50 protein-coding genes and 1 pseudogene (2 of these 51 running past the window's edge) are annotated in these 57,671 nt (G+C 55.5%); 36 read left to right on the forward strand and 15 right to left on the reverse strand.

The window, feature by feature from the left end:
- Positions 1 to 239, reverse strand: the start of a protein-coding gene (locus OGX80_RS17525) for a LacI family DNA-binding transcriptional regulator (RefSeq protein WP_012131471.1). 781 nt of this gene lie to the left of the window's left edge; only the first 239 of its 1,020 coding nucleotides appear in the window; the start codon lies at positions 237 to 239; the stop codon falls past the left edge of the window.
- Positions 240 to 489: 250 nt separating this feature from the next.
- Between OGX80_RS17525 and OGX80_RS17530 the strand changes: the two genes are divergently transcribed.
- From OGX80_RS17530 to OGX80_RS22450, 6 genes and pseudogenes are all read left to right on the forward strand, one after another.
- Complete coding sequence (locus OGX80_RS17530; protein ID WP_024130154.1) at positions 490 to 933, forward strand: PTS sugar transporter subunit IIA; 444 nt, start codon at positions 490 to 492, stop codon at positions 931 to 933.
- Between the two features lie 82 nt (positions 934 to 1,015).
- Positions 1,016 to 1,288, forward strand: a complete 273-nt coding sequence (locus tag OGX80_RS17535) for a PTS sugar transporter subunit IIB (RefSeq protein ID WP_024130155.1) — start codon at positions 1,016 to 1,018, stop codon at positions 1,286 to 1,288.
- Between the two features lie 22 nt (positions 1,289 to 1,310).
- Complete coding sequence (locus OGX80_RS17540) at positions 1,311 to 2,702, forward strand: PTS ascorbate transporter subunit IIC (RefSeq protein WP_012131474.1); 1,392 nt, start codon at positions 1,311 to 1,313, stop codon at positions 2,700 to 2,702.
- The gene (locus OGX80_RS17545) at positions 2,699 to 3,529 is read left to right on the forward strand and encodes a transketolase (protein ID WP_049008599.1); all 831 of its coding nucleotides are present in this window, start codon (positions 2,699 to 2,701) and stop codon (positions 3,527 to 3,529) included. The genes OGX80_RS17540 and OGX80_RS17545 overlap by 4 nt, the downstream gene beginning before the upstream one ends.
- On the forward strand, positions 3,522 to 4,475 hold the full coding sequence (locus OGX80_RS17550; RefSeq protein ID WP_047462336.1) for a transketolase family protein: 954 nt from the start codon (positions 3,522 to 3,524) through the stop codon (positions 4,473 to 4,475). The genes OGX80_RS17545 and OGX80_RS17550 overlap by 8 nt, the downstream gene beginning before the upstream one ends.
- Before the next feature lie 86 nt (positions 4,476 to 4,561).
- Positions 4,562 to 4,654, forward strand: a pseudogene (locus OGX80_RS22450) (transketolase); the annotation flags it as partial.
- Positions 4,655 to 4,934: 280 nt separating this feature from the next.
- On the opposite strand, the gene yfcC reads toward OGX80_RS22450, so the two are convergent.
- The 3 genes from yfcC to ackA all read right to left on the reverse strand — a co-directional run bounded on the left by yfcC (position 4,935) and on the right by ackA (position 10,101).
- On the reverse strand, positions 4,935 to 6,461 hold the full coding sequence (yfcC, locus tag OGX80_RS17555) for a putative basic amino acid antiporter YfcC (RefSeq protein WP_115181366.1): 1,527 nt from the start codon (positions 6,459 to 6,461) through the stop codon (positions 4,935 to 4,937).
- A gap of 216 nt (positions 6,462 to 6,677) precedes the next feature.
- Positions 6,678 to 8,822 (reverse strand): phosphate acetyltransferase, encoded by a 2,145-nt coding sequence (pta, locus tag OGX80_RS17560; protein WP_071260224.1) that lies wholly within the window; start codon positions 8,820 to 8,822, stop codon positions 6,678 to 6,680.
- A 76-nt stretch (positions 8,823 to 8,898) separates the two neighbouring features.
- Positions 8,899 to 10,101 (reverse strand): acetate kinase, encoded by a 1,203-nt coding sequence (gene ackA / locus OGX80_RS17565; RefSeq protein ID WP_012131481.1) that lies wholly within the window; start codon positions 10,099 to 10,101, stop codon positions 8,899 to 8,901.
- 338 nt (positions 10,102 to 10,439) lie between these two features.
- Here ackA and yfbV point away from each other — a divergent pair, with 338 nt between their 5' ends.
- The 4 genes from yfbV to OGX80_RS17585 all read left to right on the forward strand — a co-directional run bounded on the left by yfbV (position 10,440) and on the right by OGX80_RS17585 (position 14,053).
- Positions 10,440 to 10,895, forward strand: coding sequence for a terminus macrodomain insulation protein YfbV (gene yfbV / locus OGX80_RS17570; RefSeq protein WP_003028087.1), 456 nt, complete (start codon positions 10,440 to 10,442; stop codon positions 10,893 to 10,895).
- Positions 10,896 to 10,978: 83 nt separating this feature from the next.
- Positions 10,979 to 11,473, forward strand: a complete 495-nt coding sequence (locus OGX80_RS17575) for a YfbU family protein (RefSeq protein ID WP_012131483.1) — start codon at positions 10,979 to 10,981, stop codon at positions 11,471 to 11,473.
- The gene (locus OGX80_RS17580) at positions 11,466 to 12,143 is read left to right on the forward strand and encodes a sugar phosphatase (RefSeq protein WP_012131484.1); all 678 of its coding nucleotides are present in this window, start codon (positions 11,466 to 11,468) and stop codon (positions 12,141 to 12,143) included. The genes OGX80_RS17575 and OGX80_RS17580 overlap by 8 nt, the downstream gene beginning before the upstream one ends.
- A 77-nt stretch (positions 12,144 to 12,220) precedes the next feature.
- Positions 12,221 to 14,053 carry an SLC13 family permease gene (locus OGX80_RS17585; protein WP_012131485.1) on the forward strand — a complete coding sequence of 611 codons (1,833 nt, stop codon included), beginning with the start codon at positions 12,221 to 12,223 and terminating at the stop codon, positions 14,051 to 14,053.
- 91 nt (positions 14,054 to 14,144) lie between these two features.
- Here the strand turns inward: OGX80_RS17585 and yfbR are convergent, their stop codons facing one another.
- Together yfbR and alaA are read right to left on the reverse strand one after the other, a co-directional pair.
- Positions 14,145 to 14,744 carry a 5'-deoxynucleotidase gene (gene yfbR, locus OGX80_RS17590; RefSeq protein WP_012131486.1) on the reverse strand — a complete coding sequence of 200 codons (600 nt, stop codon included), beginning with the start codon at positions 14,742 to 14,744 and terminating at the stop codon, positions 14,145 to 14,147.
- A gap of 104 nt (positions 14,745 to 14,848) precedes the next feature.
- A complete protein-coding gene (alaA, locus tag OGX80_RS17595; protein WP_012131487.1) occupies positions 14,849 to 16,066 on the reverse strand; it encodes an alanine transaminase AlaA in 1,218 nt (405 codons plus the stop codon).
- Between the two features lie 935 nt (positions 16,067 to 17,001).
- Here alaA and lrhA point away from each other — a divergent pair.
- The 14 genes from lrhA (at position 17,002) to nuoN (ending at position 33,647) form a co-directional block, all read left to right on the forward strand.
- The gene (lrhA, locus tag OGX80_RS17600; RefSeq protein ID WP_012131489.1) at positions 17,002 to 17,940 is read left to right on the forward strand and encodes a transcriptional regulator LrhA; all 939 of its coding nucleotides are present in this window, start codon (positions 17,002 to 17,004) and stop codon (positions 17,938 to 17,940) included.
- A 628-nt stretch (positions 17,941 to 18,568) separates the two neighbouring features.
- Entirely contained in the window at positions 18,569 to 19,012 is a 444-nt protein-coding gene (gene nuoA / locus OGX80_RS17605) for an NADH-quinone oxidoreductase subunit NuoA (protein WP_012131490.1), read from the forward strand.
- A 15-nt stretch (positions 19,013 to 19,027) separates the two neighbouring features.
- Positions 19,028 to 19,702: an NADH-quinone oxidoreductase subunit NuoB gene (nuoB, locus tag OGX80_RS17610; protein ID WP_012131491.1), complete on the forward strand. Its 675-nt coding sequence runs from the start codon at positions 19,028 to 19,030 to the stop codon at positions 19,700 to 19,702.
- A gap of 85 nt (positions 19,703 to 19,787) precedes the next feature.
- Positions 19,788 to 21,590, forward strand: coding sequence for an NADH-quinone oxidoreductase subunit C/D (gene nuoC, locus OGX80_RS17615; RefSeq protein ID WP_012131492.1), 1,803 nt, complete (start codon positions 19,788 to 19,790; stop codon positions 21,588 to 21,590).
- 2 nt (positions 21,591 to 21,592) lie between these two features.
- Positions 21,593 to 22,093, forward strand: a complete 501-nt coding sequence (gene nuoE, locus OGX80_RS17620) for an NADH-quinone oxidoreductase subunit NuoE (protein ID WP_012131493.1) — start codon at positions 21,593 to 21,595, stop codon at positions 22,091 to 22,093.
- Entirely contained in the window at positions 22,090 to 23,427 is a 1,338-nt protein-coding gene (nuoF, locus tag OGX80_RS17625) for an NADH-quinone oxidoreductase subunit NuoF (RefSeq protein WP_115181368.1), read from the forward strand. Before nuoE ends, nuoF begins: the two co-directional genes overlap by 4 nt.
- An 81-nt stretch (positions 23,428 to 23,508) precedes the next feature.
- Positions 23,509 to 26,235: an NADH-quinone oxidoreductase subunit NuoG gene (nuoG, locus tag OGX80_RS17630; protein WP_115181369.1), complete on the forward strand. Its 2,727-nt coding sequence runs from the start codon at positions 23,509 to 23,511 to the stop codon at positions 26,233 to 26,235.
- Positions 26,232 to 27,209, forward strand: a complete 978-nt coding sequence (gene nuoH, locus OGX80_RS17635) for an NADH-quinone oxidoreductase subunit NuoH (RefSeq protein WP_012131496.1) — start codon at positions 26,232 to 26,234, stop codon at positions 27,207 to 27,209. The genes nuoG and nuoH overlap by 4 nt, the downstream gene beginning before the upstream one ends.
- Positions 27,210 to 27,223: 14 nt before the next feature.
- Entirely contained in the window at positions 27,224 to 27,766 is a 543-nt protein-coding gene (gene nuoI, locus OGX80_RS17640) for an NADH-quinone oxidoreductase subunit NuoI (RefSeq protein ID WP_115181370.1), read from the forward strand.
- Between the two features lie 11 nt (positions 27,767 to 27,777).
- The gene (gene nuoJ / locus OGX80_RS17645) at positions 27,778 to 28,332 is read left to right on the forward strand and encodes an NADH-quinone oxidoreductase subunit J (RefSeq protein WP_012131498.1); all 555 of its coding nucleotides are present in this window, start codon (positions 27,778 to 27,780) and stop codon (positions 28,330 to 28,332) included.
- On the forward strand, positions 28,329 to 28,631 hold the full coding sequence (gene nuoK, locus OGX80_RS17650) for an NADH-quinone oxidoreductase subunit NuoK (protein ID WP_000612644.1): 303 nt from the start codon (positions 28,329 to 28,331) through the stop codon (positions 28,629 to 28,631). Before nuoJ ends, nuoK begins: the two co-directional genes overlap by 4 nt.
- The gene (gene nuoL, locus OGX80_RS17655; RefSeq protein ID WP_115181371.1) at positions 28,628 to 30,469 is read left to right on the forward strand and encodes an NADH-quinone oxidoreductase subunit L; all 1,842 of its coding nucleotides are present in this window, start codon (positions 28,628 to 28,630) and stop codon (positions 30,467 to 30,469) included. Before nuoK ends, nuoL begins: the two co-directional genes overlap by 4 nt.
- 184 nt (positions 30,470 to 30,653) lie before the next feature.
- Positions 30,654 to 32,183, forward strand: coding sequence for an NADH-quinone oxidoreductase subunit M (gene nuoM / locus OGX80_RS17660; protein WP_012131500.1), 1,530 nt, complete (start codon positions 30,654 to 30,656; stop codon positions 32,181 to 32,183).
- Positions 32,184 to 32,189: 6 nt separating this feature from the next.
- Complete coding sequence (gene nuoN / locus OGX80_RS17665) at positions 32,190 to 33,647, forward strand: NADH-quinone oxidoreductase subunit NuoN (protein WP_012131501.1); 1,458 nt, start codon at positions 32,190 to 32,192, stop codon at positions 33,645 to 33,647.
- Between the two features lie 62 nt (positions 33,648 to 33,709).
- Here nuoN and OGX80_RS17670 read toward each other — a convergent pair whose 3' ends face one another.
- Together OGX80_RS17670 and rbn are read right to left on the reverse strand one after the other, a co-directional pair.
- A complete protein-coding gene (locus OGX80_RS17670) occupies positions 33,710 to 34,714 on the reverse strand; it encodes a chemotaxis protein (protein ID WP_115181372.1) in 1,005 nt (334 codons plus the stop codon).
- 64 nt (positions 34,715 to 34,778) lie between these two features.
- Entirely contained in the window at positions 34,779 to 35,696 is a 918-nt protein-coding gene (gene rbn / locus OGX80_RS17675; RefSeq protein WP_047462347.1) for a ribonuclease BN, read from the reverse strand.
- Between the two features lie 65 nt (positions 35,697 to 35,761).
- Here rbn and OGX80_RS17680 point away from each other — a divergent pair, with 65 nt between their 5' ends.
- The 8 genes from OGX80_RS17680 to menE all read left to right on the forward strand — a co-directional run bounded on the left by OGX80_RS17680 (position 35,762) and on the right by menE (position 43,776).
- A complete protein-coding gene (locus OGX80_RS17680; RefSeq protein WP_047462350.1) occupies positions 35,762 to 36,223 on the forward strand; it encodes a GNAT family N-acetyltransferase in 462 nt (153 codons plus the stop codon).
- Positions 36,224 to 36,276: 53 nt separating this feature from the next.
- Positions 36,277 to 36,582 (forward strand): stress response protein ElaB, encoded by a 306-nt coding sequence (elaB, locus tag OGX80_RS17685; RefSeq protein ID WP_012131505.1) that lies wholly within the window; start codon positions 36,277 to 36,279, stop codon positions 36,580 to 36,582.
- 95 nt (positions 36,583 to 36,677) lie between these two features.
- Entirely contained in the window at positions 36,678 to 37,976 is a 1,299-nt protein-coding gene (gene menF / locus OGX80_RS17690; RefSeq protein WP_047462353.1) for an isochorismate synthase MenF, read from the forward strand.
- A 128-nt stretch (positions 37,977 to 38,104) separates the two neighbouring features.
- Entirely contained in the window at positions 38,105 to 39,775 is a 1,671-nt protein-coding gene (menD, locus tag OGX80_RS17695; protein WP_047462356.1) for a 2-succinyl-5-enolpyruvyl-6-hydroxy-3-cyclohexene-1-carboxylic-acid synthase, read from the forward strand.
- Positions 39,772 to 40,530, forward strand: a complete 759-nt coding sequence (gene menH, locus OGX80_RS17700; protein WP_047462359.1) for a 2-succinyl-6-hydroxy-2,4-cyclohexadiene-1-carboxylate synthase — start codon at positions 39,772 to 39,774, stop codon at positions 40,528 to 40,530. The genes menD and menH overlap by 4 nt, the downstream gene beginning before the upstream one ends.
- A gap of 14 nt (positions 40,531 to 40,544) precedes the next feature.
- The gene (gene menB, locus OGX80_RS17705; RefSeq protein WP_012131509.1) at positions 40,545 to 41,402 is read left to right on the forward strand and encodes a 1,4-dihydroxy-2-naphthoyl-CoA synthase; all 858 of its coding nucleotides are present in this window, start codon (positions 40,545 to 40,547) and stop codon (positions 41,400 to 41,402) included.
- Entirely contained in the window at positions 41,402 to 42,364 is a 963-nt protein-coding gene (gene menC / locus OGX80_RS17710; protein WP_047462362.1) for an o-succinylbenzoate synthase, read from the forward strand. Before menB ends, menC begins: the two co-directional genes overlap by 1 nt.
- A complete protein-coding gene (gene menE, locus OGX80_RS17715) occupies positions 42,361 to 43,776 on the forward strand; it encodes an o-succinylbenzoate--CoA ligase (protein WP_101744040.1) in 1,416 nt (471 codons plus the stop codon). The genes menC and menE overlap by 4 nt, the downstream gene beginning before the upstream one ends.
- 38 nt (positions 43,777 to 43,814) lie before the next feature.
- On the opposite strand, the gene OGX80_RS17720 is transcribed toward menE, so the two are convergent.
- On the reverse strand, positions 43,815 to 45,263 hold the full coding sequence (locus OGX80_RS17720; RefSeq protein ID WP_047462365.1) for a catalase: 1,449 nt from the start codon (positions 45,261 to 45,263) through the stop codon (positions 43,815 to 43,817).
- A 272-nt stretch (positions 45,264 to 45,535) separates the two neighbouring features.
- Between OGX80_RS17720 and OGX80_RS17725 the strand changes: the two genes are divergently transcribed.
- Positions 45,536 to 46,078 (forward strand): YfaZ family protein, encoded by a 543-nt coding sequence (locus tag OGX80_RS17725; protein WP_047462367.1) that lies wholly within the window; start codon positions 45,536 to 45,538, stop codon positions 46,076 to 46,078.
- Positions 46,079 to 46,214: 136 nt separating this feature from the next.
- Positions 46,215 to 47,411, forward strand: coding sequence for a nicotinamide mononucleotide deamidase-related protein YfaY (locus tag OGX80_RS17730; RefSeq protein WP_012131514.1), 1,197 nt, complete (start codon positions 46,215 to 46,217; stop codon positions 47,409 to 47,411).
- A gap of 63 nt (positions 47,412 to 47,474) precedes the next feature.
- On the opposite strand, the gene glpC is transcribed toward OGX80_RS17730, so the two are convergent.
- Genes glpC through glpA form a run of 3 tightly spaced genes read right to left on the reverse strand, consistent with a single transcriptional unit; the run spans position 47,475 to position 51,539 of the window.
- Positions 47,475 to 48,665, reverse strand: a complete 1,191-nt coding sequence (gene glpC / locus OGX80_RS17735; protein ID WP_058667751.1) for an anaerobic glycerol-3-phosphate dehydrogenase subunit GlpC — start codon at positions 48,663 to 48,665, stop codon at positions 47,475 to 47,477.
- Positions 48,662 to 49,921, reverse strand: a complete 1,260-nt coding sequence (gene glpB / locus OGX80_RS17740; protein WP_047462373.1) for a glycerol-3-phosphate dehydrogenase subunit GlpB — start codon at positions 49,919 to 49,921, stop codon at positions 48,662 to 48,664. The genes glpC and glpB overlap by 4 nt, the downstream gene beginning before the upstream one ends.
- Positions 49,911 to 51,539, reverse strand: a complete 1,629-nt coding sequence (gene glpA, locus OGX80_RS17745) for an anaerobic glycerol-3-phosphate dehydrogenase subunit A (RefSeq protein WP_114848246.1) — start codon at positions 51,537 to 51,539, stop codon at positions 49,911 to 49,913. Before glpA ends, glpB begins: the two co-directional genes overlap by 11 nt.
- A 273-nt stretch (positions 51,540 to 51,812) precedes the next feature.
- Here glpA and glpT point away from each other — a divergent pair, with 273 nt between their 5' ends.
- Positions 51,813 to 53,171, forward strand: a complete 1,359-nt coding sequence (glpT, locus tag OGX80_RS17750) for a glycerol-3-phosphate transporter (RefSeq protein WP_047462375.1) — start codon at positions 51,813 to 51,815, stop codon at positions 53,169 to 53,171.
- A 4-nt stretch (positions 53,172 to 53,175) separates the two neighbouring features.
- On the forward strand, positions 53,176 to 54,246 hold the full coding sequence (glpQ, locus tag OGX80_RS17755) for a glycerophosphodiester phosphodiesterase (RefSeq protein ID WP_047462378.1): 1,071 nt from the start codon (positions 53,176 to 53,178) through the stop codon (positions 54,244 to 54,246).
- Positions 54,247 to 54,318: 72 nt separating this feature from the next.
- Here the strand turns inward: glpQ and yfaE are convergent, their stop codons facing one another.
- The 3 genes from yfaE to nrdA all read right to left on the reverse strand — a co-directional run.
- Entirely contained in the window at positions 54,319 to 54,573 is a 255-nt protein-coding gene (gene yfaE, locus OGX80_RS17760) for a class I ribonucleotide reductase maintenance protein YfaE (RefSeq protein WP_012131520.1), read from the reverse strand.
- Positions 54,573 to 55,703 (reverse strand): class Ia ribonucleoside-diphosphate reductase subunit beta, encoded by a 1,131-nt coding sequence (gene nrdB / locus OGX80_RS17765; protein WP_012131521.1) that lies wholly within the window; start codon positions 55,701 to 55,703, stop codon positions 54,573 to 54,575. Before nrdB ends, yfaE begins: the two co-directional genes overlap by 1 nt.
- A gap of 103 nt (positions 55,704 to 55,806) precedes the next feature.
- Positions 55,807 to 57,671: the 3' portion of a class 1a ribonucleoside-diphosphate reductase subunit alpha gene (nrdA, locus tag OGX80_RS17770; RefSeq protein WP_012131522.1), read on the reverse strand. 421 nt of this gene lie beyond the right edge of the window; 1,865 of the gene's 2,286 nt are visible here — the last part of the coding sequence; its start codon lies beyond the right edge, outside the window; its stop codon occupies positions 55,807 to 55,809.

Raw genomic sequence — 57,671 nt, forward strand, 5'->3', positions numbered from 1 at the left:
AGGTTCGGGACGACCATTGCGATGGTTCGTGACGAGGCGGAAGCCAGCGCGCTTGCGGCAAGATTGGGCATGTAACCGAGTTCATTTACTGCGGCTTCGATTTTTTCCCGGAGTTTATCGGAAACTTGCTCAGGCGTGCGTAACGCACGGGACACGGTCATGGTGCCGACACCGGCAAGCTGAGCAACATCGGCGATGGTCACCTTACCAGTACTACGCCGTTTTCGAGTTATAGACATACAGATTCCTGCGCAATTACAACGTATTGAGATGTTTTTTTATTGTCATTCATCGCTTCACGGGAATAGCAGTATACGCCTTAAATCCGGTTTAAGGCTGTGATTTCACGCGTTGATTGTATTTTGATAGCGCTATCACATATCTGACTGATAACTTTTGATAGCGCTATCTTTGTGAATATGATCACAGATAAGGTTTCAGCGCTTGAATAAAGTTTGCTCATATCTGGCAATCACGCGAGGAGGACATGTGCTCAATCACTGGCTAACGGATGCAACCATCATGCGGCAGGCGAGGGTGGAAAACTGGCCGCAGGCGCTGGAAATATGCGCCAGACCGCTGCTGGATGCTGGCGTTATCACACCTGAATATGTGACGGCGATTGTTGAGCAGCATCATAAGCTGGGCGCGTATTACGTTCTGGCGCCGGGTCTGGCGATGCCGCATGCGCGACCGGAAGAGGGAGCAAAGGGATTAGGCTTGTCGTTGTTAAAGCTGGAGCAGGGGGTCTCATTTGGGGCGGGCGAGTTCGATCCGGTGGATATCATCGTGATGCTCGCGGCACCCGACAAACACAGCCATATTGAAATGATTTCGGCGCTGGCAGAGTTATTTTCCAGCGATGACGATATGGATAAATTACATCAGGCGAAGTCGCTGGAGGAAATAAAAACAATAATCGCACGTTTCTAATTTAATTACGCATTCCGAATTACCTGACACATTACGCGCCTGCGTGATGCGGGCGTACTCTACTTAAAAGAAGGTGATGATAATGAAAATTATGGCTATTTGCGGTTCTGGCCTGGGCAGTAGTTTTATGGTCGAAATGAATATTAAAAAAGTGCTCAGGAAGCTTGAAATTGATGCCGATGTTGAGCATTCCGATCTCTCCTCGGCGACGCCTGGCGCTGCGGATCTGTTTGTCATGGCGAAAGATATTGCCGCCAGCGCCAGCGTGCCGGAAAGTCAACTGGTGGTGATTAATAACATTATCGATATTAATGAACTTGAAGCGCAGCTGCGCGCCTGGTTCGCCAAACAATAACCTTATTGCAAGCGAGGCGGATATGTTTATCCTTGAAACGCTGAATTTTGTTGTTGATATCTTAAAAGTGCCCTCGGTGCTGGTGGGGTTAATTGCCTTAATTGGCCTTGTCGCGCAGAAAAAAGCGTTTTCCGATGTGGTGAAAGGCACGATTAAAACTATTTTAGGTTTTATTGTACTGGGCGGCGGCGCAACGGTACTGGTCGGGTCTTTAAATCCACTTGGCGGAATGTTTGAACATGCGTTTAATATCCAGGGGATTATTCCAAATAACGAAGCGATTGTTTCCATCGCGCTGGAAAAATACGGGGCGTCTACGGCGCTGATCATGGCCTTTGGCATGGTGGCGAATATTGTGGTCGCCCGTTTTACCCGTCTGAAATACATCTTTCTGACAGGACACCATACGTTTTATATGGCCTGTATGATCGGCGTAATTCTGACGGTTGCCGGTTTTGACGGCGTTGGTCTCGTCTTTACCGGATCGCTGATTCTGGGGCTGGTGATGGCCTTTTTCCCGGCGCTGGCGCAGCGCTATATGAAGCGTATCACCGGCACTGATGATATCGCGTTTGGTCACTTCGGCACGCTGGGTTATGTGCTGTCCGGCTGGATCGGCAGCCTTTGCGGTAAAGGTTCCCGCTCTACCGAAGAGATGAACCTACCTAAAAACTTAAGCTTCCTGCGCGACAGTTCGATCTCTATCTCTCTGACCATGATGATTATCTATCTGATCATGGCGGTGAGCGCGGGGCGTGAATATGTCGAGAGCACCTTCAGCGGCGGTCAGAACTACCTGGTCTACGCCATCATTATGGCGATCACCTTTGCGGCGGGCGTGTTCATCATCCTACAGGGCGTACGTCTGATTCTGGCGGAAATCGTACCGGCCTTTACCGGATTCTCAGAAAAACTGGTGCCGAACGCCCGCCCGGCGCTGGACTGCCCGGTCGTCTATCCGTATGCGCCTAACGCGGTGCTGATTGGCTTCCTGTTTAGCTTCCTCGGCGGCCTGGTCGGTCTGTTCCTGCTCGGACAGATGAAGCTGGTGCTGATCCTGCCCGGCGTGGTGCCGCACTTCTTTACCGGTGCGACGGCTGGCGTATTTGGTAATGCCACTGGCGGGCGGCGCGGCGCGATGATCGGCGCATTTGCCAACGGTCTGTTGATCACTTTCCTGCCCGTTCTGCTGCTGCCCGTGCTGGGGGCGATCGGCTTTGCGAATACGACCTTCTCAGACGCTGATTTCGGCGCCGTGGGGATTGTGCTGGGCAATCTGGCGCGCTACCTGTCGCCGCTTGCCATCACAGGGCTTGTTGTGGCGTTGTTCGTGCTGCTGGTGGCGTACAACGTGTTTGCGAAAAACAAATCTGCGGGGGGTAACACGCAGGAGAATACCGGAGCCAAATTATGAATGTGAATGAAGTTACTCAACTGGCGCGCGATATTCGCGTTGCCACTCTTAAGTCATTGACGCAGCTTGGCTTTGGCCACTACGGTGGCAGCATGTCGGTAGTGGAGACGCTGGCGGTGCTGTACGGCGCGGTGATGAAGATTGACCCGGCCGACCCTGACTGGCCGGAGCGCGATTACTTTGTGCTGTCTAAAGGTCATGCTGGCCCGGCGCTCTACAGCACGCTGGCGATTAAAGGCTACTTTCCGACAGAAGAACTGAACACGCTTAACCAGAACGGCACCCGTCTGCCGAGCCATCCAGACAGGTTAAAAACGCGCGGCGTGGATGCGACGACCGGTTCACTGGGGCAGGGGATCTCGATTGCCGGGGGGATGGCGCTGTCGCACAAACTTGCCGGGCGCCCGAATCGGGTATTTTGTATCGTCGGCGACGGCGAGCTGAATGAAGGGCAGTGCTGGGAAGCGTTTCAGTTTATCGCCCATCATCGCCTGAACAACCTGACGGTGTTTATCGACTGGAACAAGCAGCAGCTGGACGGCGAACTGGATGAGATTATTTGCCCGTTCGATCTGGAAGGGAAATTCCGCGCTTTCGGTTTTGATGTTGTCACCGTGAAAGGCGATGACATTGCCCGGCTGCTGGAGGTCGTTCAGCCGGTTCCGGCGGCGGATGCCCGTCCGCGCGTGGTGATCCTCGACAGTATTAAAGGACAGGGCGTGCCCTACCTGGAGCAATTAAGCAACTCCCACCACCTGCGTCTGACCGATGAGATGAAAAAGGCGCTTAACGAGACGATTCGCCAACTGGAGGCCGCGCATGATTAAGGTTGCACCCGCGGGACAAAAAGAGAGCATGGAAATGCGTAAAGTGTACGCCGGATTTGTGGCGGAGCAGATAGAGGCCGGAAGCCAGATTATCGCACTTGAAGCGGATCTCATGAGTTCTATGGCGATGGACGGTGTTGCGAGGGATTATCCTCAGCATGTGATCAACTGCGGCATTATGGAAGCCAATGTGATCGGCACTGCGGCAGGGCTATCGCTCACCGGACGCAAACCGTTTGTCCATACCTTCACCGCCTTTGCCAGCCGTCGCTGTTTTGATCAGCTGTTTATGTCGCTTGATTACCAGCGCAACAACGTCAAGGTGATCGCGTCGGATGCCGGCGTGACTGCCTGCCATAACGGCGGCACCCATATGTCTTTTGAAGATATGGGCATTGTGCGCGGGCTGGCGCATTCGGTCGTGCTGGAAGTGACCGATGCCGTCATGTTTAAGGATATTTTGCGCCAGCTTATCGATCTTGAGGGTTTTTACTGGGTTCGAACCATCCGCAAACAGGCCCCGAGCATTTATGCTCCAGGATCGACGTTCACCATCGGTAAAGGGAATGTTCTGCGTGAAGGCAGCGATATCACGCTGATTGCCAACGGCATTATGGTTGCCGAGGCGCTGGAGGCGGCGCGCCAGCTGGAGCAGGATGGCGTGAACGCGGCGGTTATCGATATGTTTACCCTCAAGCCCATCGACCGCATGCTGGTGAAAAATTACGCGGAGAAAACCGGGCGAATCGTCACCTGTGAAAACCACAGCATTCATAATGGACTTGGGTCGGCCGTGGCTGAAGTGTTGGTTGAAACGTGCCCGGTGCCCATGCGCCGCGTCGGCGTTAAAGAGCGTTATGGTCAGGTCGGGACGCAGGATTTCTTGCAGAAGGAGTATGGTTTGACCGCAGAAGCCATTGTGGAAGCGGCGAAAACGCTGCTGTAATAACGATGTGTTGTTGCCGGATGGCGCTGCCGCTTATCCGGCCTACAATAACCTGACTCGTAGGCCGGATAAGACGCACTAGTTAACGTTATGGTCAGGTCGGAACGCAGGATTTCTTGCAGAAGGAGTATGGTTTGACCGCAGAGGCCATTGTGGAAGCGGCGAAAACGCTGTTGTAATAACGATGTATTGTTGCCGGATGGCGCTACCGCTTATCCGGCCTACAATAACCTGACTCGTAGGCCGGATAAGACGCACTAGTTAACGTTATGGTCAGGTCGGGACGCAGGATTTCTTGCAGAAGGAGTATGGTTTGACCGCAGAAGCCATTGTGGAAGCGGCGAAAACGCTGCTGTAATAACGATGTATTGTTGCCGGATGGCGCTACCGCTTATCCGGCCAATAACCTGACTCGTAGGCCGGATAAGACGCGCCAGCGTCGCCATCCGGCATTTTTGATCAATGGTATCCCATCAACTGTGCGCCGATAACCACCACGCTGGACATGATAAACAGCAACCCCAGCAGCGTCGCGCCAACCTTCAGCCAGTTGCGAAAATCGACCCGGCACACGCCTAATGTCGCCATTAACGATGCGGACGTTGGATAGATGATGTGACTGAAGCCATCGCCAAACTGGAAGGCCAGTACCGTAACCTGACGGTTTACGCCTACCAGATCGCCTAACGGAGCCAGAAGCGGCATCGTTAACGCCGCCTGACCGGAACCGGAGGTGACAAAGAAATTGAATACGGCCTGAAACAGCAGCATAAACCATGCGGCGACAGCGTTGTTCAGACCGCTAATACCGTGAGCAATACTGTTCAACAGGGTATTTAACACGCTGGCATCGCCCGCCTCGCCATTGCCCACGAGCAATAAAATACCTTTGGCGAAGCCGACCAGCAGGGCCGGGGCAATCATCATTCTGGCGCCTTCGGTGAACGAGGAGGCCATGATGTTCACCGTCATACCGTTGAGACGGAAAATAACCCCAATGATGCCAATGACCACGCCCATCGTGAAGAACTGGCTGGCAATCTCAGGAATAAACCACGCGTGAACAATCACTCCCCAGATAACCCAAATCATCACTCCGGTCAGCACAATCAGCACCAGCCAGTCGCCTGCGGTGAAAGGACGTTGGGCGATTTCGTCCTGCTTCTCACGGAAATAGCGATCGGATTCATGGACGCGCGACAGATGAGGATTCTTTTTCACCCGCGCGGCATAGGTCAGGGTAAAAAGAAGACCAATCAGCGTGGAAACGAACCACACAACAATGCGCAAGCCAGAGCCGGAAAGGACCGGTACGCCTGCAATCCCCTGCGCGACCACGACGCAAAAGGGGTTCATCCATGAACTGGCAAAACCAATCTGGGTGGCGATATAGGTGACCAGTACGGTGGTAATGCTGTCATAGCCCAGGCGTACCATCAGCGGCGCGATAATAATCGCAAAGGCGACGGCCTCTTCCCCCATACCAAAAACCGCGCCGCCCAGTGAGAAGAGGATGAACAGCACCGGGATAAACAGCACCTCATTGCCGCGCGTATGGCGTATCAGCGCCAGAATACCGTTATCAATGGTGCCTGTGCGCATGACGATGCCGAACGCGCCGCCGATCACCAGCATAAACATGATGATGCCGACAGCCGTGCCGAGTTTAGAACCGGAGGTTAATCCTTCGAACGGGAAATTCATTAAGCCGGGTCTTTCATCGCCGGTTGTAAAGAGCTGAACGCGGTGATACTGCGCTTCACCGGCTTCGTTGGTGAGAATACGAAAAGAGTGGGGATCGACCACTTTGCGGGTTTTCGTCTGCCCGTCAACCTGATACTGCACCTCCTGGCTGTCGAACATTCCGACGGGAACAACCCAGGTGGCAAGACTGGTCAGAATGGCGACGAAAAAAATAATCACCAGCGTATCGGGCATCGCCCATTTTTTGGCAGGCCGCGATTGCGATTCTGTTACTGCGGACATAACACACTATCCCTGTTGCAAGGCAAAGAGATAATTATGCGAACAGAGGAATAGTTATTCATTGATACAGCGCAGCTAAGCGGGAAAATCGGATTTCGTTCATGCCGGTTCGGCGGGCATAAAAAATCTGGAAATAATCGCTATTTCCAGACCTTAGATATGAAGTGCTGGCCGGATAAGGACGCCTTAGCGTCGCTATCCGGCACACAAAGCAGATTATTGCTGTTGCTGTGAAGACTGAATCGCGGTCAGGGCGATGGTGTAGACGATATCATCTACCAGCGCGCCACGGGACAGGTCGTTCACCGGCTTGCGCATACCCTGTAGCATCGGCCCGATGGAGATCAGGTCGGCAGAACGCTGTACCGCTTTGTAGGTGGTGTTACCGGTGTTCAGATCCGGGAAGATGAACACGGTCGCGCGACCTGCAACCGGAGAGTTCGGCGCTTTGGATTTCGCAACATCAGCCATGACTGCGGCGTCGTATTGCAGCGGGCCGTCGATCATCAGGTCAGGACGTTTTTCCTGCGCCAGACGGGTCGCTTCACGCACTTTCTCTACGTCGCTGCCTGCGCCAGAGGTGCCGGTGGAGTAGGAGAGCATCGCAACGCGCGGTTCGATGCCGAAGGCAATTGCGGATTCCGCAGACTGGATGGCGATTTCAGCCAGCTGTTCTGCCGTCGGGTCCGGGTTGATCGCGCAGTCGCCGTAAACATAAACCTGTTCCGGCAGCAGCATGAAGAACACGGAAGAGACCAGAGAGCTGCCTGGCGCTGTTTTGATCAGCTGTAGCGGCGGACGAATGGTGTTTGCCGTGGTGTGAACCGCACCGGAAACCAGACCGTCAACTTCATCCTGTTCCAGCATCAGCGTACCGAGAACCACGTTGTCTTCCAGCTGTTCGCGGGCGACGGTTTCGGTCATGCCTTTGCTCTTACGCAGCTCAACCAGACGAGCGACATAGCTTTCGCGAACCACTTCCGGGTCGACGATTTCAATGCCTGCGCCCAGTTCTACGCCCTGAGAGGCGGCAACGCGGGTGATCTCTTCCGGGTTACCCAGCAGGACGCAAGTCGCGATGCCACGTTCAGCACAGATGGCTGCCGCTTTAACGGTACGCGGTTCGTCGCCTTCCGGCAGCACGACGCGTTTACCGGCTTTACGCGCCAGCTCGGTCAGCTGGTAGCGGAATGCAGGCGGAGACAGACGACGGCTGCGCTCAGAGGTCGCGGTCAGGGATTCAATCCAGTCAGCGTTGATGTAGTTAGCAACGTATTCCTGAACTTTTTCGATACGCTCATGGTCATCAACCGGAACTTCCAGGTTGAAGCTCTGTAGGCTCAGAGAGGTCTGCCAGGTGTTGGTGTTCACCATGAATACCGGCAGACCGGTTGCGAAAGCACGTTCGCACAGTTTAGAGATGCGCGCGTCCATTTCGTAGCCGCCGGTCAGCAGCAGAGCGCCGATTTCCACGCCGTTCATTGCCGCCAGGCAAGCCGCAACCAGTACGTCAGGACGGTCAGCAGAAGTCACCAGCAGAGAACCCGCCCGGAAGTGCTCCAGCATGTGCGGAATGCTGCGCGCGCAGAACGTGACAGACTTCACGCGACGGGTGTTGATATCGCCTTCGTTCACAACGGTAGCGTTCAGGTGACGCGCCATGTCGATTGCACGGGTTGCAATCAGATCGAAGCTCCACGGCACCGCGCCCAGAACCGGCAGCGGGCTGGATTCCTGGAGTTTAGCCGGATCGACTTTCACCACTTTCGCTTTGGAAGAGTCGTCGAAAATCTCAGACAGATCCGGGCGGGTACGGCCCTGCTCATCAACCGGTGCGTTCAGTTTGTTAACAATAACGCCGGTGATGTTGGTGTTTTTCGCGCCGCCGAAGCTGCTGCGAGTCAGTTCGATACGCTCATTCAGCTGTTCCGGGGTGTCGGTGCCCTGAGACATCACGAAGACGATTTCCGCATTCAGCGTTTTCGCGATTTCGTAGTTCAGAGACTGAGCGAACTGGTGTTTACGCGTCGGAACCAGGCCTTCAACCAGCACCACTTCCGCATCTTTGGTGTTCGCGTGATAGTTCGCGATGATCTCTTCCATCAGCACATCTTTCTGATTGCTGGACAGCAGAGATTCAACGTGGCTCATCTTCAGCGGTTCAGCCGCCGGGACAGACGAGTTTGCACGAACGATAGCGGTAGTCTGGTCTGGCGCATTGCCACCCGCGCGCGGTTGAGCGATTGGCTTAAAGACGCTCAGACGAACGCCTTTGCGTTCCATAGCACGGATGACGCCAAGGCTGACGCTGGTCAGGCCGACGCTGGTTCCGGTAGGGATCAGCATAATAATACGGGACACGGTTTATCCTCTTTCGTTACCGCCGGTTTCAGGCGGGTTACAAAACAGCACCGCCAGCTAGGCTGGCGGTGTAAAATCAGGCAGTCAGACGGCTCGCGTCTTGCGCGATAACCAGTTCTTCGTTGGTTGGGATAACCACCGCAGGACGGGTACCTTCTTTGTTGATGAAACCAGATTTGCCGAAACGGGCAGCCAGGTTACGTTCGTGATCGACTTCAAAGCCCAGCACGCCCAGTTTGCCCAGAGACAGCTCACGCACCATCGCCGCGTTTTCACCGATACCGCCAGTGAAGACCACTGCGTCCAGACGACCTTCCATCAGCGCGGTGTAAGAGCCGATGTATTTCGCCAGACGGTGGCAGTATACGTCCATCGCACGTTTCGCATCTTCTTTAGCGGTGTAGTTGTCTTCAACATAACGGCAGTCGCTGGTGACTTCGGTCAGACCCAACAGACCTGATTCTTTGGTCAGCATTTTGTTGATCTGATCGATGTTCATGCCCAGGTTGTCATGCAGGAAGAAGATGATTGCCGGGTCGATGTCACCGGTACGGGTGCCCATCACCAGACCTTCCAGCGGGGTCAGACCCATAGAGGTGTCAACGCACTGGCCGTTGCGGATTGCAGAAACGGAACCACCGTTGCCCAGATGGCAGGTGATGATGTTCAGTTCTTCAACCGGCTTGTTCAGCATTTTTGCGGCTTCCTGAGTCACATAGTAGTGGCTGGTGCCGTGGAAACCGTAACGACGTACGCCGTGTTCTTTGTACAGGCTGTACGGCAGGGCATACAGGTAAGACTCTTCCGGCATGGTCTGATGGAACGCGGTGTCGAACACGGCAACGTTCTTTTCTTTCAGTTCCGGGAAGGATTTCAGCGCTTCAGTAATCCCGATCAGGTGAGCCGGGTTGTGCAGCGGAGCGAACGGCGCAGCGTCTTTGATGCCCTGGATAACGGAGTCATCAATGACCACGGAGCTGGTATACTTCTCGCCGCCGTGTACGATACGGTGACCAATTGCGGTCAACTGCGCAGACAGTTCTGGTTTTTGTGCCAGAATAGTATTAACAATAAAGTTCAGCGCTTCACTGTGAGCGGCGCCTGCACCTAAAGCCGCTTCTTGTTTATTGCCGTCCATTTTCCATTTGATACGTGCTTCAGGAAGATGGAAACATTCGGCTAAACCAGAAAGGTATTCTTCACCGTTCGCTGCATCGATGATTGCAAATTTCAGTGAGGAGCTACCGCAGTTCAGAACCAGTACTAACTTACTCGACATGGAAGTACCTATTTATGATACGTGGCTAAAAAAACGTCAGTGAGCCATAGAGCGTAACGCATGATGACGCTGACGTTTATGATTAACATCATGCGCAATAATCTTTTTCGGCATGATGGAAGAAATACCTTTGAGTCTATGCCATTTTGCGTATTTTTCAGCCAATGGCATACTATATGTAAATTTGACGACTCAATGATTTTGGACTACTGGCCTTAGAGGCCGACACAGGATACCTGATAGTGGGTATCAATGACAAAATGTTTTGAACGATGTCCCTTGCAGTTGTTGTTTTGCACAAATTTTTGAATTTTTATATGTGAAGTTGAGGTAAAGCCATGTCGACACCGGATAATCGCTCCGTGAATTTTTTTAGTTTGTTTCGCCGGGGGCAGCACTACGCAAAGACGTGGCCGATGGAAAAGCGCCTTGCGCCGGTCTTTGTTGAGAACCGCGTGATTCGTATGACGCGTTACGCCATTCGCTTTATGCCGCCGATCGCGGTGTTTACGCTGTGCTGGCAAATCGCGCTGGGCGGTCAGTTAGGCCCGGCGGTTGCCACAGCCCTGTTTGCGCTCAGTTTACCGATGCAGGGCATGTGGTGGCTGGGAAAACGCTCCGTTACGCCACTCCCGCCTTCCATCCTGAACTGGTTCTATGAGGTTCGGGGAAAATTGCAGGAAGCCGGGCAGGCGTTGTCGCCAGTAGAAGGCAAGCCGGATTACCAGGCATTAGCTGACACGCTTAAGCGCGCCTTCAAACAACTGGATAAAACTTTCCTTGATGATTTGTAATTGACCCCTGATTACGCATATAAAAGAAGGCATACCAATGCCTTCTTTTTTTGACCGCAGTAGAGTGATACAGGAGTCCCAAAATGGAAATGACCAACGCTCAACGTCTGATTTTGTCTAACCAGTACAAAATGATGACCATGCTCGACCCGACCAATGCCGAGCGTTATCGCCGTCTGCAAACGATCATTGAACGCGGCTACGGCTTGCAGATGCGTGAGCTGGATCGTGAGTTTGGCGAACTGAAGGAAGAAACCTGCCGCACGATTATCGATATCATGGAGATGTATCACGCCTTACATGTGTCCTGGACTAACCTGAAAGACGCGCAGACCATTGACGAGCGTCGCGTGACGTTCCTCGGGTTTGATGCCGCAACCGAAGCGCGTTATCTGGGCTACGTTCGCTTTATGGTGAACGTGGAAGGGCGCTATACCCACTTTGATGCCGGTACGCATGGCTTTAATGCCCAGACGCCGATGTGGGAAAAATACCAGCGTATGCTGAATGTCTGGCACTCCTGCCCGCGCCAGTATCACCTGAGCTCGAACGAAATTAATCAGATTATCAATGCCTGAGGGGGTGAGCGTGCAGTGCAAAGGCTTTCTGTTTGATCTGGATGGAACGTTGGTTGACTCCTTACCCGTTGTAGAGCGGACATGGTGCAACTGGGCCGATCGTTTTGGCCTCACGCATGATGAAGTGCTGAGCTTTATTCATGGCAAGCAGGCTATCACCTCTCTGCGACACTTCATGGCGGGAAAGCCGGAGGAGGAGATCGCCGCAGAGTTTACCCGTCTGGAACAGATAGAAGCGACGGATACGGCAGGGATTGTGGCGTTGCCGGGCGCGGTCGAATTGCTGAACCATCTCAATAAAGCCGGTATCCCCTGGGCTATCGTTACTTCAGGCTCAATGCCGGTTGCGCGGGCGCGCCATCAGGCGGCCGGCCTTCCTGCGCCAGAGGTGTTTGTTACCGCTGAGCGCGTGAAGCGCGGTAAACCGGAACCGGATGCCTATCTGCTGGGCGCCCAACTGCTTGGCCTCTCGCCGCAGGAATGCGCGGTGGTGGAAGACGCGCCTGCCGGGATTCTCTCCGGGCTGGCCGCCGGGTGTCATGTCATTGCGGTCAATGCGCCTGAGGACACGCCCCGCATTGCGGACGTCGATTTTGCCCTGAGCAGCCTTGAGCACATTTCCGTGACCAAACAGCCCAACGGAAACGTGGTCGTTCTTAGAAATACCTGAACATGATTTAGCCCCGCATTGTTGGGGCTTTTTTATGGCAGAATCAGTCCATCCCTCTCATTTAACAAGGATATGTTGTGAACGGTGAATTGATATGGGTTCTCTCCTTACTGGCGATTGCCGTTATCTTGTTTGCGACGGGCAAAGTGCGCATGGACGCGATTGCTTTGCTGGTCATTGTCGCCTTTGTTCTGAGTGGAACATTGAGCATCTCAGAGGCCTTTTCCGGCTTCAGCGATCCTAACGTTGTTCTAATTGCCGCCTTGTTCATTATCGGCGACGGTCTGGTGCGTACCGGCGTCGCGACGGTCATGGGCGCCTGGCTGGTGAAAATGGCCGGTAGCAGCGAAGTCAAAATGCTGGTGCTGCTGATGATCACCGTTGCCGGGCTTGGCGCGTTTATGAGTTCAACCGGCGTGGTCGCGATTTTCATCCCGGTGGTGTTAAGCGTTTCTATGCGTATGCAGACCTCGCCTTCACGCCTGATGATGCCGCTCAGTTTTGCCGGTCTTATCAGCGGCATGATGACGCTGGTGGCGACGCCGCCCAACCTGGTGGTGAACAGTGAACTGCTGCGTGAAGGGCTGCACGGTTTTAGCTTCTTTAGCGTCACGCCGATTGGGCTGGTGGTGCTGTTCCTCGGTATTATCTACATGCTGGTGATGCGCTTTATGTTGAAAGGGGATGATGCGTCGCAGCAGCGTGATGGCTGGAAGCGTCGCGCCTTTCGCGATTTAATCAAAGAGTACCGTCTGACCGGTCGCGCTCGTCGGCTTGCCATTCGCCCGGGTTCGCCGATGGTCGGCCAGCGTCTGGATGACCTTAAGCTGCGTGAGCGCTATGGCGCGAACGTGATCGGCGTTGAACGCTGGCGGCGCTTTCGGCGCGTTATTGTTAACGTCAATGGGGTGTCGGAATTTCGCGCCCGCGATGTGTTACTGATCGATATGTCTGCCGCCGAGGTGGATCTCCGGGAATTTTGCAGCGAGCAACTGCTGGAGCCGATGGTTTTACGCGGCGAGTATTTTTCCGATCAGGCGCTGGACGTGGGGATGGCGGAAATCTCCCTGATTCCCGAATCGGAACTGATTGGCAAATCGGTGCGCGAGATCGGTTTTCGTACGCGCTATGGCCTGAATGTCGTCGGTCTGAAGCGTGACGGTGTGGCAATCGAAGGGTCGCTTGCTGATGAAGCGCTGTTAATGGGCGACATTATTCTGGTAGTAGGAAACTGGAAGCTGATTGGTCAACTGGCGAAGCAGGGCCGTGACTTCGTGGTGCTGAATATGCCTGTGGAAGTGAGCGACGCCTCCCCGGCGCACAGCCAGGCGCCGCATGCGATCTTCTGTCTGGTGCTGATGGTTGCGCTGATGTTGACCGATGAGATCCCTAACCCGATCGCAGCAATCATTGCTTGCCTGCTGATGGGGAAATTCCGCTGTATTGATGCAGAAAGCTCCTACAAAGCGATTCACTGGCCGAGCATTATCCTGATTGTCGGGATGATGCCTTTTGCGCTGGCGTTGCAAAAGACCGGCGGCGTTGATCTGGTCGTTAAAGGATTGATGGATGTCGGCGGCGGTTATGGCCCCTATATGATGCTGGCATGTCTGTTTGTGCTGTGCGCCACCATCGGGCTGTTTATTTCCAATACCGCGACCGCCGTGCTGATGGCGCCGATAGCCCTTGCGGCAGCGAAGTCGATGGGGGTGTCACCGTATCCTTTCGCAATGGTGGTGGCAATGGCGGCGTCGGCGGCGTTCATGACGCCGGTCTCCTCGCCGGTAAACACGCTGGTTCTGGGGCCGGGGAACTACAGTTTTAGCGACTTTGTTAAGATCGGGGTGCCGTTTACGATAATCGTTATGGCGGTATGCGTGGTGATGATCCCGGTGCTGTTTCCGTTTTGATTTTTTGCCGGATGGCGCTATTCGCTTATCCGGCCTACAAATGTAGCAGTAGGTCGGATAAGACGTTTACGTCGCCATCCGGCAAAACGATTTATAGCGGCGAATCCTGGCTGATTTCATCCAGCGAGAGGTGAAAACTGGGCACAAACACCGCCATAAAATAGTCCATCTCTTCGCTGCGGCGCGACGCCAGGGTTTTTTCCAGTCGCGTTTTTGCCAGCAGGAATTCATTATTGCCCGCCGATAACTCTTCCAGACACTTCAGATAGGCGCAAAGCGCGTCGGCTTGCTTCACAACCGATTTCTCTTCTTCGCTGTAAGCATGTTCGTCGATCAGCGGTGCAAAAATATCGCGCAGTTCGTCAGGAACCATATCCACCAGTTTTTGCTGAGCAATTTTCTCAATCGCTTTGTATTCCTGCGCGATTTGCGAATTGAAGTATTTCACCGGGGTCGGGAGATCGCCGGTCAACACTTCAGAGGCATCGTGGTACATCGCCAGTAGCGCAATACGTTCGGCATTGACCTGGCCGCCGAATTTGCGATTTTTGATAGCGGCAAGCGCGTGGGCGACCATCGCCACCTGCAAACTGTGTTCGGAGACGTTTTCGGTGCGCACGTTGCGCATCAATGGCCAGCGGTTAATCAGTTTCAGGCGGGAGAGGTGGGCAAAAAAATGGCTCTGCTTCATAGTGACCTTTTCATGATGACAACCTGAGGGTCATTGTGCGCAGAGAAGGCCATCGGATGCAAATACTCGTCTTGCTCACGTTGCATCCGACGGCCAGTTTACGGTTACAGCTGATGATACCCTGACAGGAAGCGCCCGAATTTACTCAGCGACATTTCAATGTCGTCAATACGAGGCAGCGTTACAATGCGGAAGTGATCTGGCCAGGGCCAGTTGAACGCGGTTCCCTGCACCAGCAGCACTTTTTCCTGCAACAGGAAGTCGAGCACCATCTTCTGGTCATCGTGGATGTTAAAGCGCTTCGCATCTATTTTCGGGAACATATACAGTGCGCCGCGCGGTTTCACGCAGGAAACGCCCGGAATATCGTTAATCAGCTCCCACGCACGGTTACGTTGTTCATACAAACGCCCGCCCGGCATGATGAATTCGCTAATACTCTGGTAGCCGCCCAGCGCCGTCTGGATCGCGTGCTGCGCCGGAACGTTGGCGCACAGACGCATTGACGCCAGCATCTCCAGCCCTTCAATGTAGCCTTTGGCGTGTTTTTTCGGCCCATTCAGCACCATCCAGCCCTGGCGGAATCCGGCGACGCGATAGGTTTTGGACAGCCCGTTGAACGTAATGGTCAGCAAATCCGGCGCCAGTGCGGCGATAGAATGATGCTCAGCGTCGTCGTAGAGGATCTTGTCGTAAATCTCATCGGCGAAAATGATCAGATTATGTTGACGGGCAATCTCAACGATCTCCATCAGCAGCTCTTTGGAGTAAACCGCACCGGTTGGGTTATTCGGGTTGATTATCACAATGCCACGGGTACGCGGCGTGATTTTGGCGCGGATGTCGTCGAGATCCGGGAACCAGTCAGAAGATTCATCGCAAAGATAGTGTACCGCTTTGCCGCTGGAGAGCGAGACTGCCGCTGTCCACAGCGGGTAATCCGGCGCGGGAACCAGCATTTCGTCCCCGCTGTTCAGCAACGCCTGCATTGCCTGCACGATCAATTCGGATACGCCGTTACCAATATAGATATCTTCTACGGTGACGTCGCGCATGCCGCGCGCCTGGTAATGCTGCATGATCGCTTTGCGTGCGGAATACAGACCCTTTGAATCGCAATACCCCTGCGCCGTTGGTAAATTGCGGATGACATCGACCAGGATCTCATCAGGCGCTTCAAAACCAAAAGGGGCGGGGTTGCCGATGTTCAGTTTCAGAACTTTATTGCCTTCTTCTTCCAGGCGTTTCGCTTCTTTCAGAACAGGGCCGCGGATGTCATAACAGACATTTTCTAGTTTGCTGGATTTTTCAATGGGGGACATGAATCTTGACCTTTTTAGCTGTTATCGCCACTCCCTGCCGTGGAAGTCAGCACGGAACAATGTACTCCCACAGCGGTGAGTTTTGAAGGGTCAGCAGTAGAAGATTTTGCTCAGGCTTAGTGTGGGATTGTGCTGTTAAGTCCTGCTTTAATGCCATTCTTGCAGTTTTTATTACTGCTTTTATTTATTTTATTGGTTTTTTGTTTTTGGTATCAGGCTTTTGTGTGGTTGTATGTTTTGTTAAAAAATAGTCTAAACTCAGGGAGGAAAGTGTTAGCGGCGTCAGCATAACTCAATTATCAGGAAAATACTGAATGCTTTTACGAAACTACTGTTATCGCCATGATCTGTAAACGTTAGGGTGTAAATCTATTGTTAAGTAGAATTAATGAGTAGTGGCGATCTTAATTAATTATTATTTAATATTTAAAAAGCACTTGCTGGTGAGATTAATAATACATAATTTTCTTAGTTAAGATAACATAATCACGCTTCAGATTATTCGTATTAAGGCTTATAAATATAGTGGTTTTGGGTTAAGATAAGCCCCAGGAAATGGTGCGCAGTCTGCGTTGTCTGCTAATTTTTATGACGAGCATCTATAACTAACTTGTTGCTCAGTAGGCTTTTTTTGTGTCGGTAAATGTCCGTTAACTTCTTTTACATTTACAAAATTACACGTTTATCCTTAGCAGAATTCCGTTGTTACCTAAAAAGGTATGCGTCTTCTCCTCGATATATCCCTGGTAATGACCTCTGGGATTATTCGAAAAGAAAGGAGAAGAGGTTGTTAGCAGCACCAAATACATTTTTACTTTCACTTGGTTACGCAAGTGAAACGGCGAGGGAAGCACATTACAAATGGAATTGTTTGTTTATGAACACACAGCATTAACCAGGTCAGCATGGTATGACCCGCCAGTAAGTGAAAAATTATGATAAATGCAAATCGTCCGATAATTAACCTCGACCTCGATCTGCTGAGAACGTTTGTTGCTGTTGCCGATCTGAACACGTTCGCCGCTGCGGCGGCGGCGGTGTGTCGTACTCAGTCTGCGGTGAGTCAGCAAATGCAGCGTCTTGAGCAGCTTGTGGGCAAGGAGTTGTTCGCCCGTCATGGTCGTAACAAGCTGTTGACTGAACACGGTATTCAGCTTCTGGGTTACGCCAGAAAAATCCTGCGCTTTAATGATGAGGCGTGCTCATCATTGATGTTTAGCAATCTTCAGGGCGTATTAACAATTGGCGCTTCTGATGAATCCGCCGATACGATATTGCCTTTCCTGCTCAATCGGATCAGTTCGGTTTACCCGAAGCTTGCTCTGGATGTGAGGGTGAAACGTAACGCCTTTATGGTGGATATGCTGAAATCGCAGGAAGTGGATTTGATTGTCACTACGCACCGTCCGGGATCTTTCGAGTTCCTGAACCTGCGCACATCGCCGACACACTGGTACTGCGCGGCGGAATATGTGCTACAGAAGGGGGAACCGATCCCGCTGGTGTTGTTAGACGATCCCAGCCCGTTCCGCGATATCGTATTAGCGACGTTGAATGCGGCGAATATTCCCTGGCGCCTTGCCTATGTGGCCTCAACGTTAGCGGCGGTACGTGCGGCCGTAAAAGCCGGACTGGGGATCACCGCGCGACCGGTCGAGATGATGAGCCCGGATTTACGCGTGCTCGGCGCTGCGGATGGATTACCGCCGTTGCCAGACACGGAATACTTACTGTGTCGCGATCCATCAGGCCAGAACGAACTGGCGCAGGTTATCTATCAGGCGATGGACAGTTACCAAAACCCCTGGCAATACAGTCAGTTTACTCCCGAAGGAGGAGACGATTCGCTGATGGTTGAAGGTGACTTTGAGTAGTCAGTCACAAAAAAAACGTTATAAAATGTAAGTGTAAAAAAGGGCCGCTGATGCTGAAAAAACATCCAGCGGTTCTTTTTTTATACAATTTACCGGCGTTTCGAACGTAAATGCGGGAAAAAGCCTAAAAAATCAGTAAGTAGTCATTAACCTGTTAATTTGGATGAAAAATAGGCACTGACGGTCTGGTTTTGTTTCCATGTTAAAAAACTAGAGAAATTGTTGCTGTTTTTTATGGCGGATTAACAAAAGCGTGTCACAGATCAAGAAAATACTCCCATTTAGGGGGAGGCATCTGCGTAAAATCCTGTCAAAATAGGAGTGTATTATCTCATTTACTTCACAACGGACACGATTCAACAACATTAAATTCGGGCTGGTGATGCGATCGAAATCAGTCAAAATGGCATTAAATGTTAATGGTGTTGGGTCGATGTAAATTAATGTGAGGGAACTTTTGTTAAAGTTGACAAAAGGTTATAGAAAGGAGTAAAAAACCACATCAATTAGCTGTTTAATCATTTTCTACAGTGATTGTAAGGTTTTTTTTATTCCTCCCCATGAATCGATGTGGCGTTCATCTGCCGAAAAGAGCAGAGAATTTGGCGCTACTTTTGATGAGTAAGCAATGAGTATGTCAACATCCACTGAAATCATCGCTCATCACTGGGCATTCGCTATCTTTCTTATTATTGCCATTGGCCTGTGCTGCCTGATGCTCGTCGGCGGTTGGTTTTTAGGCGGTCGCGCACGCGCGAGGTCGAAAAACACCCCGTTTGAATCAGGTATCGACTCGGTCGGCTCCGCCCGCTTACGCCTGTCTGCCAAGTTTTACCTGGTAGCCATGTTCTTCGTTATCTTCGACGTTGAAGCGCTGTATCTGTTCGCATGGTCGACCTCTATCCGTGAAAGCGGTTGGGTAGGCTTTGTGGAAGCTGCAATTTTTATTTTTGTGTTACTGGCTGGTCTGGTTTATCTGGTGCGTATTGGCGCGCTGGACTGGACGCCCGCGCGTTCACGCCGCGAGCGTATGAACCCGGAAACGAACAGTATCGCTAATCGTCAACGCTAACCGCGAGGCATTAAGATGGATTATACGCTCACCCGCATAGATCCCAACGGTGAGAATGACCGTTACCCCCTGCAAAAACAGGAGATCGTAACCGACCCCCTGGAGCAAGAAATCAACAAAAGCGTGTATATGGGCAAGCTCGAACACGCGCTGCATGACATGGTTAACTGGGGTCGTAAGAATTCAATTTGGCCGTATAACTTCGGCCTTTCCTGCTGCTATGTCGAGATGGTGACCTCTTTTACCGCCGTGCATGACGTGGCGCGCTTCGGCGCGGAAGTACTGCGTGCTTCGCCGCGTCAGGCCGACCTGATGGTGGTAGCGGGAACATGCTTTACCAAGATGGCGCCTGTTATTCAGCGTTTGTATGACCAGATGCTGGAGCCGAAGTGGGTGATTTCCATGGGGGCATGCGCTAACTCTGGCGGTATGTACGATATTTATTCGGTTGTGCAGGGCGTTGATAAATTTATCCCGGTAGATGTGTATATCCCGGGCTGCCCGCCGCGCCCCGAAGCGTACATGCAGGCGCTGATGTTGTTGCAGGAATCAATTGGCAAAGAACGTCGTCCGCTCTCCTGGGTGGTTGGCGATCAGGGCGTTTATCGCGCCAATATGCAGTCAGAGCGCGAACGTAAACGCGGCGAACGCATTGCAGTAACGAATCTACGTACACCAGACGAGATTTAATTTGCGCCTGTCGGCAGCAGACTTCACTTCGCTTATCACTACATAAATAACGCGAAGCACTGCCGACTACCACGGACCATTTGCAATGGTGAACAATATGACCGACTTAACCGCGCAAGACGCTGTATGGCAAACCCGGGATCATCTGGATGACCCGGTCATTGGCGAACTGCGCAACCGTTTTGGGCCGGATGCCTTTACCGTTCAGGCGACCCGCACCGGGGTACCCGTTGTTTGGGTCAAGCGTGAACAATTACTGGAAGTTGGCGATTTCTTAAAGAAACTGCCGAAACCTTACGTCATGCTGTTTGACTTACACGGCATGGACGAGCGTCTGCGCACGCACCGCGACGGGTTACCCGCTGCGGATTTTTCCGTTTTCTACCACCTGATCTCAATAGACCGCAATCGCGACATCATGCTCAAGGTGGCATTGTCTGAAAACGACCTGCATGTGCCGACGTTTACCAAACTCTTCCCGAACGCCAACTGGTACGAGCGTGAAACCTGGGAGATGTTTGGCATCACGTTCGACGGCCACCCGCACCTGACGCGTCTGCTGATGCCGCCGACCTGGGAAGGGCATCCGCTGCGTAAAGACTACCCGGCGCGCGCTACCGAATTCGATCCGTTTGAGCTGACCAAAGCCAAGCAGGATCTGGAGATGGAAGCGCTGACCTTCAAACCGGAAGACTGGGGGATGCAACGCGGCACCGAAAACGAGGACTTTATGTTCCTCAACCTCGGTCCGAACCACCCGTCCTCACACGGCGCATTCCGTATCGTACTTCAGCTTGACGGCGAAGAAATTGTCGACTGCGTGCCTGACATCGGCTACCACCACCGTGGCGCTGAGAAAATGGGCGAACGCCAGTCCTGGCACAGCTACATTCCGTATACCGACCGTATCGAATACCTCGGCGGCTGCGTCAACGAAATGCCGTACGTACTGGCGGTAGAAAAACTGGCGGGTATTACCGTACCGGATCGCGTAAACGTGATTCGCGTTATGCTCTCCGAACTGTTTCGCATTAACAGCCACCTGCTGTACATCTCGACGTTTATTCAGGACGTCGGCGCGATGACCCCGGTCTTCTTCGCCTTTACCGACCGTCAGAAAATTTACGATGTGGTGGAAGCGATCACCGGTTTCCGTATGCACCCGGCCTGGTTCCGTATCGGCGGCGTCGCGCACGACCTGCCGCGCGGCTGGGATCGCCTGCTGCGCGATTTCCTGGACTGGATGCCGAAGCGTCTGGACTCCTACGAGAAAGCGGCGCTGCGCAACACCATCCTGAAAGGGCGTTCCCAGGGCGTTGCCGCTTACGGCAAGAAAGAAGCGCTGGACTGGGGCTGTACAGGCGCCGCGCTGCGTGCGACCGGTATTGATTTCGACGTGCGTAAATCACGTCCGTACTCTGGCTACGAGAACTTTGACTTTGAAATCCCGGTTGGCGGCGGCGTGTCCGACTGCTATACCCGCGTGATGCTGAAAGTCGAAGAGCTGCGTCAGAGTTTGCGCATCCTTGAGCAGTGCCTCAATAACATGCCGGAAGGCCCGTTCAAAGCGGATCACCCGCTGACGACGCCGCCGCCGAAAGAGCGCACGCTGCAACATATCGAAACCCTGATCACCCACTTCCTGCAAGTGTCGTGGGGCCCGGTCATGCCTGCGAATGAATCCTTCCAGATGGTAGAGGCGACCAAGGGTATTAACAGTTACTACCTGACCAGCGATGGCAGCACCATGAGTTACCGTACTCGTATCCGTACCCCGAGCTATGCGCATTTGCAGCAGATTCCGGTGGCGGTGCGCGGCAGCCTGGTGTCTGACCTGATCGTTCATTTAGGTAGTATCGATTTTGTTATGTCAGATGTGGACCGCTAATTATGCACGAGAATCAACAACCACAAACCGAGGCTTTTGAGCTGAGTGCGGCAGAGCGTGAAGCCATTGAGCACGAGAAGCACCACTACGAAGACCCGCGTGCGGCGTCCATTGAAGCGCTGAAAATCGTACAGAAGCAGCGTGGCTGGGTGCCGGATGGCGCGATCTACGCGATCGCCGACGTGCTGGGTATTCCGGCGAGCGATGTCGAAGGCGTCGCTACATTCTACAGCCAGATCTTCCGCCAGCCGGTCGGTCGCCATGTGATCCGCTACTGTGACAGCGTGGTGTGCCATATCACCGGTTATCAGGGGATCCAGGCCGCGCTGGAGAAAAAACTCAATATCAAGCCGGGGCAGACGACCTTTGACGGTCGCTTTACGCTGCTGCCGACCTGTTGCCTGGGGAACTGCGACAAAGGGCCGAACATGATGATTGATGAGGATACTCACAGCCATCTGACCCCGGAAGCCATTCCCGAACTACTGGAGCGGTATAAATGAAAAACGTTATCCGTACTCCCGAAACGCATCCGCTGACCTGGCGTCTGCGCGATGACAAGCAGCCGGTATGGCTGGACGAATACCGTAGTAAAAACGGCTACGAAGGCGCGCGTAAAGCGCTGACCGGGCTGTCTCCTGACGAGATCGTCAATCAGGTGAAAGACGCTGGCCTGAAAGGGCGCGGCGGCGCGGGCTTCTCCACCGGTCTGAAGTGGAGCCTGATGCCGAAAGATGAATCCATGAACATCCGTTACCTGCTGTGTAACGCCGATGAAATGGAGCCGGGCACCTATAAAGACCGTCTGCTGATGGAGCAACTGCCGCACCTGCTGGTGGAAGGTATGTTGATCTCCGCCTTTGCCCTGAAAGCGTACCGTGGCTACATCTTCCTGCGTGGCGAATACATCGAAGCGGCTGTGCATCTGCGCCGCGCAATCGCGGAAGCGACCGAAGCCGGTCTGCTCGGCAAAAACATCATGGGCACCGGTTTCGACTTCGAACTGTTTGTCCACACCGGGGCAGGGCGTTACATCTGCGGTGAAGAAACCGCGCTGATTAACTCCCTCGAAGGTCGTCGCGCCAACCCGCGCTCTAAGCCGCCGTTCCCGGCAAGCTCCGGCGTATGGGGCAAGCCGACCTGCGTCAACAACGTGGAAACGCTGTGTAACGTCCCGGCGATCCTCGCGAACGGCGTGGGGTGGTATCAGAACATTTCGAAGAGCAAAGATGCGGGCACCAAGCTGATGGGCTTCTCCGGTCGCGTGAAAAATCCGGGACTGTGGGAACTGCCGTTCGGCACTACCGCGCGTGAGATCCTCGAAGATTACGCCGGTGGCATGCGCGATGGCCTGAAATTCAAAGCCTGGCAGCCAGGCGGCGCGGGAACTGACTTCCTGACCGAAGCGCACCTCGACCTGCCGATGGAATTTGAAAGCATCGGTAAAGCGGGCAGCCGTCTGGGTACGGCGCTGGCGATGGCCGTTGACCACGAAATTGGCATGGTGTCGCTGGTGCGTAACCTGGAAGAGTTTTTTGCGCGTGAATCGTGCGGCTGGTGTACGCCGTGCCGCGACGGTCTGCCGTGGAGTGTAAAAATTCTGCGTGCGCTGGAACGCGGCGAAGGCCAGCCTGGGGATATCGAGACACTTGAGCAACTGTGTCGTTTCCTCGGGCCGGGTAAAACCTTCTGTGCGCATGCGCCAGGCGCGGTCGAACCGTTGCAGAGCGCCATTAAATATTTCCGCGAAGAATTCGAAGCTGGCATCAAGCAGCCGTTCAGCAATACCCATGTGATTGGTGGTATACAGCCGAACCTGCTGAAAGAGCGCTGGTAATTGCGGGCTTACCCCTGCATCGCGATAAGTCATTCGATTAACGCTTAGTCCCTGACTAAGCCAACTGGAAGCATGCTGACTATGGCTACGATTCATGTAGACGGCAAAGAATATGAGGTCAACGGCGCAGACAACCTGCTACAGGCATGTCTGTCCCTCGGCCTTGATATTCCGTACTTTTGCTGGCACCCGGCGCTGGGTAGCGTCGGTGCTTGCCGCCAGTGTGCGGTGAAGCAATATCAAAACGCGGAAGATACGCGTGGTCGCCTGGTGATGTCTTGTATGACGCCTGCCACCGACGGCACCTTTATTTCTATTGATGACGAAGAAGCGAAACAGTTCCGCGAAAGCGTGGTGGAATGGTTAATGACCAACCACCCACACGATTGTCCGGTCTGTGAAGAGGGCGGTAACTGCCACCTTCAGGATATGACCGTGATGACGGGCCACAACTTCCGTCGTTACCGTTTCACTAAGCGTACTCACCGCAACCAGGATTTGGGGCCGTTCATCTCTCACGAAATGAACCGCTGCATCGCCTGCTACCGCTGCGTGCGTTACTACAAAGACTACGCAGACGGCGCGGATCTGGGCGTATATGGCGCGCATGACAACGTCTACTTCGGTCGTCCTGAAGACGGTACGCTTGAAAGCGAATTCTCCGGCAACCTGGTGGAAATCTGCCCGACCGGCGTATTCACCGACAAAACGCACTCCGAGCGTTATAACCGTAAGTGGGACATGCAGTTTGCGCCAAGCATCTGCCAGCAGTGCTCCATCGGTTGTAACACCAGCCCGGGCGAGCGCTACGGCGAACTGCGTCGTATCGAGAACCGTTACAACGGGACCGTTAACCACTACTTCCTCTGCGACCGTGGTCGTTTCGGTTATGGTTATGTGAACCTGAAAGACAGGCCTCGTCAGCCGATTCAGCGTCGTGGCGATGACCTGATCACCCTCAACGCCGAACAGGCGATGCAGGGCGCGGCGGATATTCTGCGTCAGTCGAAGAAAGTGATCGGCATCGGTTCTCCGCGCGCCAGCGTTGAGAGTAACTTCGCGCTGCGTGAACTGGTGGGCGCGGATAACTTCTATACCGGTATCGCTCAGGGCGAGCAGGAACGTCTGCAACTGGCGCTGAAAGTGCTGCGCGAAGGCGGCATTCATACTCCGGCGCTGCGTGATATCGAATCTTACGATGCGGTACTGGTGCTGGGCGAAGATATTACCCAGACCGGCGCGCGCGTTGCGCTGGCGGTTCGCCAGGCGGTGAAAGGCAAAGCGCGTGAAATGGCGGCGGCCCAGAAAGTGGCCGACTGGCAGATTGCGGCCATCCTCAACATCGGCCAGCGCGCTAAGCATCCGCTGTTTGTGACCAACGTTGACAACACCCGTCTGGACGATATCGCGGCATGGACTTACCGTGCGCCGGTGGAAGATCAGGCGCGTTTAGGCTTTGCCATCGCTCATGCGCTGGACGACAGCGCACCGGCGGTCGACGGCATCAGCAGCGATTTGCAGAACAAAATCGACGTCATCGTTCAGGCGCTGGCAGGTGCGAAGAAACCACTGATTATCTCCGGCACCAACGCCGGTAGCGCGGAAGTGATTCAGGCGGCCGCTAACGTGGCGAAAGCGCTGAAAGGCCGTGGTTCGGATGTCGGCATCACCATGATTGCCCGCTCGGTCAACAGCATGGGGCTGGGCATGATGGGCGGCGGTTCGCTGGATGACGCGTTAACCGAACTGGAAACCGGTCGTGCCGACGCTGTCGTGGTGCTGGAAAACGATCTGCACCGTCATGCAAGCGCCGTTCGCGTAAATGCCGCGCTGGCAAAAGCGCCGCTGGTGATGGTGGTTGACCATCAGCGCACGGCGATTATGGAGAATGCGCATCTGGTGCTCTCCGCCGCAAGTTTTGCGGAAAGCGACGGTACGGTCATCAACAACGAAGGCCGCGCGCAGCGTTTCTTCCAGGTTTATGACCCGGCCTATTACGACAGCAACACCGTGATGCTGGAAAGCTGGCGCTGGCTGCACTCGCTGCACAGCACCGTGCAGAACCGCGAGGTGGACTGGACGCAACTGGACCACGTTATTGACGCCGCGATCGCCGCAATGCCGCAACTGGCGGGCATTAAAGATGCCGCGCCGGACGCGACCTTCCGCATTCGCGGGCAGAAACTGGCGCGTGAGCCGCACCGTTACAGCGGTCGTACCGCGATGCGCGCTAACATCAGCGTTCACGAGCCGCGTCAGCCGCAGGATAAAGACACCATGTTCGCCTTCTCAATGGAAGGGAACAACCAGCCGGGCGCGCCGCGTTCGCAGATTCCGTTTGCCTGGGCGCCAGGCTGGAACTCCCCACAGGCGTGGAACAAGTTCCAGGATGAAGTGGGCGGCAAACTGCGTCATGGCGATCCGGGCGTGCGTTTGATTGAAGCATCTGAAAACGGTCTTGATTACTTCACTACCGTTCCGGCCAGCTTCCAGGCGCAGGATGGTCAGTGGCGTATCGCGCCGTACTATCACCTGTTTGGCAGTGACGAAATGTCGCAGCGCTCTCCGGTCTTCCAGAGCCGTATGCCGCAACCGTACATCAAACTCAACCCGGCTGATGCCGCGAAGTTGGGCGTGAATGCGGGAACGCGCGTTTCCTTCAGCTACGACGGCAATACGGTAACGCTGCCGGTTGAAATTGCTGAAGGCTTAACGGCAGGGCAGGTCGGATTGCCGATGGGTATGCCTGGCATCGCGCCGGTTCTGGCGGGCGGTCGTCTTGAGAATCTGCAGGAGGCGCAACAATGAGTTGGATTACACCGGATCTGATCGAGATCCTGCTGAGCATTCTCAAAGCGGTGGTGATCCTGCTGGTGGTGGTCACCTGTGGGGCATTCATGAGCTTTGGCGAACGTCGTCTGCTGGGTCTGTTCCAGAACCGTTATGGGCCAAACCGCGTTGGCTGGGGCGGTTCGCTCCAGCTGGTCGCGGACATGATCAAAATGTTCTTTAAAGAGGACTGGATCCCGAAATTCTCGGATCGCGTCATCTTTACCCTGGCGCCGATGATCGCTTTTACCTCGCTGCTGCTGGCATTCGCTATCGTTCCGGTTAGCCCGACCTGGGTTGTCGCTGACCTGAACATCGGGATTTTGTTCTTCCTGATGATGGCGGGTCTGGCGGTGTATGCGGTGCTGTTCGCCGGTTGGTCGAGCAACAACAAATACTCGCTGCTGGGGGCGATGCGTGCATCAGCACAAACGCTCAGCTACGAAGTGTTCCTCGGGCTTTCCCTGATGGGCGTGGTGGCGCAGGCCGGTTCATTTAATATGACCGACATCGTCAACAACCAGGCTGATATCTGGAACGTTATTCCGCAGTTCTTTGGTTTTGTCACCTTTGCCATCGCGGGCGTGGCGGTGTGTCACCGTCATCCGTTTGACCAGCCGGAAGCCGAGCAGGAACTGGCCGATGGTTATCACATTGAATATTCCGGTATGAAATTCGGTCTGTTCTTCGTGGGGGAATACATCGGTATCGTTACTATCTCCGCGCTGATGGTGACGCTGTTCTTCGGTGGCTGGCATGGCCCGTTCTTACCGCCATTCATCTGGTTCGCGCTGAAAACCGCGTTCTTTATGATGATGTTCATTTTGATTCGTGCGTCGTTACCGCGTCCTCGTTATGACCAGGTAATGTCCTTCGGCTGGAAAGTCTGCCTGCCGTTGACGCTCATCAACTTGCTGGTAACGGCGGCTGTCATTCTCTGGCAGGCGCAATAAGGGGCACAAAGACCATGACCTTAAAAGAATTGTTCGTAGGCTTCGGCACCCAGGTACGCAGTATCTGGATGATCGGCCTGCATGCGTTCGCGAAACGCGAAACGCAGATGTACCCGGAAGAGCCGGTCTATCTACCGCCTCGTTACCGTGGCCGTATCGTGCTGACGCGCGACCCGGACGGCGAGGAGCGTTGCGTTGCCTGTAACCTGTGTGCGGTAGCCTGCCCGGTAGGCTGTATCTCGCTGCAAAAAGCAGAGATGAAAGATGGTCGCTGGTATCCTGAGTTTTTCCGTATCAACTTCTCACGCTGCATTTTCTGCGGCCTGTGCGAAGAAGCCTGTCCGACGACGGCCATTCAGCTCACCCCCGATTTTGAAATGGGTGAGTACAAGCGCCAGGACCTGGTTTATGAGAAAGAGGATCTGCTGATCTCCGGTCCGGGCAAATACCCGGAATATAACTTCTACCGGATGGCAGGTATGGCAATCGACGGCAAAGATAAGGGCGAAGCAGAGAACGAAGCCAAGCCTATCGACGTCAAGAGCCTGTTACCGTAAGGAGAAGGGCAATGGAGTTCGCTTTTTATATCTGTGGCCTGATCGCCATTCTCGCAACCTTGCGAGTCATCACCCATACCAATCCGGTACACGCGCTGCTGTATCTGATTATTTCGCTGTTGGCGATTTCCGGGGTGTTTTTCTCGCTGGGCGCTTACTTTGCCGGTGCGCTGGAAATTATCGTTTATGCGGGCGCCATCATGGTGCTGTTCGTGTTCGTGGTCATGATGCTCAACCTCGGCGGTTCGGAAATCGAACAGGAACGCCAGTGGCTGAAACCGCAGGTGTGGATTGGCCCGGCGATTTTGTCGGCCATCATGCTGGTGGTGATCGTGTACGCCATTCTGGGCGTCAACGACCAGGGTATCGACGGTACGCCAATTAGCGCCAAAGCGGTCGGTATCTCGCTGTTTGGGCCTTACGTTCTGGCGGTCGAACTGGCCTCTATGCTGCTGCTGGCCGGTCTGGTTGTCGCCTTCCACGTCGGTCGCGAAGAGCGTGTGGGCGAAGTGCTGAGCAACCGTCCTGGTGACAGCGCGAAAAGAAAAACGGAGGAGCACGCATGATCCCCTTACAACATGGACTGATCCTCGCGGCGATTTTATTCGTGCTGGGCTTAACCGGTCTGGTTATCCGCCGCAATCTGCTGTTTATGCTGATTGGGCTGGAAATCATGATTAACGCCTCTGCGCTGGCCTTCGTGGTCGCCGGAAGCTACTGGGGCCAGACGGATGGTCAGGTGATGTACATTCTCGCCATCAGCCTTGCGGCTGCGGAGGCGAGTATTGGCCTGGCGCTGTTACTGCAACTTCATCGCCGTCGCCAGAACCTGAACATCGATTCAGTAAGTGAGATGCGTGGATGAACATGCTTGCCTTAACCATTATTCTGCCATTGATTGGCTTTGTATTACTGGCGTTTTCTCGCGGTCGCTGGTCGGAAAACCTCTCCGCGACCGTGGGCGTCGGCTCCATTGGCCTGGCGGCGCTGGTGACGGCGTTTGTCGGCGTTGACTTCTTCGCTAACGGCAAGCAGGCGTTCAGCCAGCCGCTGTGGACGTGGATGTCGGTGGGTGATTTCAACATCGGTTTCAACCTGGTGCTGGACGGCCTGTCGCTGACTATGCTCTCGGTAGTGACCGGTGTGGGTTTCCTGATCCACATGTTCGCCTCCTGGTATATGCGCGGTGAAGAGGGATACTCCCGCTTCTTCGCCTACACCAACCTGTTTATCGCCAGCATGGTTATTCTGGTGCTGTCCGATAACCTGCTGTTGATGTACCTCGGCTGGGAAGGCGTGGGTCTGTGCTCCTATCTGCTGATCGGTTTCTACTACACCGATCCGAAGAATGGCGCTGCGGCAATGAAAGCGTTTGTTGTGACCCGTGTGGGCGACGTGTTCCTCGCGTTTGCGCTGTTCATTCTGTACAACGAACTGGGCACCCTGAACTTCCGCGAAATGGTGGAACTGGCGCCCGCGCACTTCGCCGACGGCAACAACATGCTGATGTGGGCGACGCTGATGCTGCTGGGCGGTGCGGTAGGTAAATCTGCGCAACTGCCGTTGCAGACCTGGCTTGCAGACGCGATGGCGGGCCCGACGCCTGTCTCCGCGCTGATCCACGCCGCGACGATGGTTACCGCCGGTGTTTACCTGATTGCCCGTACCCACGGCCTGTTCCTGATGACGCCGGAAGTGCTGCATCTGGTGGGGATCGTTGGGGCGATTACGCTGGTGCTGGCCGGTTTCGCCGCGCTGGTGCAGACCGACATCAAACGTGTTCTCGCTTACTCCACCATGAGCCAGATTGGCTACATGTTCCTGGCGCTGGGCGTCCAGGCGTGGGATGCGGCGATTTTCCACCTGATGACGCACGCCTTCTTTAAAGCGCTGCTGTTCCTGGCGTCCGGCTCGGTGATTCTGGCCTGCCACCACGAACAGAACATCTTCAAGATGGGCGGTCTGCGTAAATCCATTCCGCTGGTGTATCTCTGCTTCCTGGTGGGCGGCGCGGCGCTGTCGGCTCTGCCGCTGATTACCGCCGGCTTCTTCAGTAAGGATGAGATTCTGGCTGGCGCGATGGCGAATGGTCATATCAATCTGATGGTTGCAGGTCTGGTCGGTGCGTTCATGACCTCCTTGTACACCTTCCGTATGATTTTCATCGTGTTCCACGGTAAAGAACAAATTCACGCTCATGCAGGGAAGGGGATTACGCATCACCTGCCGCTGATTGTGCTGATGGTACTGTCCACCTTTGTTGGCGCGCTGATTGTGCCGCCGTTGCAGGGTGTGCTGCCGCAGACGACCGAGCTTGAGCATAGCCGCGTGATGACCCTGGAAATTGCCTCCGGCGTGGTTGCGATTGTCGGCATCCTGATGGCCGCATGGCTGTGGCTGGGTAAACGTACTCTGGTGACTTCTGTCGCCAACAGTGCGCCGGGCCGTCTGCTGGGCACCTGGTGGTATAACGCCTGGGGCTTCGACTGGCTGTACGACAAAGTGTTCGTGAAGCCGTTCCTCGGCGTCGCCTGGCTGCTGAAACGCGACCCGCTCAATGCACTGATGAACGTTCCGGCTATCCTTTCCCGCTTTGCAGGTAAAGGCCTGCTGCTCAGCGAGAACGGATATCTGCGCTGGTATGTGGCATCCATGAGCATCGGTGCGGTCGTTGTGCTGGCGCTGTTGATGGTACTGCGTTGAGTTTGAGGATTGTGGGGTTGATGTCGGATGGCGCTGGCGCTTATCCGACCTACGGGAATCTGTAGGCCCGGTAAGCGTTAGCGCCACCGGGCAAAAAAGGCCGCAATCCGAAGTGAATTTTCTGTTGTGAGAATTCGTTGAAAATCAGGTCCTGATGGGACTTTAACAAGGAATAAAGATCGCCATGTTACTACCCTGGCTAATATTAATTCCCTTTATCGGTGGCTTTCTGTGCTGGCAGACCGAACGCTTCGGCGTGAAGGTGCCGCGCTGGATTGCGCTGATCACCATGGGACTGACGCTGGCGCTTGGCCTGCAACTGTGGTTGCAGGGCGGCTATTCACTGACGCAAGCCGCTGGCATTCCGCAGTGGCAGTCTGAGTTCATTCTGCCGTGGATCCCGCGCTTCGGCATCTCTATCCATCTGGCTATCGACGGTTTGTCGCTGCTGATGGTGGTGCTGACCGGTCTGCTGGGCGTTCTGGCGGTACTCTGCTCCTGGAATGAAATCGAAAAATATCAGGGCTTCTTCCACCTGAACCTGATGTGGATTCTGGGCGGCGTTATCGGCGTGTTCCTTGCCATCGACATGTTCCTGTTCTTCTTCTTCTGGGAAATGATGCTGGTGCCGATGTACTTCCTGATCGCGCTGTGGGGGCACAAAGCCTCTGACGGTAAAACGCGTATCACGGCGGCTACCAAGTTCTTCATCTATACCCAGGCGAGCGGTCTGGTGATGCTGATTGCCATCCTGGCGCTGGTGTTTGTACACCACAACGCGACCGGCGTCTGGACCTTCAACTACGAAGACCTGCTGAAAACGCCGATGTCGCACGGAGTGGAATACCTGCTGATGCTGGGCTTCTTCATCGCGTTTGCGGTGAAAATGCCGGTGGTTCCGCTGCACGGCTGGCTGCCAGACGCGCACTCCCAGGCACCGACCGCAGGTTCTGTTGACCTCGCCGGTATTTTGCTGAAAACGGCGGCTTACGGTCTGCTGCGCTTCTCGCTGCCGCTGTTCCCGAACGCCTCTGCCGAGTTTGCGCCGATTGCGATGTGGCTGGGTGTGATTGGCATCTTCTACGGCGCGTGGATGGCCTTCACCCAGTACGACATTAAACGTCTGATTGCGTACACTTCCGTTTCGCACATGGGCTTCGTACTGATTGCTATCTACACCGGCAGCCAGCTGGCGTACCAGGGCGCTGTAATCCAGATGATTGCGCACGGTCTGTCGGCAGCGGGTCTGTTCATCCTGTGTGGTCAGCTGTACGAACGTCTGCATACGCGTGATATGCGTATGATGGGCGGTCTGTGGAGCAAAATTAAATGGTTGCCTGCGCTGTCGATGTTCTTCGCGGTGGCGACGCTCGGTATGCCGGGCACCGGTAACTTCGTTGGCGAATTTATGATTCTGTTCGGTAGCTACCAGGTGGTTCCGGTCATTACCGTGATCTCAACCTTTGGTCTGGTGTTTGCTTCCGTTTACTCGCTGGCGATGCTGCATCGCGCTTACTTCGGTAAAGCGAAGAGCCAGATTGCCAGCCAGGACATGCCAGGGATGTCGCTGCGAGAGCTGTTTATCATCCTGTTGCTGGTCGTGCTTCTGGTACTGCTTGGCTTCTATCCGCAGCCGATTCTGGATACCTCGCATTCTGCGATGAGCAACATCCAGCAGTGGTTTGTTAATTCCGTTACTACTACAAGGCCGTAAATCGCCATGACAATAACTCCACAACACCTGATTGCGCTGCTACCGCTGCTGATCGTCGGCTTGACGGTGGTGGTTGTGATGCTCTCCATTGCGTGGCGACGCAATCACTTCCTCAATGCCACGCTGTCGGTCATTGGGCTTAACGCCGCGCTGGTTTCGCTCTGGTTTGTCGGCCAGGCGGGCGCGATGGACGTCACCCCGCTGATGCGCGTTGACGGTTTCGCCATGCTTTACACCGGGCTGGTTCTGCTGGCGAGTCTTGCCACCTGTACCTTTGCCTATCCGTGGCTTGAAGGCTATAACGACAACCAGGAAGAGTTCTACCTGCTGGTGCTGATTGCCGCATTGGGCGGTATTCTGCTGGCGAACGCCAACCACCTGGCGGCGCTGTTCCTCGGTATTGAGCTGATCTCTCTGCCGCTGTTTGGCCTGATTGGTTACGCCTTCCGTCAGAAACGCTCGCTGGAAGCCAGTATCAAATACACCATTCTGTCTGCCGCAGCGTCTTCCTTCCTGCTGTTCGGTATGGCGCTGGTGTACGCGCAGTCTGGCAACCTGTCGTTTGTCGCGCTCGGTAAGAGCCTCGGCGACGGTATGCTGCATGAACCGCTGCTGCTGGCGGGCTTCGGTCTGATGATTGTTGGTCTCGGCTTTAAACTCTCGCTGGTGCCGTTCCACCTGTGGACGCCAGACGTATACCAGGGCGCGCCGGCGCCGGTTTCCACCTTCCTGGCGACAGCGAGCAAAATCGCTATCTTCGGCGTGGTGATGCGTCTGTTCCTGTACGCGCCGGTTGGCGACAGCGAAGCGGTACGTATCGTGCTGGGCGTGATTGCCTTTGCCTCCATCATCTTCGGTAACCTGATGGCGCTGAGCCAGACCAACATTAAGCGTCTGCTCGGTTACTCCTCTATCTCTCACCTCGGCTATCTGCTGGTGGCGTTGATCGCCCTGCAAAGCGGCGAGATGTCGATGGAAGCCGTTGGCGTCTATCTGGCCGGTTATCTGTTCAGCAGCCTCGGCGCGTTCGGCGTGGTCAGCCTGATGTCCAGCCCGTTCCGTGGCCCGGATGCCGATTCACTGTTCTCCTACCGTGGTCTGTTCTGGCATCGTCCGATCCTCGCGGCGGTGATGACCGTGATGATGCTCTCTCTGGCGGGTATCCCGATGACGCTGGGCTTTATCGGCAAGTTCTACGTCCTGGCGGTCGGTGTGCAGGCCAGCCTGTGGTGGCTGGTTGCCGCGGTGGTGGTTGGTTCCGCGATTGGTCTCTACTACTACCTGCGTGTTGCGGTAAGCCTCTATCTGAGCGCGCCGCAGCAGCTTAACCGCGATGCGCCGTCTAACTGGCAGTACAGCGCGGGCGGTATTGTGGTTCTGATCTCCGCGCTGCTGGTTCTGGTGCTGGGTATCTACCCGCAACCGCTGATTAGCATCGTGCAGTTAGCTACGCCGCTGATGTAAGCGAAAGCAGAAACGAAAAAACCCGCCGCGGCGGGTTTTTTTATGCCCTGAACGTCAGGACGTTAACTCAGCAACTGACGGCTGACCAGCGGCCCGCTGACGTTTTGCGCGGCGCGTTCCATTACTTCCTGAATCACCGACGACAGTTCGTTGACTTCAAACTTCGCGACATAACCATCCGCTTTAACTTTACGCACATGATCTTCGTTGGCGCTGCCGGAAAGGGAAGAGTGGATCACCACCGGAATCTTCTTCAGGCGCTCGTCGGTTTTGATCTTACGCGTCAGGGTGAAACCGTCCATCTCCGGCATTTCGAGGTCGGTTAGCACCAGAGCGATTTTCTCGCTAATCGGTTTGCCTTCCGTCTCCGCTTCTTTCGCCAGTTGCTGGATTTTCTCCCAGGCATCCTGACCGGTGACGTGCATCTGATGCGGGATCTCCATCGCATTCAGCCCTTTCTCCAGCATGGCGCGGGCAACTTTAGAATCTTCCGCCACAATCGCCACCGCACCCGGCGTGATGTTGAACTTGCTGGTTTTCAAATTGGTGGCGCGCAAGTCGTGATTTGACGGCACGATATCATAGAGAATTTGCTCTACGTCGAGCACCAGCGCCAGGTTGTTGGTCTCTTTGTCTTCATCCAGACAGGCAATGCTGGTGATATAGCGGCCGTTAACCGCTTTCTCGGCGGTATGCACCTGCTGCCAGTCCAGACGCATAATATTCTCGACGGACTCCACCGCAAATGCCTGTACGCTGCGCGCATATTCGGTGATCAGCAGGATGTTAAGCCCGTTCTCCGGTTTACACCCGGCCACGGCGGGCAGGTCGATGACCGGGATCACCTGATCGCGGATGTTGACCATACCTAAAAGCGGGGCTTTCATTCCGGCAGGGCGCGTAAATGTGGGCATTGGCACAATTTCGCGCAGTTTGAATACGTTGATGCCAAATAGCTCCGACTTCTGCTCATGCAGCGATGTGCCGAGACGGAATAACAGCAATTCAAAGCGGTTAGACAGGGTTAAGTTAGCCCTGTCATCAATATCTTTCTGGAAATTATCCATCGCATCCTCAATATGAAAGCCAGCCTTTTCTCTGTTATCGGCACTGAGGAAGAAAAATGGAGCGTTAAACCGTGAAAACGGCGAAATCGTGAGCCAGCGCAGTTGCGGGGAAGATCGCCTGACATTCTGCCAGCAGGCGTTGGCAGCCTCTGTCGTCGTAACGCGAGCTGACGTGAGTAATGATGAGCTGGCCCACGTCGGCATCGTGCGCCAGCTGCGCGGCCTGCCTGGTGGAGCTGTGCCCACGGCTGTTGGCTTTTTCTTCCATTGAGGTATCCAGCGTTGCTTCGTGTACCATTACGTCCACGCCTTTTGCCAGCGTGATGGCCGACGCGCATGGCGCGGTGTCGCCAAATATCGCCACCGATTTCCCGGGCGTGGCTGGCGCGAGAAAATCGGCGCCGTTAATAACGCGACCATCGTTCAGGGTGACGGTTTTACCCGCTTTCAGATCCTGAAACAGCGGGCCGGGCTTCACGCCTGCCGCTTTTAGCGCACTGGCATCCAGCGCGCCGGGCTTGTCATGCTCTTCAATCCGATAGCCATAGCATTCAAGCGGATGCTCAAGCGCAAAGGCGGTCACTTTGCGCAGACCGTCGTCCAGAATTTCGCCGGCGGTAATTTCAACGATCTCCAGCGGATAATCAGTCCAGGAGCCGCTAAGGTGCAATGCGGTTTCGGTGAACTCGCGAATGCCTTTGGGGCCGTAAATCGTCAGCGGCTGTGCGTTTCCCGCCATCGAACGGCTGCACAGCAGACCGGGCAAACCGAAAAGGTGATCGCCATGCAGATGGCTGATGAAAATGCGATCGAGCTTACCCGGGTTGAACGCGGTGTTGAGCATCTGGTGCTGGGTGCCTTCACCGCAGTCGAATAACCATAGCCCCGCCTGCGTCGGGTGCTGTAAATTCAGTAATATTGCCGTGACATTACGCGTGCGGGTAGGAACGCCGGCAGAAGTACCTAAAAAAATTAATTCCATTATTTCATTACACGTTTAAAAAATATTCTGGCTAGTATAAAGCGAATACGTAAAAGGAGCGCACCATGATTCACTGGCAAGACCTGCATCATTCTGAATTATCCGTCCCGCAACTCTATGCGTTACTGAAATTGCGCTGCGCGGTATTTGTGGTTGAACAACAGTGTCCGTATCTGGATGTGGACGGCGATGACCTGGTGGGGGAGAACCGTCATATCCTGGGCTGGCATAACGATGAGCTGGTAGCGTATGCGAGGATTCTGAAAAGCGACGACGAACTGGAGCCGGTGGTGATTGGGCGCGTGATCGTCAGCGAAGCGCTGCGCGGCGAAAAACTGGGGCAACAGCTTATGGCGCAGACCCTGGCATCCTGCGAGCAACACTGGCCGGAGAAGGCGCTTTACCTCGGCGCACAGGCGCATCTGCAATCCTTCTATGCGCGATTCGGTTTTGTTCCGGTGACGGACGTTTATGACGAAGACGGTATCCCGCACATGGGTATGGCGCGTGAGGTTAGCCAGGTGTGATGTTCCGGTTTTGTCTATAGTTAGTGGGAACGTTAATCGAAAGGGAGAGTATAATGTCTTTTCATTCTTATGGTTCACGTATTGATGACGACCTGGAACTTCTGAGCGAAACGCTGGAAGAGGTGCTGCGTTCCTCCGGCGATCCTGCCGATCAAAAATATGTTGAGTTAAAAGCACGCGCAGAACGGGCGCTTGAAGAGGTAAAAAATCGCGTCAGCCATGCGTCTGACAGCTACTATTACCGCGCAAAACAGGCGGTTTATAAAGCGGATGATTACGTGCATGAAAAACCCTGGCAAGGGATTGGCGCAGGCGCGGCGGTCGGCCTGGTGCTGGGACTACTGCTGGCGCGGCGGTAATGTAACCGGGATCGCATTTCCTCCCTAAACGGGGGTACTGCTTTTTCTCCGCTGTACCCCGTATAATGTGAGGTTTTTAACAGGGAGAGGTCCGCGTGCATTCAATCACTACTGCGCTGGAAAATCTGCGACGCCAGTTATCGCAGGAGATACCGGCGGCGCCAGGAATGCGTATTGTTGATGTGCCTTTCCCTCTGAATGATGCGTTTGACGCATTAAGCTGGCTGGCCAGTCAGGCCATCTGGCCGCAATTTTACTGGCAACAGCGTAACGGCGATGAAGAAGCCGCGGTGCTCGGCGCCGTTGAAACGTTCCCCTCTCTCGAACAGGCGCAACGCTTTCTCCGCCAGCATGAATCACAATCCGATTTGCGTATCTGGGGACTGAATGCGTTTGAACCGCAGCAGGGGCATTTGCTGCTGCCGCGTCTTGAATGGCGACGCGCTGGCGCAGTGGCAACGCTGCGGCTGTATCTCTACAGCCCGGTTTCACTGCGTGAAGACGCCGGGCGGGCGATCGCGTTTCTCTCTTCATTAAGGGGCGTAAAGCCGATCCCGGCGCTGCGCCTGCACCTGACGGGCGAGCAGCACTGGCCGGATAAAGCGGGCTGGACCAGCCTGATTCAGCTTGCCACGCAGACTATCGCTGAAGACGATCTCGACAAAGTGGTGCTGGCGCGGGCGACGGATTTGCAGTTTTCCCATCCGGTGAATGCCGCCGCCGTGATGGCGTCCAGTCGCCGTTTAAACCTTAACTGCTACCATTTTTTTATGGCGTTCTCCGCCGGAAGGGCCTTTCTTGGCTCGTCGCCGGAACGCCTTTGGCGGCGACGTGAAACGGCATTGCGCACCGAGGCGCTGGCCGGCACGGTGGCGAATCATCCCGACGACCATCAGGCCTGGCAACTGGGCGAATGGTTGATGAAGGATGATAAAAACCAGCGTGAAAACATGCTGGTGGTGGAAGATATTTGTCAGCGCCTGCAAAGCTGCACCCACTCGCTCGATGTTTTGCCGCCGCAGGTGCTCAGATTACGCAAAGTACAGCATCTGCGCCGCTGTATCTGGACGGCGCTCAATCAGGCTGACGACACGCTCTGTTTGCTACAGCTACAGCCCACGGCAGCCGTCGCGGGGATTCCGCGTGAACGGGCGCGCGCGTTTATTCAGCAACATGAACCGTTTGAACGTGAGTGGTATGCCGGGTCGGCGGGTTATCTGTCTTTACAGCAAAGCGAATTCTGCGTGACGCTGCGCTCGGCGAAAGTCGCGGCGAACGTTGTTCGTCTGTATGCCGGGGCAGGCATTGTGCGCGGGTCTGACCCGGAACAGGAATGGCAAGAGATCGACAACAAAGCAGCCGGGCTACGCACGTTATTACAGATGGAAAGCTAATGAGTCGCACATACACCTCATCCTTCAGGCGGTCTGCTGAATGATTTTGTGTATATTCCCGACTCATATCAATAATCCATTTTTTCTGATCCTTATACTGAGTCGCAATATTGATACCGGACAATCTCATGTCAGTAAGCGCATTTAACCGACGCTGGGCGGCGGTCATTCTGGAAGCACTCACTCGCCACGGCGTCAGGCATGTTTGCATTGCCCCTGGCTCCCGCTCTACGCCTTTAACCCTGGCGGCAGCGGAAAATTCAGCCTTTATTCATCACACGCACTTTGATGAGCGTGGTCTTGGTCATCTGGCATTAGGGCTGGCGAAAGTCAGTAAGCAGCCCGTTGCCGTTATTGTTACTTCCGGTACGGCGGTGGCAAATCTCTATCCGGCGCTGATTGAAGCGGGGCTTACCGGTGAAAAACTGATTTTATTGACTGCGGACCGTCCGCCGGAACTGATTGACTGCGGCGCGAATCAGGCGATTCGTCAGGCCGGGATGTTCGCTTCTCATCCTTCTCAGACGCTCTCTTTGCCGCGCCCGACGCAGGATATTTCCGCGCGCTGGCTGGTCTCCACCCTTGATAACGTCCTGGCGACGCTGCATGCCGGCGCGGTACACATCAACTGCCCGTTTGCGGAACCGCTGTATGGCGATATGGACGACACGGGGCTTGCCTGGCAGCAGAGCCTTGGCGACTGGTGGCAGGATGACAAACCCTGGCTGCGCGAAGCGCGTCGGCTGGAAAGCGACAAACAGCGCGACTGGTTCTTCTGGCGGCAAAAACGCGGCGTAGTGGTGGCCGGGCGCATGAGCGTGGAAGAGGGCAAGAAAGTCGCGCTTTGGGCGCAGACGCTGGGCTGGCCGCTGATTGGCGACGTGCTGTCGCAAACCGGGCAGCCGCTGCCGTGCGCCGATCTCTGGCTGGGCAATGCGAAGGCCGTCACTGAGCTTCAGCAGGCGCAAATTGTGGTACAACTCGGCAGCAGCCTGACCGGAAAGCGCCTGCTGCAATGGCAGGCCGCCTGCGAGCCGGAAGAGTACTGGATTATTGATAATATCGAAGGTCGTCTGGACCCGGCGCATCATCGCGGACGCAGGCTGGTGGCGAAAATCGCCGACTGGCTGGAGCTGCATCCGGCGGAGAAACGCCATCCCTGGTGTGTCGATATCCCGCGCCTGGCAGAGCAGGCGTGGCAGGCGGTTGTCGCGCGTCGCGATATGTTCGGCGAAGCGCAACTGGCGCACCGCATTCGCGACTATCTGCCGGAACAAGGGCAACTGTTTGTCGGCAACAGCCTGGTGGTGCGCCTGATTGACGCGCTGTCGCAGCTACCGGCGGGCTACCCGGTGTACAGCAACCGGGGAGCCAGCGGTATTGATGGTTTGATCTCGACGGCGGCGGGCGTTCAGCGCGCCAGCGCGAAATCGACGCTGGCTATCGTCGGCGATCTGTCTGCGCTCTACGATCTCAACGCGCTGGCGCTATTGCGCCAGGTGTCCGCGCCGTTTGTGCTGATTGTGGTGAATAACAACGGCGGGCAAATTTTCTCTTTGTTGCCGACGCCGCAGAGCGAGCGCGAGCGGTTTTACCTGATGCCGCAAAACGTCCACTTTGAACACGCAGCGGCCATGTTTAACCTCAAATATCACCGCCCGCAAAGCTGGGATGAGCTGGATGCGGCGCTGGCTGGCGCCTGGCGAACGCCGACAACCACGGTGATTGAGCTGGTCGTGAACGATACCGACGGGGCGCAAACCCTGCAACAGCTGCTGGCGCAGGTGAGCCATCTATGATCCTGCGCGCGCAGGCGAACGGTGGTCAGCCGGGGTCTCCCTGGCTGGTTTTCCTGCATGGATTTTCCGGTGATTGCCGGGAATGGCAGCAGATCGGTGAGCAGTTTCCCGACTTTTCGCGCCTGTATATCGACTTGCCTGGTCACGGCGATTCTGCCGATATTCGTGTCAGCGGCTTTGCTGATGTGTGCGACTTATTGCGTAACACATTATTTAGTTACAACATACTTAAATACTGGCTGGTCGGCTACTCGCTCGGCGGCAGAGTGGCGATGATGGCGGCGTGCCAGACTCTGCCGGGTCTTTGCGGGCTGGTGGTTGAAGGCGGCCACCCGGGACTGCAACGCGAGGCCGAGCGTGACGCGCGCCGACGGTCTGACGGTCGTTGGGCGGCGCGCTTTCGCCGTGAACCGCTGCGCGACGTGTTTACTGACTGGTATCAGCAGCCGGTTTTCGCTTCGCTGGATGCTTCGCAAAGAGAGGCGTTAGTCGCGCTGCGCAGCCAGAACAATGGCGAAACGCTGGCGGCGATGCTGGAGGCAACCTCGCTTGCCGTACAGCCTGATTTACGCGCGCGGCTAAATGCGCGCACATTTCCGTTTTATTATTTATGTGGTGAACGCGACAGCAAATTCCGCGCGCTGGCGGCGGAGTTGTCTGTACCTTGCCATATGATTCGTAACGCCGGACACAACGCGCATCGGGAAAATCCCGCAGGCGTGGTGGACAGTCTGGCTCAGATTCTGCGTCTCTGACTAAAGGACACACTATGATCTATCCTGATGAAACAATGCTTTACGCACCGGTTGAATGGCACGACTGCTCCGAAGGTTACACGGACATTCGTTATGAAAAATCCACCGATGGTATTGCAAAAATCACCATTAACCGTCCACAGGTGCGCAACGCATTCCGTCCTTTGACCGTCAAAGAGATGATCCAGGCGCTGGCGGATGCCCGGTATGACGACAACGTGGGCGTTATTATTCTGACCGGCGAAGGCGAGAAAGCCTTCTGTGCGGGCGGCGACCAGAAGGTACGCGGCGACTACGGCGGATACCAGGATGATTCCGGCGTGCATCACCTGAACGTACTGGATTTCCAGCGCCAGATCCGTACCTGCCCAAAACCGGTCGTGGCGATGGTCGCAGGGTACTCTATCGGCGGCGGTCACGTACTGCACATGATGTGTGACCTGACCATCGCGGCGGAAAACGCTATCTTCGGCCAGACGGGCCCGAAAGTCGGCTCCTTCGACGGCGGCTGGGGCGCTTCCTATATGGCGCGTATCGTCGGGCAGAAAAAAGCGCGTGAAATCTGGTTCCTGTGCCGTCAGTACGACGCTAAACAGGCGCTGGATATGGGGCTGGTCAACACCGTCGTACCGCTGGACTCCCTCGAAAAAGAGACCGTGCGCTGGTGCCGCGAAATGTTGCAGAACAGCCCGATGGCGCTGCGCTGCCTGAAAGCCGCGCTGAACGCCGACTGCGACGGTCAGGCGGGTCTACAGGAGCTGGCGGGCAACGCCACGATGCTGTTCTACATGACGGAAGAAGGTCAGGAAGGCCGTAACGCTTTCAACCAGAAACGTCAGCCTGATTTCAGCAAATTCAAACGGAATCCGTAATGCGTAGCGCGCAGGTGTACCGCTGGCAGATCCCCATGGACGCGGGGGTGGTTCTGCGCGACAGGCGGTTAAAAACTCGCGACGGGCTGTATGTCCGTCTGTGCGACGGCGAGCGCGAAGGGTGGGGGGAGATCTCCCCGCTTCCGGGTTTCAGCCAGGAAACCCTGGAAGAGGCGCAGGCCGCGCTGCTGGACTGGGTTAACGGCTGGCTGCAAGGCCAGTCAACGTTGCCTGAAGTGCCCTCCGTGGCGTTTGGCGTTAGTTGTGCGCTGGCGGAGGCGGCGGGGACGTTGCCAGAGGCGGCGGATTACCGCGCCGCGCCGCTGTGTACGGGCGATCCAGACGATCTGGTGCTGCAACTGGCTGATATGCATGGCGAGAAAGTCGCCAAGATCAAAGTCGGTCTGTACGAAGCGGTACGCGACGGAATGGTGGTCAACCTGCTGCTGGAGGCGGTTCCCGATCTGCATCTGCGTCTGGATGCCAATCGCGCCTGGACGCCGCTGAAAGCGCAGCAGTTCGCGAAATACGTCAACCCGGACTACCGTGCCCGCATCGCCTTCCTCGAAGAACCGTGTAAAACCCGCGACGACTCCCGCGCTTTTGCGCGTGAAACCGGGATTGCGATTGCCTGGGATGAAAGTCTGCGTGAAGACGATTTTGTCTTTGCGGCGGAAGCGGGCGTCAGCGCGGTGGTCATCAAACCGACGCTCACCGGAAGCCTGGAAAAGGTTCGCGAGCAGGTACAGGCCGCGCATACGCTGGGACTGACGGCGGTGATCAGCTCTTCCATCGAGTCGAGCCTCGGCTTAACGCAACTGGCGCGTATTGCCGCGTGGCTGACGCCGCAGACCATTCCGGGTCTGGATACGCTAAGCCTGATGCAAACCCAGCAGGTGCGCCGCTGGCCGGGCAGCGCTTTGCCGTGTGTTAGCGACGATGCGCTGGAACGGCTGCTATGAGCCTCCGGGAAATGCCCGATAGCGCAAGCGTATCGGGCCTCCAGCCGTCATCTTTTAATGACTGGCCGTGGCGTCACTGGCGGCAGGTGCGGGGAGATGCGCCCGCCTTACGCCTTAATGATGAAGTGCTAAGCTGGCACACACTCTGTACCCGTATTGACGCGCTGGCGAGCGGTTTTGCCGCTCAGGGTGTCTCTGAAGGCTGCGGCGTGATGCTGCGCGCCTGGAATCACCCGCAAACGCTGCTGGCCTGGCTGGCTTTACTGCAATGCGGGGCAAGAGTCCTGCCGGTTAACCCGCAGCTTCCACAACCGCTGCTCGACGCGCTGCTGCCGGACTTAACGCTCCGGTTTGCTTTGCTGCTGGAGGGGGAGAATACCTTCCCGGCGTTGCAACCGCTGCAAATGCAGCAAGAGGCAGGCGAACACGCCGCAGACTGGCAGCCGACGCGGCTGAGTTCAATGACGCTGACCTCTGGCTCAACCGGATTACCCAAAGCCGCAGTGCATACCTGCCAGGCGCATCTGGCCAGCGCGGAAGGGGTGCTGTCCCTGATGCCGTTTGCCGATGGGGATGACTGGCTGTTATCGCTGCCGCTGTTTCATGTTTCCGGCCAGGGTATTATGTGGCGCTGGTTGTTTGCGGGCGCCCGAATGACCGTGCGTGAGAAGCAGCCGCTGGAAGCAATGCTGCAAGGGTGTACGCATGCGTCCCTGGTTCCCACTCAGCTGTGGCGGCTGCTGGAGAATCCGGCATCGGTAACGTTGAAAGCGGTACTGCTGGGCGGCGCGGCTATCCCGGTTGAACTGACGGAGCAGGCTCGCGCGCAGGGTATTCGCTGCTGGTGCGGTTATGGCCTGACGGAATTTGCCTCGACGGTGTGCGCGAAAGAAGCCGACGGCCTGGGCGATGTCGGCGCGGCGTTACCGGGGCGGGAAGTCCGAATCGTGAATGACGAAGTCTGGCTGCGCGCTGCCAGCATGGCGGAAGGCTACTGGCGCGACGGTAAGCTGATCCCGCTGGTGAACGGCGAAGGCTGGTTCGCCACCCGCGATCGCGGCGAACTGAACGACGGTAAGCTGACGATTGCCGGTCGGCTGGATAATCTGTTCTTCAGCGGCGGGGAAGGCATTCAGCCGGAAGAGGTGGAACGCGTTATCTCGGCGCATCCATATGTTCTACAGGCGTTCGTGGTGCCGGTAGAGGACAGGGAGTTCGGCCATCGTCCGGTGGCGGTGGTGGAATATGACGCGCAGGCCGGGAACGTCGATCTCGCGGAATGGGTGAAAGACAAGCTGGCGCGTTTTCAGCAGCCGGTACGCTGGTTGACGTTGCCATCAGCGCTGAAAAACGGCGGGATCAAAGTTTCGCGCCGGGCATTGCAGGAGTGGGTGCGCGCTAACCGTCCGTAATGTAAGCAACACGGGAGCCGCAGCTCCCGTGGAAACGGTTATTTCGCTTCTTTTAACGCCCGCAGGGCAGCGGCGACGCCCGCGCCATAGTCAGGATGAACTTCGCTAAACAAGCCAATCTGACGCTGCTGAATAAATTCCGGCACATCTTTCATGTCGCCGGCGATGCGCGCGAACATACGCTGATGTTCTTCATCACTCAGCAACTCATACAGCTTACGCGGCTGGCTGAAGTAGTCCGTATCTTCCCGGTGATCCCAGTGCGCGGCAGCGCCTTCGACAGAGAGCGGCGGTTCGCTGAAATCAGGCTGTTCCTGGAAGACGCCAAAGCTGTTTGGCTCATAGGTTGGGCCGTTGCCGCTGTTGCCGTCCACCCGCATCGCGCCGTCACGATGGTAGTTATGGAACGGGCAGCGCGGGGCGTTGACCGGGATCTGCTGATGGTTAACGCCCAGACGATAGCGGTGCGCATCGCCATAGGAGAAGAGACGCCCCTGCAACATACGGTCAGGGGAGAAGCTAATCCCCGGCACGACGTTCGCCGGATTCATCGCCACCTGTTCCACTTCGGAGAAATAGTTTTCCGGGTTGCGGTTCAGTTCCAGCACGCCGACTTCAATCAGCGGGTAATCGCCGTGCGGCCATACTTTGGTCAGATCAAACGGGTTGTACGGCACCTGCGAGGCTTCGGCTTCCGGCATGATCTGCACGTAGAATTTCCAGCGGGGGAAGTTGCCCTGTTCAATGGCGTTGTACAGGTCGCGCTGAGAGCTTTCGCGATCGTCCGCCACCAGGCGTTTCGCTTCGTCATCCATCAGGTTGGCGATGCCCTGCTGCGATTTCAGGTGGAATTTCACCCAGAAACGTTCGTTGTCGCTGTTGATAAAGCTGAATGTGTGGCTACCGAAACCGTGCATAGTACGGTAAGAGAAAGGCAAACCCCGGTCGCTAAAGTCGATAGTTAACTGGTGCAGCGATTCCGGCAGATGAGAGAAAAAGTCCCATTTGTAGGTCGGATTGCGCAGGTTGGTGCGTGGGTCGCGCTTCACGACATGGTTCAGATCCGGGAATTTCAGCGGATCGCGCAGATAGAAAACGGGCGTGTTGTTACCCACCAGATCCCAGTTGCCCTCTTCAGTGTAAAACTTGATCGCAAACCCGCGAATATCGCGCTCGGCATCCGCCGCGCCGCGCTCTCCCGCCACGGTGGAAAAACGCAGGAACAGATCCGTTTTTTTACCGGGCTCCGAAAAGATTTTTGCGCGAGTGTAACGTGAAATATCGTGCGTGACGGTGAAGGTGCCGTACGCGCCTGAGCCTTTGGCATGCATACGGCGCTCAGGGATCACTTCACGATCGAAGTGGGCCAGTTTTTCCAGGAACCAGATGTCCTGTAGCAGCATGGGGCCGCGCGGGCCTGCGGTTGCAACGTTGTTATTATGGGCGACAGGCACGCCTGCTGCGGTGGTGAGTCCTTTTTTGCTCATCTTTATCTCCCGACGATCGTTAGAAAAAATGTTTAATTTCCGTTTAATTTCGGAAACTAATGTAGAAAATATTTGTGAATGAAATATTGATCTCGGGCAATGACTGCTGCGCTAAACGCCTCTTCTTGTAACGTTTAATAAACCTGAAAGGTAGTGTTTAGTTACAATATGTTATTAGATCGCTTTTTTAGCTCATTGATTCTGTTGCGCCTGGCAGTACAATCCTGCGGTTTTGGGGTCTTTTGTTTATTTCTTTGCTGGAAAGGGTGAAAATGAAAAAAAGCATTTTATTAGGCGTTGCCGGACTGTTGTTCGCTTCTGCATCGGCGAATGCGATGAGCATTAGCGGCCAGGCGGGTAAAGATTACACCAACGTTGGCGTAGGTTTCGGTACTGAATCCACCGGGCTGGCGTTGAGCGGCAACTGGATGCATAACGACGACGACGGCGACGCTGCCGGCGTGGGGCTCGGCCTGAATATTCCGGTTGGGCCGCTGCTGGCAACGGTCGGCGGGAAAGGCGTTTATACCAATCCGAACGACGGCGATGAAGGCTATGCGGCGGCGGTAGGCGGCGGGTTACAGTGGAAAATCGGCGACAGCTTCCGTCTGTTTGGCGAGTATTACTACTCTCCAGATTCACTGTCCAGCGGCATCGACAGCTATGAAGAAGCCAATGCCGGAGCGCGCTTTACCATTATGCGTCCGCTGAGCATTGAAGCGGGCTATCGCTATCTGAACCTGGCGGGTAAAGACGGCAACCGTGACAACGCGATTGCCGATGGCCCGTACGTCGGCGTTAACGCCAGCTTCTGATTTTCGGGCGCGGCATCCGTCGCGCCGTTTCCTGTATGCTATCGCCTTCTTTCCCGGTTTGTTTCCTCTGAGTTTCTTACTCCGCCCCAGCGGGCTTTGCGTTATAGTGTTTTCATCATAGAAGCAGGAGAACACGATGTTAAACGTGGAGATGTTATCCACCGGGGATGAAGTGTTGCACGGGCAAATCGTCGACACGAATGCCGCCTGGCTGGCCGATTTTTTCTTTAATCAGGGGTTGCCGTTATCACGCCGAAATACGGTGGGAGATAATCTGGATGCGCTGGTCGCCATTTTACGCGAACGTAGCGAACATGCTGATGTGCTGATTGTGAATGGCGGCCTGGGGCCGACCAGCGATGATTTAAGCGCGCTGGCCGCCGCCACGGCGAAAGGTGAAGGTCTGGTGCTTCATGACGCGTGGCTGGCTGAGATGGAGCGTTTTTTCCATGAGCGCGGGCGGGTTATGGCGCCGAGTAACCGCAAGCAGGCAGAACTGCCCGCCAGCGCCGAGTTTATTAATAACCCGGTTGGCACCGCCTGTGGGTTTGCGGTGAAGCTAAATCGCTGCCTGATGTTCTTTACCCCGGGCGTCCCGTCTGAATTTAAGGTGATGGTCGAGCATGAAATTATGCCGCGTCTGCGTGCGCGTTTTGCGCTTCCTGAACCGCCGGTTTGTCTGCGACTCACTACGTTTGGACGTTCGGAAAGCGATCTGGCGCAGAGCCTCGATTCGCTGCCGCTACCGGCGGGCGTGACGATGGGATATCGCTCTTCAATGCCGATTATTGAACTGAAACTCACCGGCCCGGATGCGCAGCGGGACGCGATGCTGGCGCTATGGCCGGAGGTAAAGCGGGTGGCAGGGCAGAACCTGATTTTTGAAGGGACGGAAGGACTGCCTGCGCAAATCGCCCGTTGTTTGCAGACGCGCCAGCTCAGCCTGACGCTCAGCGAACAGTTCACCAGCGGGCTGCTGGCTTTGCAGCTTTCCCGTGCGAATGCGCCGATTCTTGCCAGCGAAGTGGTGCCTTCCCAGGAAGAGACGCTGGCTCAGACCGCGCACTGGACGACAGAGCGACGGAGCAACCACTACGCCGGACTGGCGCTGGCGGTATCCGGGCTGGAAAACGATCACCTTAATTTCGCGCTGGCGACGCCGGATGGGACATTTGCCCTGCGCGTGCATTTCAGCGCCAGTCGCTACAGTCTGGCGGTGCGGCAGGAAGTTTGCGCCATGATGGCGCTGAATATGGTGCGTCGGTGGTTAAACGGTCAGGATATTGCCAGTGAACATGGCTGGATTGAGGTGGTGGAGTCGTTAACCCTGTAGCCTGATGGCGCTGCGCTTATCGGGCCTGCCGTGGTTTGCAGACCCGATAAGACGTTAACGCGCTTAACCTAATGCCTGGGCAAGCAGGGTAATCGGATGTTCGCAGCGTTTGCTTGTCGACATCTCAATTTGCCACTTACAGGTTTCACAGTCGGTCACCACAATATCCGCGCCGCTCTCTTCAATCTGGCGGAACAGCGGAGCGCCGATGGATTGCGAGGTGGGGTAGTTTTCCTTTTTAAAACCGTAGGTTCCGGCAATCCCACAGCACTGGGAGTCCAGCACGGTCAGTTCCAGACCCGGGATCTGGCGCAGCAACTCCAGCGTATAGAGCGTCCAGCCCATCTTCTCCATATGACACGGCGTATGGTAAACCACCTTCAGCGGTAATTTTTTCAGCGGCAGCGTCTGGCCTGCATCGATCTTACGCCACAGCCAGCGGGTCGCGAGTTCGATATGCTCACGCAGCCCGCTGTTATCCACGTCCAGCACTTCCGGGTATTCATCACGCAGGGCAAAGGTGCAGGTTGATGAGGTTGCGATAACCGGAATGCCTTTTACGCCAATCGCTTCTCTGAGCGACGCCACATTGCTCACCGCCTGCTTGCGCGCTTTATCGGTAAAACCGTTGGCGATCAGCGGCACGCCGCAACACTTCTCTTTACTTAACAACTGCACGCCGGTGCCCATTGCGTTCAGGACGTTAATTAAATCCTTACCGAGCTGCGGATGGTTGTAATTGACGAAGCAGCCGTGGAAGAAGGCGACCTGATCTTTGTACTGCGCCTGCTGTGCCGCAACGCTGCGATACCAGCGGCGGAAGGTGCCGAAGGAGTATTTCGGCAGCGTACGGCGATGGTCGATCTTCAACGCATAGTCGAGCAACTGACGAACCGGTTTCAGCGACGTCGCGGTATTGACGACCGGGGCGAACGGCGTAGAGACGCTGCCCATTAAATCGGTGTGGCTTAAGATAAAGTTGCGCAGCGACGGGCGCGAAGTGTCATACCTGGCGCGCGCGCGCTGGATGATATCGCCAATTTTAACGTCTGACGGGCAGGCCACTTCGCAGCGTTTGCAGTTAATGCAGTATTTCAGCGCATCGTCGTACAGCGCGCCGTCTTTCAGGCGCAGGCGCTCGCCGTCCGGCCCTGCCTGTTTGGGGCCTGGGTAGCCAGGATTCACCCGGCTGACCGGGCAGGCGGTGGTGCACACCGTGCATTTGATACAACTCTCGAAACTCGTATCGCTCATTGCTGACCTCCTGCACGTTCTGCAATGTGACGTGCGGCGTGTAAGGCGCTGACCGCGCATACGCCGCCTCCGCATCCCTGGGCTATCGGATCGAATCCGCCGAGCACCGAGCCGATGGCAAACAGATTTTCTACGGTCTGCCCCGCCAGTGAGGGGCGCAGCGCATCATCGGTCGTGACGCCAAACTGCTGCCAGGGTTGCGCATCAAAGAAATCACGCTGATACCATTCGGCGCGGGTGGCCGTTTGCTGAACGTCCAGTCCCATAATGGGTTCGCGAATACCGTCGCGTTCGGCGACCAGGCCGCTGCTGAAGAAGCTGCCGCTGGCGAGTACCGCAAAGCGCGGGCGCAGAGGAATGTCGGCATGGTTGCGGGTCCAGACTTCGCTCACGACGCCGTTACGGCAGGTCACTTTTTTCACCTCGTCGCCCGGCATCCAGATCCCGCCCTGACGAACAAACTGGCGCTGCAAGCGATTATGCAGGCGAATGCCCGGCACGGAAGGCGGCAGCGTCGGCAGCAAATTCAGTGAGCAGGGCAGGCGTTCATTGAGCCAGCGCCAGAGGCTGTCATCCGCCAGGCCGAAACAGGCGGGCATGATGATCATGTCGCAGGTTTTTGCTATCGGTAAGAGCGCGTCGTGGAGCAACGGCCATTTTTCTTCGTTATCGAGCAAACGCGCAATATTCACCGCACGAAACTCCGTCGGGTTATCGCGTAATACGTCCAGTTCAGGCAGGTCGATCTCTGCCGTCTCTACCGTGAGATGGTGCTGACGCAGCGACGCCGCCGCGAGGTGCGCCTGAAAGTCCAGTAAACCGCTGATGCCGACGACGCAAATGCGTTGCGCGGCTAGCGGCCAGACGGGCACTTCCGGCGAGCTTAGCCAGGTGGCGCGCAATGTTCCCAACGGCGTGACGCGCAGATGCGACTGTTGTACATCGCCCTGTAAATGCGCGCCAGACGCTTCCAGCAACGCTTGCGCCTGCTGCGCCAGTTCCAGAACGGTTGACGCGCCAATTGTGGTGTAAGGGTGCGTCGGCGCTTGTTCGCGTAACGCATTCAGACCTTCAGTGATATTTGTGACGGGCTGACCGTCCGGCAGGGTGCTGAGTAGATCCAGCGAGCCGGAGGAGAAGTGCAGCGCGCTTTGGCCGCGAGTGACGATCGCACAGCGCAAACCGTGTTTTTGCAGTTCCAGGCCACACAGTAATCCGGCGAGACCGCCACCCATAATGACCGTATCAAATTTCATCCTGGTGCTCCTTCTCCAGACCGCACAATCCCTGATAAACCCAGCGCGTGAACTCGCTTTCGCGCAGCGCGTCTCCCCAGGCGACAGGCTGTACGCCTTTCCAGCGTTCATTGAGGAACGCAGAAAGCTGAGTGATGGACTGAGCGGCGGTAGTGACATTAAAACGTTGCAGCAGCCCGGCGGCGCGGCAGGCGCACAGTTCTCCCTGACATGTGCCCATGCCTACGCGGGTACGGCGGCGCAGATCCAGCAGGCTGTTGACGGTTAAATTTTCGACGGCGTACTGCACTTCGCCTGCGGTGACCGCTTCGCATTCACAGACCAGGCTGCGGTGCTGGCGACCTTCGCTGAGCCAGGCCGGAGTACGATCGCCGTGACGATAGACGGCGGAACCGCGTAGCGGGGCGGGCAGCGAGATCACGCGTTTAAGCGTGTTTTCCGTGGGTTCCTGCGAGCCGGGAAGGGCGGTTTGCGCCGTGACGCAGGGGCGAGTGTTGCCCAGTTTTCGGCATACCGCGTCGGTTGCCCATTCCGCCATCAGGCGGTAGGTCATCAGCTTACCGCCCGTAATGGTGATAAACCCGTCCAGCCCGTCACGTGCAGCATGGTCAAACAGCACAATGCCGCGGCTGACATTACGACCGCTCGGATCGTCATCGCTGGCGACCAGCGGACGCACGCCCGAGTAGGCGCGCAAAATGCGCGTTTTCGCCATCACCGGTGCCAGTTTTTCCCCTTCACGCAGCAGAATATCAACCTCTTCCGCAGTGACGCGGTTGCTGTCGATCTCGTTGTAATCAATGTGGGTCGACGTAGTACCGATGAGCGAGATGGTATCGCCGGGCACCAGAATATCGGCGTCGGACGGCTTGCGGCAGCGGTTAATCACATGCTGGTTAATGCGATGATCCATAATCAGCAGCGACCCTTTCGCCGGGAACATGCGGATGCTCAGATCGGCGTATTCCGCAATGCGCTGACCCCAGATGCCTGCGGCATTCACCACGACCGGCGCATGCAGCGATTGGCTTTCCCCTGTGAGATGGTTATGCACGTTCACACCGCAAATGGTCGCGCCTTCGCGAATAAGTCCGGTGACTTCATGCGCCGTTAAAATGATTGCGCCATGTTCTCTGGCATCCAGCATATTCGCGGCGGTCAGCCGGAAGGGATCGACAGTGCCGTCAGGCACTTTCACCGCGCCAATCAGCTGCGGATTGACGGCCGGTTCGATCAGCCGCGCCTGTTGCGGATCAATCGCTTCGGCGCGAATACCCGCCTCTTCGCAGGCGCGAATAAAGGTGGCCTGGAAGGATAATTCGTCTTCCGGCAAGGTAATGAACAGACCGTCCGTTGGCTCAATGCAGTGGCGGGCGATCCGTTTCAGAATCTGGTTTTCGCTGATGCATTCGCGGGCAGACTCCGCGTCGGTAACGGCATAGCGGGCGCCGCTATGCAGCAGGCCGTGGTTACGGCCGGTTGCGCCGGTCGCGATATCGTGGCGCTCAACTAAGATAACGCGCAATCCGCGTAGCGCACAGTCTCGGGCGATCCCTGCGCCTGTGGCTCCCCCACCAATGATAATCACGTCACTTGTTTGCGAGTCGCGAGTTTTCATGGTTATCCCTCACAGTTCGTTTTTTATCATTTAGCCACATAAAAAGCATGGTTTGTTTGATTTCGCGCATAATCGCTCATGATTCGAAAATGAAACGTGATTTCGTGCGCTTTTCTGAACATTTGTCATAAATGTGTAACAATCTGTGCTGTAATTCACATTAACGACAGGTATCTTTACTTAACATCGCGCCCACACTGGGAGCAGCGAGGTTGGTTAGTTAAACGAACTGCGGTGTTTACCTCTAATAAGACACGGCCACGGAGGCTACATATGTTAAGTATTTTTAAACCTGCGCAACATAAAACGCGCTTGCCAGCAGCGGAGATTGATCCGACATATCGTCGGCTGCGCTGGCAGATTTTCCTGGGGATTTTCTTTGGTTATGCCGCTTACTATCTGGTGCGTAAGAACTTTGCGCTGGCGATGCCTTACCTGGTAGAGCAGGGATTCTCGCGCGGCGATCTGGGTTTTGCGCTGTCCGGGATCTCCATCGCCTATGGTTTTTCGAAATTTATCATGGGGTCGGTCTCCGACCGCTCGAATCCGCGCGTTTTCCTGCCCGCAGGGTTGATTCTGGCGGCGGCCGTGATGTTGTTTATGGGCTTTGTGCCGTGGGCCACGTCCAGCATTGCCGTGATGTTCGTGCTGCTGTTCCTCTGCGGCTGGTTCCAGGGAATGGGGTGGCCGCCGTGCGGTCGTACAATGGTGCACTGGTGGTCACAGAAAGAACGTGGCGGTATCGTCTCCGTCTGGAACTGCGCGCATAACGTTGGCGGCGGTATTCCTCCGCTGCTGTTCCTGCTGGGGATGGCCTGGTTTAATGACTGGAAAGCCGCGCTCTACATGCCGGCGTTTGGTGCGATCCTGGTGGCGATTTTCGCTTTCGCGCTGATGCGCGATACGCCGCAGTCCTGCGGTCTGCCGCCGATTGAAGAGTACAAAAACGACTACCCGGATGATTACAACGAAAAAGCGGAAGAAGAGCTGACTGCAAAACAGATCTTTATGCAGTACGTGCTGCCGAACAAACTGTTGTGGTACATCGCGATTGCTAACGTGTTCGTTTACCTGCTGCGTTACGGCATCCTCGACTGGTCGCCGACCTACCTGAGAGAAGTGAAACACTTTGCGCTGGATAAATCGTCCTGGGCGTATTTCTTGTACGAATATGCCGGTATCCCGGGTACGCTGCTGTGCGGCTGGATGTCGGATAAAGTGTTCCGTGGCAACCGTGGCGCAACGGGCGTGTTCTTTATGACGCTGGTGACCATTGCCACAGTTGTTTACTGGCTGAACCCTCCAGGAAATCCGACCGTGGATATGGCCTGTATGATCGTTATCGGCTTCCTGATTTATGGCCCGGTCATGCTGATTGGTCTGCACGCGCTGGAACTGGCGCCGAAAAAAGCGGCAGGTACGGCGGCGGGCTTCACCGGCCTGTTTGGTTATCTCGGCGGTTCCGTCGCGGCGAGCGCCATTGTTGGCTATACCGTTGACTTCTTCGGCTGGGACGGCGGCTTCATGGTGATGATCGGCGGCAGCGTTCTGGCGGTTATCCTGCTGATTATCGTGATGATTGGCGAAAAACGCCACCATGAAGAGCTGATGTTGAAACGCAACGGAGCTTAAGTGAATGAAGACGACACTGAAAAATCTTAGCGTGGCATTGATGTTGGCGGGTATGGTCGTGAGCAGCGCGGCAATCGCTGCGGATAAAATCGTGATTGCGCACCGTGGCGCCAGCGGCTATCTGCCGGAGCACACACTGCCAGCGAAAGCGATGGCGTATGCGCAGGGCGCCGATTATCTGGAGCAGGATTTAGTGATGACGAAGGACGACCATCTGGTCGTCCTGCATGACCACTACCTTGACCGGGTTACCGACGTTGCCGAACGTTTTCCGAATCGCGCCCGCAAGGACGGGCGTTACTACGCCATTGATTTCACACTGGATGAAATTAAATCCCTGAAGTTCACCGAAGGTTTTGATATTGAGAACGGCAAGAAAGTACAGACTTACCCTGGCCGTTTCCCGATGGGAAAATCAGATTTCCGCGTGCATACCTTTGAGGAAGAGATTGAGTTTGTTCAGGGGCTGAATCATTCGACCGGAAAAAATATCGGTATTTATCCAGAAATCAAAGCGCCGTGGTTCCATCATCAGGAAGGGAAGGATATTGCGGCTAAGACGCTGGATGTGCTGAAAAAGTATGGTTATACCGGTAAAAAAGATAACGTTTATTTGCAGTGTTTCGATGCCGCGGAGCTGAAGCGCATTAAGAATGAGCTGGAACCGAAGAGGGGGATGGATCTCAATCTGGTGCAGTTGATTGCGTACACCGACTGGAATGAAACTCAGCAAAAACAGCCGGACGGCAGTTGGGTTAACTATAACTACGACTGGATGTTCAAGCCTGGCGCGATGAAAGAAATCGCCAGCTATGCTGACGGGATCGGCCCGGACTACCATATGCTGATTGATGAAAAATCGAAGGTCGGGCATATCACGCTGACCGGCATGGTGAAAGAGGCGCAGCAGAACAATATGGTGGTACACCCTTACACCGTACGCGCCGATCAGCTTCCTGACTACGCCACGGATGTTAATCAGCTTTATGACATCCTGTATAACAAGGCGGGTGTGGATGGATTGTTCACCGATTTCCCGGATAAAGCGGTGGTGTTTTTGAAGGATAAGCACTAAAAAGCCGGGTGGCGGCTTCGCCTTACCCGGCCTGTGAACTGGTCGGGTAAGCGTAAGCGCCACCCGACAAGGCTACATCTCTATCTCAATATCGCCTTTTGCCCTGCAACAGCAGGGCAAAATTTCCCCTTCGCTGATAAAAGCCAGCGGTTCGGTCAGCCAGTCAACCTGGCCTGCGACCAGACGGCAGCGGCAGGAGCCGCAATAGCCCGCACGACACTGATACTCCACTTCAACCTGATGCGCCTCAAGCGCCACCAGCAGAGAAGGGTGTTCTTCCCGACACAGCACTTCGGTGCCGGAAAGACGTAGCGTCACGCGTCCCATCAGAGCTGGAAATTACTCAGATCGTCGGTATCAACTTCCGAGTCAATCTGGCCGACCAGGTAAGAACTGACTTCCACTTCCTGCGGCGCCACCTGGACGTTATCGGAAACCAGCCAGGTGTTGATCCACGGGATCGGGTTGGAGCGCGTCTGGAACGGCAGCTCCAGGCCGACCGCCTGCATACGGATATTGGTGATGTACTCGACGTACTGGCACAGAATATCTTTGTTCAGGCCGATCATGGAACCGTCGCGGAACAGGTAATCCGCCCACTCTTTTTCTTGCTGCGCGGCCTGTACAAACAGGTCATAGCACGCCTGCTTGCTCTCTTCGGCGATTTCCGCCATTTCTGGATCGTCTATGCCGCTACGCAGCAGGTTCAGCATATGCTGCGTGCCGGTCAGGTGCAGCGCTTCGTCGCGGGCAATCAGACGGATGATTTTGGCGTTACCTTCCATCAGCTTACGTTCCGCGAAAGCGAAGGAGCAGGCGAAGCTGACGTAGAAACGAATCGCTTCCAGCGCGTTAACGCTCATCAGGCACAGGTAGAGCTGTTTTTTCAGCGCACGCAGGTTCACGGTGACGGTTTTGCCGTTCACGTTGTGCGTACCTTCCCCCAGCAGATGCCAGTAGCTGGTCATTTCAATCAGCTCATCGTAGTAGTGAGAAATGCCTTCCGCGCGCTTCTGAATTTGTTCGTTGGTGACGATGTCGTCAAATACCACCGCCGGATCGTTAACGATGTTGCGGATGATATGGGTATACGAGCGCGAATGGATCGTCTCAGAAAACGCCCAGGTTTCTACCCAGGTTTCCAGCTCCGGGATGGAGATCAGCGGCAGTAATGCCACGTTTGGGCTACGTCCCTGAATGGAGTCCAGCAGCGTCTGGTACTTCAGGTTGCTGATGAAAATATGTTTTTCGTGTTCCGGCAATGACTGGAAATCGATACGATCGCGTGAAACGTCAACTTCTTCCGGGCGCCAGAAGAAGGAGAGTTGTTTTTCGATCAGTTTTTCGAAGATGTCATATTTTTGCTGGTCGTAGCGTGCCACGTTGACCGGCTGGCCAAAGAACATCGGCTCTTTGAGTTGGTCGTTTTTCGTCTGTGAAAAAGTGGTGTATGCCATTGAAGTGAGTCCTGTTGAGATTGTATCGCCCGGCGGCACTTCAGTTTGCCGGGCCTACAAAACCGTAGGCCGGGTAAGCGTAGCGCTACCCGGCAAAAATAACTTAGATCTTACATGCGCCGCTTTCGCAGCCATCGTCCTGAATAGACGGCACCAGATCGTCCTGCGCATCTTCCGCACCGTCACGGGTGTTGTGATAGTACAGGGTTTTCACGCCAAATTTATAGGCGGTGAGCAGATCTTTCAGCAATTGCTGCATCGGTACTTTACCAGACGGGAAGCGCGTCGGATCGTAGTTGGTGTTAGCGGAAATCGCCTGATCGATGAATTTCTGCATGATACCGACCAGTTGCAGGTAGCCGTCGTTGCTCGGCATTTCCCACAGCAGCTCATAGCGGTCTTTCAGCCCTTCGTAATCCGGCACCACCTGGCGCAGTACGCCATCTTTCGACGCTTTGATGCTGACATGGCCGCGCGGCGGTTCAATACCGTTAGTGGCGTTGGAGATCTGCGAAGAGGTCTCAGACGGCATCAGGGCGGAAAGCGTGGAGTTACGCAGACCGTGCGTTTTGATGGACTCACGAAGCGCTTCCCAGTTGTAGTGCAGCGCTTCGTTGGCGATCGCATCCAGATCTTTTTTGTAGGTGTCGATCGGCAGAATGCCCTGAGCGTAAGTGGTTTCATTAAACCACGGGCATGCGCCTTGCTCTTTCGCCAGCTCGTTAGAGGCCTTCAGCAGATAGTACTGAATGGCTTCAAACGTTTTGTGCGTCAGGTTGTTCGCGCTGCCGTCAGAGTAACGCACGCCGTGTTTCGCCAGATAGTAAGCGTAGTTAATCACGCCGATACCCAGCGTACGGCGGCCCATTGCGCCGCGTTTAGCCGCCGGAATAGGGTAATCCTGGTAATCCAGCAGCGCATCCAGCGCGCGTACCGCCAGCACCGCCAGCTCTTCCAGCTCATCCAGGCTGTTAATTGCGCCCAGGTTGAAGGCGGAAAGCGTACACAGCGCGATTTCACCGTTTTCGTCGTTAACGTCCATCAGCGGTTTGGTCGGCAGGGCGATTTCCAGGCACAGGTTGGACTGGCGTACCGGCGCAACCTGCGCATCAAACGGGCTGTGGGTGTTGCAGTGATCCACGTTCTGAATGTAGATACGGCCAGTTGATGCGCGTTCCTGCATCATCAGCGAGAACAGATCCACGGCTTTCACGCGCTGCTTACGAATGCTGTCGTCTTTTTCGTATTTGGTGTACAGACGCTCGAACTCGTCCTGATCGGCGAAGAAAGCGTCGTACAGACCCGGAACGTCGGACGGGCTGAACAGGGTGATGTCTTCACCTTTCAGCAGGCGGGTGTACATCAGCTTGTTGATCTGTACGCCGTAGTCCATGTGACGCACGCGGTTGCCTTCCACGCCGCGGTTGTTCTTCAGTACCAGCAGGCTTTCCACTTCCAGATGCCACATCGGGTAGAACAGCGTCGCCGCACCGCCGCGTACGCCGCCCTGAGAGCAGGATTTCACCGCCGTCTGGAAGTGTTTGTAGAACGGAATACAGCCGGTGTGGAACGCTTCGCCGCCGCGAATCGGGCTACCCAGCGCGCGAATACGACCGGCGTTGATGCCGATACCGGCACGCTGAGAAACATATTTCACGATCGCGCTGGAGGTGGCGTTAATGGAGTCCAGGCTGTCGCCGCACTCGATCAGCACGCAGGAGCTGAACTGACGAGTCGGGGTGCGCACGCCGGACATGATTGGCGTCGGCAGAGAAATTTTGAATGTAGAAACCGCATCGTAGAAACGTTTCACGTAGTCGAGACGGGTTTCACGCGGATAGTTAGAGAACAGGCAAGCGGCAACCAGAATATAAAGGAACTGCGCGCTTTCATAAATCTCGCCGGTTACACGGTTCTGTACCAGGTATTTACCTTCCAGCTGCTTAACGGCAGCGTAGGAGAAGGTCA

This window comes from Citrobacter sp. CK194 (genome assembly GCF_030333395.1).
Classification (GTDB): Bacteria; Pseudomonadota; Gammaproteobacteria; order Enterobacterales; family Enterobacteriaceae; genus Citrobacter_B; species Citrobacter_B koseri.

Excerpts from the sequence above, each read along its gene's own strand:
- OGX80_RS17535 (WP_024130155.1), top strand. The coding sequence starts at position 1,016 with ATGAAAATTATGGCTATTTGCGGTTCTGGCCTGGGCAGTAGTTTTATG.
- OGX80_RS17540 (WP_012131474.1), top strand. The coding sequence starts at position 1,311 with ATGTTTATCCTTGAAACGCTGAATTTTGTTGTTGATATCTTAAAAGTG.
- OGX80_RS17545 (WP_049008599.1), top strand. The coding sequence starts at position 2,699 with ATGAATGTGAATGAAGTTACTCAACTGGCGCGCGATATTCGCGTTGCC.
- OGX80_RS17550 (WP_047462336.1), top strand. The coding sequence starts at position 3,522 with ATGATTAAGGTTGCACCCGCGGGACAAAAAGAGAGCATGGAAATGCGT.
- yfcC (WP_115181366.1), bottom strand. The coding sequence starts at position 6,461 with ATGTCCGCAGTAACAGAATCGCAATCGCGGCCTGCCAAAAAATGGGCG.
- ackA (WP_012131481.1), bottom strand. The coding sequence starts at position 10,101 with ATGTCGAGTAAGTTAGTACTGGTTCTGAACTGCGGTAGCTCCTCACTG.
- yfbV (WP_003028087.1), top strand. The coding sequence starts at position 10,440 with ATGTCGACACCGGATAATCGCTCCGTGAATTTTTTTAGTTTGTTTCGC.
- OGX80_RS17575 (WP_012131483.1), top strand. The coding sequence starts at position 10,979 with ATGGAAATGACCAACGCTCAACGTCTGATTTTGTCTAACCAGTACAAA.
- OGX80_RS17580 (WP_012131484.1), top strand. The coding sequence starts at position 11,466 with ATGCCTGAGGGGGTGAGCGTGCAGTGCAAAGGCTTTCTGTTTGATCTG.
- yfbR (WP_012131486.1), bottom strand. The coding sequence starts at position 14,744 with ATGAAGCAGAGCCATTTTTTTGCCCACCTCTCCCGCCTGAAACTGATT.
- alaA (WP_012131487.1), bottom strand. The coding sequence starts at position 16,066 with ATGTCCCCCATTGAAAAATCCAGCAAACTAGAAAATGTCTGTTATGAC.
- lrhA (WP_012131489.1), top strand. The coding sequence starts at position 17,002 with ATGATAAATGCAAATCGTCCGATAATTAACCTCGACCTCGATCTGCTG.
- nuoA (WP_012131490.1), top strand. The coding sequence starts at position 18,569 with ATGAGTATGTCAACATCCACTGAAATCATCGCTCATCACTGGGCATTC.
- nuoB (WP_012131491.1), top strand. The coding sequence starts at position 19,028 with ATGGATTATACGCTCACCCGCATAGATCCCAACGGTGAGAATGACCGT.
- nuoC (WP_012131492.1), top strand. The coding sequence starts at position 19,788 with ATGGTGAACAATATGACCGACTTAACCGCGCAAGACGCTGTATGGCAA.
- nuoE (WP_012131493.1), top strand. The coding sequence starts at position 21,593 with ATGCACGAGAATCAACAACCACAAACCGAGGCTTTTGAGCTGAGTGCG.
- nuoF (WP_115181368.1), top strand. The coding sequence starts at position 22,090 with ATGAAAAACGTTATCCGTACTCCCGAAACGCATCCGCTGACCTGGCGT.
- nuoG (WP_115181369.1), top strand. The coding sequence starts at position 23,509 with ATGGCTACGATTCATGTAGACGGCAAAGAATATGAGGTCAACGGCGCA.
- nuoH (WP_012131496.1), top strand. The coding sequence starts at position 26,232 with ATGAGTTGGATTACACCGGATCTGATCGAGATCCTGCTGAGCATTCTC.
- nuoI (WP_115181370.1), top strand. The coding sequence starts at position 27,224 with ATGACCTTAAAAGAATTGTTCGTAGGCTTCGGCACCCAGGTACGCAGT.
- nuoJ (WP_012131498.1), top strand. The coding sequence starts at position 27,778 with ATGGAGTTCGCTTTTTATATCTGTGGCCTGATCGCCATTCTCGCAACC.
- nuoK (WP_000612644.1), top strand. The coding sequence starts at position 28,329 with ATGATCCCCTTACAACATGGACTGATCCTCGCGGCGATTTTATTCGTG.
- nuoL (WP_115181371.1), top strand. The coding sequence starts at position 28,628 with ATGAACATGCTTGCCTTAACCATTATTCTGCCATTGATTGGCTTTGTA.
- nuoM (WP_012131500.1), top strand. The coding sequence starts at position 30,654 with ATGTTACTACCCTGGCTAATATTAATTCCCTTTATCGGTGGCTTTCTG.
- nuoN (WP_012131501.1), top strand. The coding sequence starts at position 32,190 with ATGACAATAACTCCACAACACCTGATTGCGCTGCTACCGCTGCTGATC.
- OGX80_RS17670 (WP_115181372.1), bottom strand. The coding sequence starts at position 34,714 with ATGGATAATTTCCAGAAAGATATTGATGACAGGGCTAACTTAACCCTG.
- rbn (WP_047462347.1), bottom strand. The coding sequence starts at position 35,696 with ATGGAATTAATTTTTTTAGGTACTTCTGCCGGCGTTCCTACCCGCACG.
- OGX80_RS17680 (WP_047462350.1), top strand. The coding sequence starts at position 35,762 with ATGATTCACTGGCAAGACCTGCATCATTCTGAATTATCCGTCCCGCAA.
- elaB (WP_012131505.1), top strand. The coding sequence starts at position 36,277 with ATGTCTTTTCATTCTTATGGTTCACGTATTGATGACGACCTGGAACTT.
- menD (WP_047462356.1), top strand. The coding sequence starts at position 38,105 with ATGTCAGTAAGCGCATTTAACCGACGCTGGGCGGCGGTCATTCTGGAA.
- menH (WP_047462359.1), top strand. The coding sequence starts at position 39,772 with ATGATCCTGCGCGCGCAGGCGAACGGTGGTCAGCCGGGGTCTCCCTGG.
- menB (WP_012131509.1), top strand. The coding sequence starts at position 40,545 with ATGATCTATCCTGATGAAACAATGCTTTACGCACCGGTTGAATGGCAC.
- menC (WP_047462362.1), top strand. The coding sequence starts at position 41,402 with ATGCGTAGCGCGCAGGTGTACCGCTGGCAGATCCCCATGGACGCGGGG.
- menE (WP_101744040.1), top strand. The coding sequence starts at position 42,361 with ATGAGCCTCCGGGAAATGCCCGATAGCGCAAGCGTATCGGGCCTCCAG.
- OGX80_RS17720 (WP_047462365.1), bottom strand. The coding sequence starts at position 45,263 with ATGAGCAAAAAAGGACTCACCACCGCAGCAGGCGTGCCTGTCGCCCAT.
- OGX80_RS17725 (WP_047462367.1), top strand. The coding sequence starts at position 45,536 with ATGAAAAAAAGCATTTTATTAGGCGTTGCCGGACTGTTGTTCGCTTCT.
- OGX80_RS17730 (WP_012131514.1), top strand. The coding sequence starts at position 46,215 with ATGTTAAACGTGGAGATGTTATCCACCGGGGATGAAGTGTTGCACGGG.
- glpC (WP_058667751.1), bottom strand. The coding sequence starts at position 48,665 with ATGAGCGATACGAGTTTCGAGAGTTGTATCAAATGCACGGTGTGCACC.
- glpB (WP_047462373.1), bottom strand. The coding sequence starts at position 49,921 with ATGAAATTTGATACGGTCATTATGGGTGGCGGTCTCGCCGGATTACTG.
- glpA (WP_114848246.1), bottom strand. The coding sequence starts at position 51,539 with ATGAAAACTCGCGACTCGCAAACAAGTGACGTGATTATCATTGGTGGG.
- glpT (WP_047462375.1), top strand. The coding sequence starts at position 51,813 with ATGTTAAGTATTTTTAAACCTGCGCAACATAAAACGCGCTTGCCAGCA.
- glpQ (WP_047462378.1), top strand. The coding sequence starts at position 53,176 with ATGAAGACGACACTGAAAAATCTTAGCGTGGCATTGATGTTGGCGGGT.
- yfaE (WP_012131520.1), bottom strand. The coding sequence starts at position 54,573 with ATGGGACGCGTGACGCTACGTCTTTCCGGCACCGAAGTGCTGTGTCGG.
- nrdB (WP_012131521.1), bottom strand. The coding sequence starts at position 55,703 with ATGGCATACACCACTTTTTCACAGACGAAAAACGACCAACTCAAAGAG.